The sequence below is a fragment of the Pedobacter miscanthi genome, assembly GCF_032678605.1.
GTDB classification, from domain to species: domain Bacteria; phylum Bacteroidota; class Bacteroidia; order Sphingobacteriales; family Sphingobacteriaceae; genus Pedobacter; species Pedobacter miscanthi_A.
Genome location: NZ_JAVTSU010000011.1, coordinates 1 through 57671, shown reverse-complemented (window position 1 = coordinate 57671; position 57671 = coordinate 1). Strand labels below are relative to the sequence as shown.

49 protein-coding genes and 1 riboswitch (1 of these 50 running past the window's edge) are annotated in these 57671 nt (G+C 37.9%); of the genes, 26 read left to right on the top strand and 23 right to left on the bottom strand.

Going from position 1 to position 57671, the window contains the following annotated elements; translation table 11 throughout:
* The 4 genes in view from R2R28_RS16990 to R2R28_RS16975 are tightly spaced (at most 12 nt apart) and all read left to right on the top strand, a layout consistent with a single transcriptional unit that may run on beyond the window.
* Positions 1-1542: the 3' portion of a peptidase domain-containing ABC transporter gene (locus R2R28_RS16990; RefSeq protein WP_316826879.1), read on the top strand. It extends 660 nt beyond the left edge of the window; only the last 1542 of its 2202 coding nucleotides appear in the window; its start codon lies beyond the left edge, outside the window; its stop codon occupies positions 1540-1542.
* Between the two features lie 12 nt (positions 1543-1554).
* The gene (locus R2R28_RS16985; RefSeq protein WP_316826878.1) at positions 1555-4194 is read left to right on the top strand and encodes a lantibiotic dehydratase; all 2640 of its coding nucleotides are present in this window, start codon (positions 1555-1557) and stop codon (positions 4192-4194) included.
* Positions 4195-4197: 3 nt separating this feature from the next.
* Positions 4198-5031 (top strand): thiopeptide-type bacteriocin biosynthesis protein, encoded by an 834-nt coding sequence (locus R2R28_RS16980; RefSeq protein ID WP_316826877.1) that lies wholly within the window; start codon positions 4198-4200, stop codon positions 5029-5031.
* 2 nt (positions 5032-5033) lie between these two features.
* Positions 5034-6914, top strand: a complete 1881-nt coding sequence (locus tag R2R28_RS16975; protein WP_316826876.1) for a lanthionine synthetase LanC family protein — start codon at positions 5034-5036, stop codon at positions 6912-6914.
* A 110-nt stretch (positions 6915-7024) separates the two neighbouring features.
* Here the strand turns inward: R2R28_RS16975 and R2R28_RS16970 are convergent, their stop codons facing one another.
* From R2R28_RS16970 to R2R28_RS16945, 6 genes are all read right to left on the bottom strand, one after another.
* Positions 7025-7216 (bottom strand): pinensin family lanthipeptide, encoded by a 192-nt coding sequence (locus tag R2R28_RS16970; protein WP_131031488.1) that lies wholly within the window; start codon positions 7214-7216, stop codon positions 7025-7027.
* A 258-nt stretch (positions 7217-7474) separates the two neighbouring features.
* Complete coding sequence (locus R2R28_RS16965) at positions 7475-7690, bottom strand: hypothetical protein (protein ID WP_316826875.1); 216 nt, start codon at positions 7688-7690, stop codon at positions 7475-7477.
* Positions 7691-7732: 42 nt separating this feature from the next.
* Positions 7733-8548, bottom strand: coding sequence for a hypothetical protein (locus R2R28_RS16960; RefSeq protein WP_316826874.1), 816 nt, complete (start codon positions 8546-8548; stop codon positions 7733-7735).
* A gap of 13 nt (positions 8549-8561) precedes the next feature.
* On the bottom strand, positions 8562-8942 hold the full coding sequence (locus tag R2R28_RS16955; RefSeq protein WP_316826873.1) for an SRPBCC domain-containing protein: 381 nt from the start codon (positions 8940-8942) through the stop codon (positions 8562-8564).
* On the bottom strand, positions 8929-11604 hold the full coding sequence (locus R2R28_RS16950; RefSeq protein WP_316826872.1) for a DUF3857 domain-containing protein: 2676 nt from the start codon (positions 11602-11604) through the stop codon (positions 8929-8931). Before R2R28_RS16950 ends, R2R28_RS16955 begins: the two co-directional genes overlap by 14 nt.
* Before the next feature lie 15 nt (positions 11605-11619).
* Complete coding sequence (locus R2R28_RS16945) at positions 11620-12810, bottom strand: acyl-CoA dehydrogenase family protein (RefSeq protein ID WP_029275209.1); 1191 nt, start codon at positions 12808-12810, stop codon at positions 11620-11622.
* Positions 12811-12922: 112 nt separating this feature from the next.
* On the opposite strand from R2R28_RS16945, the gene R2R28_RS16940 reads away from it, so the two are divergent.
* Positions 12923-13291, top strand: coding sequence for a dihydroneopterin aldolase (locus tag R2R28_RS16940; protein ID WP_316826871.1), 369 nt, complete (start codon positions 12923-12925; stop codon positions 13289-13291).
* Position 13292: 1 nt separating this feature from the next.
* The gene (locus R2R28_RS16935) at positions 13293-14720 is read left to right on the top strand and encodes an FAD-binding oxidoreductase (RefSeq protein WP_316826870.1); all 1428 of its coding nucleotides are present in this window, start codon (positions 13293-13295) and stop codon (positions 14718-14720) included.
* Between the two features lie 79 nt (positions 14721-14799).
* On the opposite strand, the gene R2R28_RS16930 is transcribed toward R2R28_RS16935, so the two are convergent.
* The gene (locus R2R28_RS16930) at positions 14800-15294 is read right to left on the bottom strand and encodes a thioesterase family protein (protein ID WP_316826869.1); all 495 of its coding nucleotides are present in this window, start codon (positions 15292-15294) and stop codon (positions 14800-14802) included.
* A 77-nt stretch (positions 15295-15371) separates the two neighbouring features.
* On the opposite strand from R2R28_RS16930, the gene R2R28_RS16925 reads away from it, so the two are divergent.
* Positions 15372-15806 carry an Hsp20/alpha crystallin family protein gene (locus R2R28_RS16925; protein WP_316826868.1) on the top strand — a complete coding sequence of 145 codons (435 nt, stop codon included), beginning with the start codon at positions 15372-15374 and terminating at the stop codon, positions 15804-15806.
* Between the two features lie 350 nt (positions 15807-16156).
* The gene (locus R2R28_RS16920; protein WP_316826867.1) at positions 16157-17473 is read left to right on the top strand and encodes a nicotinamide mononucleotide adenylyltransferase; all 1317 of its coding nucleotides are present in this window, start codon (positions 16157-16159) and stop codon (positions 17471-17473) included.
* Positions 17474-17725: 252 nt separating this feature from the next.
* Here the strand turns inward: R2R28_RS16920 and R2R28_RS16915 are convergent, their stop codons facing one another.
* From R2R28_RS16915 to R2R28_RS16885, 7 genes are all read right to left on the bottom strand, one after another.
* On the bottom strand, positions 17726-18424 hold the full coding sequence (locus R2R28_RS16915) for a LytTR family DNA-binding domain-containing protein (protein ID WP_316826866.1): 699 nt from the start codon (positions 18422-18424) through the stop codon (positions 17726-17728).
* On the bottom strand, positions 18421-19464 hold the full coding sequence (locus R2R28_RS16910) for a sensor histidine kinase (protein WP_316826865.1): 1044 nt from the start codon (positions 19462-19464) through the stop codon (positions 18421-18423). Before R2R28_RS16910 ends, R2R28_RS16915 begins: the two co-directional genes overlap by 4 nt.
* A 120-nt stretch (positions 19465-19584) precedes the next feature.
* Positions 19585-20808 (bottom strand): ABC transporter permease, encoded by a 1224-nt coding sequence (locus tag R2R28_RS16905; RefSeq protein WP_316826864.1) that lies wholly within the window; start codon positions 20806-20808, stop codon positions 19585-19587.
* 12 nt (positions 20809-20820) lie between these two features.
* Entirely contained in the window at positions 20821-21567 is a 747-nt protein-coding gene (locus tag R2R28_RS16900; RefSeq protein WP_316826863.1) for an ABC transporter ATP-binding protein, read from the bottom strand.
* The gene (locus tag R2R28_RS16895; protein WP_316826862.1) at positions 21567-22760 is read right to left on the bottom strand and encodes an efflux RND transporter periplasmic adaptor subunit; all 1194 of its coding nucleotides are present in this window, start codon (positions 22758-22760) and stop codon (positions 21567-21569) included. Before R2R28_RS16895 ends, R2R28_RS16900 begins: the two co-directional genes overlap by 1 nt.
* Before the next feature lie 45 nt (positions 22761-22805).
* Positions 22806-24101, bottom strand: a complete 1296-nt coding sequence (locus R2R28_RS16890; RefSeq protein WP_316826861.1) for a TolC family protein — start codon at positions 24099-24101, stop codon at positions 22806-22808.
* Between the two features lie 314 nt (positions 24102-24415).
* Positions 24416-25642 (bottom strand): multidrug effflux MFS transporter, encoded by a 1227-nt coding sequence (locus tag R2R28_RS16885; protein WP_316826860.1) that lies wholly within the window; start codon positions 25640-25642, stop codon positions 24416-24418.
* A 201-nt stretch (positions 25643-25843) separates the two neighbouring features.
* On the opposite strand from R2R28_RS16885, the gene R2R28_RS16880 reads away from it, so the two are divergent.
* The 4 genes from R2R28_RS16880 (at position 25844) to R2R28_RS16865 (ending at position 28322) form a co-directional block, all read left to right on the top strand.
* Positions 25844-26614 (top strand): queuosine precursor transporter, encoded by a 771-nt coding sequence (locus R2R28_RS16880; protein ID WP_316826859.1) that lies wholly within the window; start codon positions 25844-25846, stop codon positions 26612-26614.
* A gap of 21 nt (positions 26615-26635) precedes the next feature.
* The gene (locus tag R2R28_RS16875; protein WP_316826858.1) at positions 26636-27085 is read left to right on the top strand and encodes a hypothetical protein; all 450 of its coding nucleotides are present in this window, start codon (positions 26636-26638) and stop codon (positions 27083-27085) included.
* Between the two features lie 89 nt (positions 27086-27174).
* Positions 27175-27975 carry a type II toxin-antitoxin system antitoxin SocA domain-containing protein gene (locus tag R2R28_RS16870; protein WP_316826857.1) on the top strand — a complete coding sequence of 267 codons (801 nt, stop codon included), beginning with the start codon at positions 27175-27177 and terminating at the stop codon, positions 27973-27975.
* Between the two features lie 2 nt (positions 27976-27977).
* Positions 27978-28322 carry a hypothetical protein gene (locus R2R28_RS16865; protein WP_316826856.1) on the top strand — a complete coding sequence of 115 codons (345 nt, stop codon included), beginning with the start codon at positions 27978-27980 and terminating at the stop codon, positions 28320-28322.
* 75 nt (positions 28323-28397) lie between these two features.
* On the opposite strand, the gene R2R28_RS16860 is transcribed toward R2R28_RS16865, so the two are convergent.
* The 3 genes from R2R28_RS16860 to R2R28_RS16850 all read right to left on the bottom strand — a co-directional run bounded on the left by R2R28_RS16860 (position 28398) and on the right by R2R28_RS16850 (position 32202).
* On the bottom strand, positions 28398-29642 hold the full coding sequence (locus R2R28_RS16860; RefSeq protein ID WP_316826855.1) for a homoserine dehydrogenase: 1245 nt from the start codon (positions 29640-29642) through the stop codon (positions 28398-28400).
* Positions 29643-29779: 137 nt separating this feature from the next.
* Positions 29780-30838, bottom strand: coding sequence for an alpha/beta fold hydrolase (gene metX / locus R2R28_RS16855; protein WP_316826854.1), 1059 nt, complete (start codon positions 30836-30838; stop codon positions 29780-29782).
* A gap of 32 nt (positions 30839-30870) precedes the next feature.
* A complete protein-coding gene (locus tag R2R28_RS16850) occupies positions 30871-32202 on the bottom strand; it encodes an O-acetylhomoserine aminocarboxypropyltransferase/cysteine synthase (RefSeq protein WP_316826853.1) in 1332 nt (443 codons plus the stop codon).
* A gap of 262 nt (positions 32203-32464) precedes the next feature.
* Positions 32465-32575: riboswitch (SAM riboswitch) on the bottom strand.
* 213 nt (positions 32576-32788) lie between these two features.
* Between R2R28_RS16850 and R2R28_RS16845 the strand changes: the two genes are divergently transcribed.
* Entirely contained in the window at positions 32789-33802 is a 1014-nt protein-coding gene (locus tag R2R28_RS16845; protein ID WP_316826852.1) for a hypothetical protein, read from the top strand.
* A 123-nt stretch (positions 33803-33925) separates the two neighbouring features.
* On the opposite strand, the gene R2R28_RS16840 is transcribed toward R2R28_RS16845, so the two are convergent.
* Entirely contained in the window at positions 33926-35041 is a 1116-nt protein-coding gene (locus R2R28_RS16840) for a trans-sulfuration enzyme family protein (RefSeq protein ID WP_316826851.1), read from the bottom strand.
* Positions 35042-35163: 122 nt separating this feature from the next.
* On the opposite strand from R2R28_RS16840, the gene R2R28_RS16835 reads away from it, so the two are divergent.
* From R2R28_RS16835 to R2R28_RS16820, 4 genes are all read left to right on the top strand, one after another.
* Positions 35164-35658 carry a hypothetical protein gene (locus R2R28_RS16835; protein WP_316826850.1) on the top strand — a complete coding sequence of 165 codons (495 nt, stop codon included), beginning with the start codon at positions 35164-35166 and terminating at the stop codon, positions 35656-35658.
* Between the two features lie 270 nt (positions 35659-35928).
* Positions 35929-37122: an aminofutalosine synthase MqnE gene (mqnE, locus tag R2R28_RS16830; protein ID WP_316826849.1), complete on the top strand. Its 1194-nt coding sequence runs from the start codon at positions 35929-35931 to the stop codon at positions 37120-37122.
* A gap of 93 nt (positions 37123-37215) precedes the next feature.
* Positions 37216-37839, top strand: a complete 624-nt coding sequence (locus tag R2R28_RS16825) for a histidine phosphatase family protein (RefSeq protein WP_316826848.1) — start codon at positions 37216-37218, stop codon at positions 37837-37839.
* 124 nt (positions 37840-37963) lie between these two features.
* Positions 37964-38689, top strand: a complete 726-nt coding sequence (locus tag R2R28_RS16820; RefSeq protein ID WP_316826847.1) for a menaquinone biosynthesis protein — start codon at positions 37964-37966, stop codon at positions 38687-38689.
* Between the two features lie 106 nt (positions 38690-38795).
* On the opposite strand, the gene R2R28_RS16815 is transcribed toward R2R28_RS16820, so the two are convergent.
* Entirely contained in the window at positions 38796-39110 is a 315-nt protein-coding gene (locus R2R28_RS16815) for an HPF/RaiA family ribosome-associated protein (RefSeq protein ID WP_316826846.1), read from the bottom strand.
* Positions 39111-39525: 415 nt separating this feature from the next.
* On the opposite strand from R2R28_RS16815, the gene mutS reads away from it, so the two are divergent.
* The 5 genes from mutS (at position 39526) to R2R28_RS16790 (ending at position 46430) form a co-directional block, all read left to right on the top strand.
* Positions 39526-42138 carry a DNA mismatch repair protein MutS gene (mutS, locus tag R2R28_RS16810; protein ID WP_316826845.1) on the top strand — a complete coding sequence of 871 codons (2613 nt, stop codon included), beginning with the start codon at positions 39526-39528 and terminating at the stop codon, positions 42136-42138.
* Positions 42139-42198: 60 nt separating this feature from the next.
* A complete protein-coding gene (locus R2R28_RS16805) occupies positions 42199-42726 on the top strand; it encodes a C40 family peptidase (protein WP_316826844.1) in 528 nt (175 codons plus the stop codon).
* Between the two features lie 238 nt (positions 42727-42964).
* Positions 42965-43360 (top strand): TlpA disulfide reductase family protein, encoded by a 396-nt coding sequence (locus tag R2R28_RS16800; protein ID WP_316826843.1) that lies wholly within the window; start codon positions 42965-42967, stop codon positions 43358-43360.
* Positions 43361-43666: 306 nt separating this feature from the next.
* Positions 43667-45091 carry a glycoside hydrolase family 125 protein gene (locus R2R28_RS16795; RefSeq protein WP_316826842.1) on the top strand — a complete coding sequence of 475 codons (1425 nt, stop codon included), beginning with the start codon at positions 43667-43669 and terminating at the stop codon, positions 45089-45091.
* 151 nt (positions 45092-45242) lie between these two features.
* Positions 45243-46430, top strand: coding sequence for a GAF domain-containing sensor histidine kinase (locus tag R2R28_RS16790; RefSeq protein ID WP_316826841.1), 1188 nt, complete (start codon positions 45243-45245; stop codon positions 46428-46430).
* 323 nt (positions 46431-46753) lie between these two features.
* On the opposite strand, the gene R2R28_RS16785 is transcribed toward R2R28_RS16790, so the two are convergent.
* Together R2R28_RS16785 and R2R28_RS16780 are read right to left on the bottom strand one after the other, a co-directional pair.
* Positions 46754-47107 carry a nuclear transport factor 2 family protein gene (locus R2R28_RS16785; protein ID WP_316826840.1) on the bottom strand — a complete coding sequence of 118 codons (354 nt, stop codon included), beginning with the start codon at positions 47105-47107 and terminating at the stop codon, positions 46754-46756.
* Between the two features lie 135 nt (positions 47108-47242).
* Positions 47243-49507: a glycosyl hydrolase family 95 catalytic domain-containing protein gene (locus tag R2R28_RS16780; protein ID WP_316826839.1), complete on the bottom strand. Its 2265-nt coding sequence runs from the start codon at positions 49505-49507 to the stop codon at positions 47243-47245.
* A 269-nt stretch (positions 49508-49776) separates the two neighbouring features.
* On the opposite strand from R2R28_RS16780, the gene R2R28_RS16775 reads away from it, so the two are divergent.
* Both R2R28_RS16775 and R2R28_RS16770 read left to right on the top strand, forming a co-directional pair.
* Positions 49777-51930 (top strand): GH92 family glycosyl hydrolase, encoded by a 2154-nt coding sequence (locus R2R28_RS16775; protein WP_316826837.1) that lies wholly within the window; start codon positions 49777-49779, stop codon positions 51928-51930.
* Positions 51931-52153: 223 nt separating this feature from the next.
* Positions 52154-52774, top strand: a complete 621-nt coding sequence (locus R2R28_RS16770; RefSeq protein ID WP_316826836.1) for a class I SAM-dependent methyltransferase — start codon at positions 52154-52156, stop codon at positions 52772-52774.
* Between the two features lie 155 nt (positions 52775-52929).
* On the opposite strand, the gene R2R28_RS16765 is transcribed toward R2R28_RS16770, so the two are convergent.
* Both R2R28_RS16765 and R2R28_RS16760 read right to left on the bottom strand, forming a co-directional pair.
* Entirely contained in the window at positions 52930-53730 is an 801-nt protein-coding gene (locus tag R2R28_RS16765) for a M12 family metallopeptidase (RefSeq protein WP_316826835.1), read from the bottom strand.
* A 583-nt stretch (positions 53731-54313) separates the two neighbouring features.
* Complete coding sequence (locus R2R28_RS16760) at positions 54314-56134, bottom strand: M60 family metallopeptidase (protein ID WP_316826834.1); 1821 nt, start codon at positions 56132-56134, stop codon at positions 54314-54316.
* Between the two features lie 356 nt (positions 56135-56490).
* Here R2R28_RS16760 and R2R28_RS16755 point away from each other — a divergent pair, with 356 nt between their 5' ends.
* Entirely contained in the window at positions 56491-57120 is a 630-nt protein-coding gene (locus tag R2R28_RS16755) for a TetR/AcrR family transcriptional regulator (RefSeq protein ID WP_316826833.1), read from the top strand.
* Between the two features lie 47 nt (positions 57121-57167).
* A partial coding sequence (locus tag R2R28_RS16750) for a M24 family metallopeptidase (protein WP_316826832.1) occupies positions 57168-57671 on the top strand: 504 nt, incomplete at its 3' end.

The window sequence follows — 57671 nt, the reverse complement described above, 5'->3', positions numbered from 1 at the left end:
TTAATGCTTTTTTCAGGCCGGATGCTGATGGATTTTATGCGGGCCAGGATATTGTTCCGCATTGGTGCCAAAACGAGTATCATCATGCTCAAAGATTTTTTAGCCAAACTGATGAAATTGCCTTTTTCCTTCTTTGATAACCGCCAGGCAGGCGATAATATGCAGCGCGTAAACGATAATCAACGTATAGAAGAGTTTCTAACCAATTTTCTGATCAACTTTATCCTTTCAGCCATCACTTTACTGGTACTTGGTGGCGTATTATTTTATTACAACTGGCAAATATTCCTGCTTTTTATCATTGGCGCAGTAATCAGTGTAATTTGGTCGAATTCCTTTCAGCAAAAACGAAAAATTATAGACCAAAAGAAGTTTAAAGTACTTTCTGCAAACCAGCAATTGCTTTTGGAGATTTTTTATGCCATGCAGGAAATAAAACTCACTGGTAGCGAAGAAGATAAAAAGGAACTTTGGGAGAGCCTGCAGGATCAATCCTTTGATCTCAAACTCGAAGCACTTCAGCTCGATCAGCGGATGCAGGGCGTGGGTTCTTTTATTAACGAGGTTAAAAATGTACTCATTACCTATGCTGCGGCCATGCTGGTGATTAACGATCAGATTACTTTGGGCGGTATGTTGGCGGTTACTTATGTGTGTGGACAGCTTAATGCGCCCGTAAACCAACTGGTCGAATTTTCGAGGGTATCTCAGAATACGAAGTTCAGTTTGATGAGGATGGATGAAGTACAACAGGAAGAAGAAGAAGACCTGGAAGTAAAGGAGGAAGTCAAAAATTCAGGTCCTGTTGATATTTCATTGAACAAAGTTTCTTTTCAGTATGGTAACAGGCATTCGCCTTTTGTTTTACAGGATATTGATTTACACATTCCAGCGGGTAAAGTAACAGCAATTGTAGGGATGAGTGGAAGCGGAAAAACGACGCTCATTAAGTTATTACTTAAATTTTATGGCCTAACCGATGGTGAAATCAAACTTGGTAAGCAAAATATCACCAATGTTAATGCGAAATCGTGGCGGAAACATTGCGGTGTAGTGATGCAGGATGGTTATGTGTTTATGGATTCTATCTCTAATAACATTTTTGCGGGTGCAGTTGTAAAAGACATCGAAAGGCTTTATGAGGCTGCTAAAATGGCCAATATGCACTATTTTTTCTCATCGATGCCCTTTGGCTACGATACCGTAGTAGGCAGGGATGGTTACGGGCTTAGCGAAGGACAAAAACAACGCCTGTTAATTGCCAGGATGATTTACCGTAATCCAGATTATATTTTTCTGGATGAAGCCACCAATGCGCTTGATGCGCAGAATGAGCGGTCGATTGTAAATAACCTGAATACATTTTTTAAAGGCAAAACGGTGCTGATTGTGGCCCACAGGCTAAGTACTGTTAAACATGCCGATCAGATCGTGGTACTGCATCAGGGGCAAATCCAGGAGCAAGGCAGTCACGAAAGTTTGCTGCTCAAAAAAGGAAGCTACTACAACCTGATCAAAAATCAACTCGAACTGGGCAAATAAACATCTATTAATATGAGCTTAAAGATTTTTCCTTATTCATTGGCGCGTTATGCAGGATTGCACCATCAACATTTTGACGATTTGAAGTTAAGAGACACAGCACATTTGCTGGAATTTTTAGAGAAACTCATTAACGAAAAGGAGCGCTTAAAAAAATGCTTTTGTGATACTTTATACCCCATTATTACAGAACAAAAGGATGATAAAGTAAGACAACAGTTAATTAATATTAAAAGACAGGTATTCAATGATAAAAAGATCAATACCGAACATCTTTCTTACTTATCCGAAGCCGTAAATATTAAACTGGAAAGATACCTGGATAAAGCACAGGAGCTTGCTCTTTTTCTGGCAGAAAATACATTAAAATTTGAAGAAGAACAGGATGTGCAACGAAAATGGTTGCAGCAAATGTCGTTAAATGCAGAACTGAGGAATGGTCTGTTATTATCCAGTCCTTTACTTTACGAGCAATTAAATAATTTCATTAAAAAAGATAGCAAAAGCTTTAAACAAAAAGAGCAACGTATTGTGTTTAGCCTGTTGCGGTATCTCAGCAGGATGGCTTATAAAACCTCTCCATTTAGCAGTTTTACTTATACCGGTATAATGAAGATAACCGGTTTAGTTGAAAAATTGCAAACGAGGCATGAGGTTAAAAGCCGTTTAAAATTAAACAATACCTTATTTGAATATCTTAAAGCTATAATTAAAAAACATCCTTTATTGAATGAACATTTATTGCTTAAACTGAATATAACCACAGAAATTAGAGGGAATAAGATTTGTTTTTTAAGCAATTTCAATAACATAGAGTCTTTTCAACAGCTTAACGCCAATCGTTTACAGCTATTGGTTTATCAATATCTGAACAATAACCAGGATGCAGTTTCTCTTAAAAAACTAATTTATAATCTTACACCACATTTCGAAAACCCGGATCATGAAAGTATAAAAATATACCTCATTAAGCTGGTAGAAGCTGGAATGCTTGAAATGGGATTGGGGTTTTCAGGCATGGACGAAATTTGGGATGATAAGCTGTTACTTTTTCTTAGTTCATTAAAAAAAGCAGAACCTTCGGTTATCCCTGTTATTACCCTTTTCGAAAATTTACAGCAATATAAAAATGAATATCCATCAGCCGAACCTTTAAGCCGGTATAAGATGCTTCAGCAGGCAGAAGAACAACTGAACAGCACCTTTGCCATGCTGCAGCAAGAAGCCGGTCTTCCTTTTTATACTGGTGTTTCTGATAAAAAAATGGAACAGGAAAATCCTGAAAAAGAAATATTTTCTGCCAATAAATTTATTCCTTATTATTTTTCTGCCAGGCATATTTTTTACGAAGATTGTTTTACCCCTGAAAATTTAACACTGCCTGAGCCACGGGTTAAAAATTTTGTTGTAAAAACGGATGAATTGATCAGTCACTTGCTTCCACTTGATGTAATGCAGAAAGAACGCAATAAAATGCGTGATTTCTTTCTGCAACATTATCAAAATGATGAATCAGTGGTTTTAGCTACTTTTTATAAAGACTACTATTTTTACGTCAAAAAGCCCGAAAAAGAGTATAAATTACTGGAAGAAGTTGATTTTTTAGCCTTCAGGCATTGGAAAGAGGCTGTTTTGTCTAAATTATTAAAAATAAGTGATGCCAATGAGGATTTGATTCATTTTGACTCGAATTTTTTTACAGATTTACCAAAAAGAGAGGATTTGGCTCAAAAGTCTTCAATGGGCATGTTTGTACAATTTGCCGACAGTGAAAATGGATTTACAGGCGTCATTAATGCGCTTTTGCCCGGCATGGGTAAAGTAAGCGGTAGGTTTTTATCACTATTTGATCAGAAAATTATGGAAGGTTTTGTTCAATATAATGAAGGCCTTTATCCGCATAAAACCAAATTAGAACTGAATGATGCTTCTACATTCAACGCCAATATTCATCCGCCATTGTTGGCACATGAGCTTGATCTCCCGGGGGGAAATAACATTTATCCAGCTGGCAAACGGTTTAACATTAACGACTTGAAAGTTGGGTACGACGATCAGAAAAATGTACTTACGCTGCATGCCGGAGATATGGAATTATATAGTTATGACTTAAGTTTAGAGTCTTTCTACAACAGGTCTAACCTCTATCAGTTGCTTGCGCATTTCAACCCAGATGCCCGTGTATCATTACAGCCCTTTATTCAATTGGTTGATCAGTTTTATCAGGATAAAAACCCTGATCCGGCACCTGATTTATTGGTTTTGCCCAGAATAGTTTATGCCGAAAATGTGATCATCAGGCGTAAAACATGGCGGATAAAAACTGAAATTATCCCTGTTCAGGCAATAACTGAATCAGATTTCACTTATTTTATCAAATTAAACAACTGGCTGAAACGGAACAAAATACCTACACAGATTTTTATTTTTCTGAGAAAGCGTGCCTACCAAAATAAGGCAGAAGGAAAACGGGAAGGTTTGCACGATGATTATAAACCACAATATCTTTCTTTCGATAGTTCTTTGTTGGTAGGGATGTTTAAGAAACTACTGTTAAGGGCGGGAGATTACATCACTTTTGAGGAGGTTTTTCCAGTACCTGATCAGCATACCGTACGCGAATACCTCATCCAATGGTATAATTATGAATAGAATATGGAAAAGCAAGAAGATAAATGGCTATCGGTGTATATTTTCTACCAGGAAAATGCAAATCAACTTTTAAAACAGCTAATACATCCTTTTATCCTGCGTTGGCACGCTCCCTGGTTTTTTATCCGGTATTGGGAAGGGGGTGACCATATTCGTTTACGCTTAAAAGCCGCAAAATTGGAACACGATTCGATTATTAAAGCTTTGAATTTGGAAAATACAGCTATTAAATCTTTCCGTATTGCCCAATATGAACCAGAAACAGATCGTTATGGAAATGCTGAAAGTATTACCTGGGCAGAAAAATATTTTGAATGTTCTTCTAACTATATACTGAATTGGATCGTTAAAAAGGAGGCAAAACAATCGGTTGCTATCCAGGCAATAAAACTTCATTTGGCACTACTGCATACTTTAAAATGGGATCAGGATGAGTTGATAGCCATTTGTAATTTCTTTTTAGAAGGTTGGTTGCCAAAATTGTACAATTCAATCGATCCAAAAGAAGAACAGCGCTTATTTTGGTTAAATCAATTTGAAAAGGTTTTTGCTCCGGTGAAAAATCAAACTGTTAGGGCGGTCAGGCAGTTTTGGTACGGGCTGAACAACGGTATTGCAGAAGACAATTTCATCGATTATATATCAAAAACAACTGAAGTCGTAAAAATGTACCAAAATGCTGGTTTTGAAATAAATACCATGTTTCAGGTCATTTCCAGCTTTATGCATATGAACAATAATCGCTTGGGTATTTCGAACTACGAAGAGGCTTATATCATGTATTGTATTATGGAATGTTTGCAGTTTATCAATGAAAATTTAATCCACCAATCTTGAGTATGTTGAACACAGAAGAGATCGAAAAACTGAAAGATCAGCTTTATGAAATCCACGGGGAATTAATTTTTAACCTCAAAGAAAATGATCTTGAAATCTGGTGGCCTACACCGTTTTATATCAACCCTGATGAATATGAATTTAGGGAAAGTTATGATCTTTTTAACGGCAACTGTGGTATTATCCTGTTCTTTTTGGCATTATATCATTTCGACGGGAATATTGATCATTTAAGGATAGTAAAGAAAGGAATGTATCGTATCCTAAATGCTGATGCAGTATTGAATCCGGATTTTTTTGCGCTTTATACCGGATTGGGTGGTGTAATTTATACTTGTTTAAAGGTTTTCGAAACTACGGATGATGTTTATTACAAAGAAAAAGCACTTGAGCTTACTCTGAAGAATCAAAAGCAATTGAGCACAGGTTTATGGAAAGCAGATATTTTAAGTGGTTATACCGGTAATTTACTGATGTTGACCTTACTTTATCATCATACTCATGATCGTAAAGTTTTGGATATGGTTATTTCCTTAATTGATCGTTTAATTACGGAAGCACGGATATCGAAGCAGGGTTTAAAATGGGATTATTCGAAGTCAAAAAAGGCTTATGATAGCATGACGGGATTTTCACACGGTGCATCAGGTATTGCATGGGTATTGATGCAGCTTGGCCAATATTTTAATGCTGCGGGTTTAATCTACCTGGCAGAAGAAGCGTTAAAGTATGAAATGCAGTATTTTGATGTGCCTGCTAAAAACTGGCTTGATTTGCGTCTTGGTCCACATCGGCTAAATAAACCCGATGTACATAGATGGGAACTAAAAACCTTTTTGTCAGAAATGACCGATGTAAATGCCTGGGCACATGGTGCAGCAGGGATAGGAATTACAAGGCAAATGGCGTTACAGCTTACAAAAAAGGAGCATTATGAAGTAGAATGCCAGCATGTTTTGCAACGTTGTCGGGAAGATTTAGAAAGGTTAAATCGAACTGATTTTACATTGGTGAGTGGTTACTGTGGCATGATTCCGTTTTTATTAAAGCGTAATATGGTGGCACAAATTGTTTCTATACTGGATCAGGCACGAAAGTTTCATCAAAAAACAAATGGTTATAATGGATACGTCTCTTGCGGAAGCGATGATTATGGATTGCTTTCGGGAAAATCAGGTGTTGGTTATATTATCCTAAGTTTGTTGGGCAATAAAAATGCAGACAGTGTACTTGCACCAGAGCTTCCAAAGCGGAGTATCAATACCGGTTTTTCTAAAAAATACGGTCTGAATGAAATTAAAAAAGCGATTTTCTCGAAATATTATACCAGAACATTGGAAGAAAGGAAAGGAGTAAATAGCAATATTTTTGAAGCCGAAGACATTAAGGATTTTAAAATAAGGCTTCAATCTGAAGTGTCGAAAACCAATGGGGCAGAAATTCAAAAAATATTCGATCTGGAAAGCCGGTTAGTCGATCTATGGAAACGGCACAAAGGTTATTTCAGTTTCGAACAAAAAAACAAGTATTTGCAAAAAATGGCTAATGAAAGCCTCGCGATAACTGATGGGACTTTGATGGATAGATCCTTTGGGTTAAGTGAACATGTAGAACTTTATCGATATGATGCTATAGATGATCTGAATATCCTTTTATTGATTAGTGAAGGAACTGGAATAAAAGAATTACAGGTTGGTGTATTTGCCGCAATGATTTTAAATGCAATCGAAAAGAACAGCACGAAAGGAGTAGCGCTTATAAAATCACTTCAATCTATATTTTTTAAAGGGGAACTTAATGAAAAGCAATTAACAGCCGTGCAGGATAAAGTGGTACCACAAATGCGTTTATTAATTAAAGCGGGGTTTGTTCAGGTTGGTTAACTGGTAATTGGGTTAATTGTTTAAATTGGTTAACTGTAACTGGTCGTTCTTCTCAATTATTTTAGTCAAGGCGCCCTAAAGCGCCTTGAGATGAAAACACCAGTTATTAACTAACAAATAACCGTGGTACACTTAACGGGTGGCGTATGATGGTCATCTGTCTGTTCGGTGTGGGTAGGTTCCGATACGTTGCCTAAACCGCCAGATAAACGCATAGCTACTTCGCTATCAATACTGGTTACAAAGCTCTCTAATTGAAGATCTTCTAAACTCAATGTGATTCTTTCTGATTGATTTTTCATAAAATAATGTATTAATGTTGATGCCTACTGGTGGTTACGGGGTTTCGGCTTATCCCCGGTTGCAACAGTACTAAATTACTTAATTGCAACTATGTTGCAAAATAAAAAGAGATATTTTTGCAACATAGTTGCGAAAATATTTTAATAACGAATCAATTAATTGATTATCAATGATTTATTGTTAAAGAAAGAAAATAATATTAATGGGGGGGAAGGATTAAAAAGAAGTACTTTGACTTTGAGAACGAAAATATTAGTTTATTTTTTGTTTTTAGCTGCTATGAAAACAAATACACCCGCAATTAAAATGATGCCACCGGCATAAGGTGGCCAGTTAACCGATTTTTCTTTGTCGGCTGAGATCTGGATAGGGCCTGCATCTACAATTTTTTCTTTTTTAGTATAAGAAAAACCCGTCCAGATAAGCATGGCAATACCCACAACGATTAATATAAGTCCAATTGTCTTGTTCATGATATATTATTTATATCAGAACAGTACCGAACTCATTATGTTTTATTGAAATGAATAACCGAGGCTTATCTTTTGCGCCGAGTTGAGGTTGCTACCCACTTCGTAAGCAAGGAAAAATCTATTTACAGACAGAGAATAGTTAAATATAAAGCCAAAGGAATTTCCTTTTCGGGCATAATCATCCGCATTCAATCCGTATTTAAAACTATCTGCCAAACCAGGCGTGCCACCCAAAAACAACCTGAATCCATGCTTGATACCATGGTCATTTCTGGCTCTCCAGATCACCTCGGTTGATAATCCGGTTGTCCAAAGCACTTTTCTGTCTGTAACAGCTACATAGTTCGGGATCCTGTTATTATAAATTTCTTTCCTAAAGGCTGTGTAATCGCCACCTTCAAAGCTGATGGCATTTTCAAAATTAATAAATCTGAAATCTGTATTTCCATTAGCAGAAGTATGGTGCAAGCCTGCAGAGAATCTTAAACCAACACCAGTTATCGATTTTTTAAATGCGGGAAGATAATCACCAGAATTGTCTACAGCATTATTTTGAACATTGTTTGAAGCTTTTCCGGTATAACCGAAAATTCCAAAGGCAATGTTTCCCTTTTCGAAAGTATGTGAAAGGTTTACATTCGCCATTGCAAGTTCAAAGGAGACTTTACTATCCGGAGCACTTGCACCAGCATAACTGGCAGATACACTGGTTAAAGTTTTCAAACTATCGGCACCCATTGCCCTGGGTATGTAACCCATATTATTCCCTAATACTGCAGGTGTGAGGTATGTTCTGCAGGAGCTGAATAAAACAGCAGAAAGTAATATTAAAAAGAGAGCGTTAATTTTAGTTTTCATTTTATAGATTTGTTTACTCGTCAAAGAAATCAACCAGACCACCTAAGAAATATTCCTGGATGCCTTCTGTAAAATCTTCATAATCTTCATCAGGAATATTGGTTTGTTTAAACTCCAGTGATGTTCCTTTTTTATCTTCGTGAAGTTTGATGGTTACAATAGACGCCTCGTTTTCTTCTCCGAAGTACCATTGCTGTACAATCTGTTTCCCATAAGTAAATTCAATGTTTTTACCTGTAATGTCACCATCCCAGAAAGAAAATTCAGTTCCGGGCACTTCCTCAAACTCCACTTCGGCACCCGTCCACAGTTTTATGCTGATATCTTTGGTAAGCGCTAAATAAACTTCTTCGGGTGGGGCAGGTATATAGGCGTATTTTTTAAAGTCTTTCATTTTCTGCTATATCTATTATTTCTTGTTTTTCGCTTATAACTTCTTGTTGGTTGAGATTGTCTATTCTGAAATTTTCATTTAAATCCTGAATTACTGCACTTCTCCATGCCGAAGATGGATAAGTAAATACAAAGGTACTTTTTACACGAGTAGATCTAACAAAATAAGCTATCCAAAGGGAATAAATAATTATTTTTCTAATTAATGTTGTTACATCTGAGTCGGTAAAGAGCTGATTACCTATATGATTACCCATCGTAAAGAGAAATACAAAATCTAAAATTGCCACAATAATAGCGGCTATTTTTAATCCTATATAATATTTTGTAAATATTTTTCGGCGGTTAAAAAATAAAAATATCATCAGTATGCTAAATGCAATCATACTGATGTTCAATGCCGTTTCGATAAGCAAATAGAGTTGGTAAACGAACGTTGTAAATCGATCATAGCGATCAAGGTTATCCCAAACCCTTTGACTAAATGTTTCTGCCTTAATTATAGTAAATAGCGAGGTAAACGGTAAAACCACAATTCCAATGCCTGCAACAATGAGCCAGCCACCGATTTTTGGAGCATATTTTATTTCTTCAAGATCAAAAGGTCTTTTTCGGGTATAGATAAATGCGCACACACCCATCATTATGACGAAAACAAATACACATAAAGTTACCATCCAGTAATTTAAATCCGATTCATTTTCCGTCTCATAATCATTACCCCAATATAAACTGTAGCTCAGTTTATCCATTATATTGCTTCTATCTTTAATGTATTGTTTGGTATCGGCACCCGAAATTTCATCGGCTAAGTTTTGATAGCTATAATTTATTGTTAAAGTATCTGACTCGCTTTTCTGCGTGTAATTAAATTTATAGCTAGGTCGATCAACACTAAATTTATTGTCTTTAAGGTCCCAATCATCTGGGAAAATGATTTTTAGTTTTTGATTGATATTGCATGGGTAAACAAGGTCCATCGGTACATCACGCGATTTTTTGAGTTTTCTTAAATCATTGCTGATCAGATCGCCATAAAAATAGATGTCAAATCTATTAGAAAGTGAATCGTCTCTTACCCAAATGTTGTCAATCTCATAATTTTCAGTTAAATAAACAATGTTGTTGGTCTCATCATCTTTAACAGTTATGTTTTTTACGGTTTGTATACCAGGGTATAATTTTGCATAATAACTTAAATAATCCTTTTCTAGTTTATCTGTCCCATCACTATTTAAATCTGCCCTGATTTGATCGGCACAATTGTGTGTGTAGACCGTTTTAATTTGGAGGGTCGCTTTTTTACCCTGGATTGTATCCGGTACATTAAAAATTGAAGTGGCATCAATTTTTCCCTTGGGATTGCTTTTAACCTCTTCAAGTTTGTCGTTGCCAGGTTTTATTACCAGAACACTTGCAGAATAAGGGAAATAATTTTCTGTTATAGGTCCACGCTGATCAGACATGGTTGCATCAATCCAGATTTTTTTATTCTTGAATTCAACTAATACCACAACATGATCAAATGCACCTGTTGAGGGTAACCTTTCTTTTGTTTTATTCTTTAAATAGGTGTTTATGTACACAGGATAAGCCTGTATACCCATATTTTTTAACAGGTAAACGAGTAAAAGCGACTTGTCTTTACAGTCGCCGTAGCGCTGTCTTAAAACTTTTTCAGGAGAATTTGGGCGATGGGAATACTGCCCCATTTCTACCCCCATATACCTGATCTCATCTTGTACAAACCGGGTAGCAAGTTGTAAATATTGTTCTGGATTGTTGTTAGATTTTGCTTTTAGCTCCTTAACCTTAGCATTAAGGATGGCTGAACTTTTTAAGTCGTAAGTGTTTAAACGGACAGACCAATCTACTATGTCTTTCCAGCTGTGGTATTCACTGATTTGAACCCGTCCGTAAGGGTTGTACCAATCGGGTTCATAGTCGTAACTGGTGAAAGTTTTAGATACCTGGCTTTGCCATTGGTATATTTTTAAATTATCCGTCTCCGTAGTTTTTAGAGGAGGAACAAAGTTGAAGTTTTTGAGTTGTATATCGCGTTTCTTATTAAAAAGCAGGCTAACATAAACATTTGAGATTTGACTTCCGCCTTCAAAATAAATGATGTTGCTGTAGCGCGAATCGAAAACCGGATTTTTTCCTATAATGGTATACGAAAAGTCAATTCTATCTCCTTTCCGAACATCTTCTAAAATCAAATAAGCATTAAATGTTCCGCTATAAATAAATTTATTGAGCTCTTTCTCATTCTGGATAATTTTGAAATTACTGGCGTTAAGTTTATCAATAGGTTTGTTATCTCTCCAGATAATTATCTTATGAAAAACAAGTTTCTGGTAAGATGGATCAAAGGTAACCGATATTTCAGAGCCATTTTGTACACCTGTATCTGAAATAATCTCACGGATATCATGCTCGTATTCTTCGGACGTTTCTATATTGGTTTGTTGCTCATAAAGAAATAAATACCAGCCATCCTGAACATCCCTTGCTGCCGGCCGTTTATCAACAGTTTTTACTTTTTGTAGCCACCTTGGTTCAGTTTTGGAAATGAAAAAATTATTTTTTTGGGCAAAAGATATATTGATCCAAAAAGCAAAAAAAAGTAGAATAAGTTTTTTGAGAGCGTTTTTATTTAGCATATTTTAATTAATAGTTTATTTAAATGCGTTTAATCCGGTTACATCCATTCCGGTGATGAGTAAGTGTATGTCGTGTGTACCCTCGTAGGTAACTACCGATTCTAAGTTCATCATGTGGCGCATAATCGAGTATTCACCTGTAATACCCATTCCGCCCAGCATTTGGCGGGCATTGCGGGCAATATCTAATGCAATTTCTACACTGTTTCTTTTGGCCATCGATATCTGTTCGGCCGATGCCCTGTTTTCACTCTTCAATACGCCCAGGCGCCAAACCAATAGCTGACCTTTGGTAATTTCGGTCACCATTTCGGCCAGTTTTTTTTGCTGTAACTGGAAACCGCCAATGGGTTTTCCAAACTGTACGCGTTCTTTTGAGTAACGTAGTGCTGTATCATAACAATCCATCGCTGCTCCCAAAGCGCCCCAGGCAATACCATACCGGGCCTGGTTTAAACACCCCAAAGGACCTTTTAATCCGCTGATTTCAGGAAAAATATTTTCTTTTGGCACTTTAACATTATCAAAAACAAGTTCGCCAGTGGCAGAAGCACGTAAACTCCATTTGTTATGTGTTTCAGGGGTCGAAAACCCTTCCATTCCGCGTTCAACTACCAATCCTCTTATTTTTCCAGATTCATCTTTAGCCCAAACTACAGCAATATCCGCAAAGGGAGCATTACTGATCCACATTTTCGCGCCATTGAGAATATAATGACTTCCGGCATCTTTAATATTGGTTACCATTCCGCCGGGATTAGAGCCATGATCAGGTTCTGTTAAGCCAAAACAGCCCATCATTTCGCCGCTGGCTAATTTTGGAAGATATTTTTTACGTTGCTCTTCTGTACCATAAGCATAAATAGGGTACATCACCAAAGAACCCTGCACAGAAGCTGTAGAACGAATGCCAGAATCACCACGTTCAATTTCCTGCATCAAGATGCCATAAGCAGTATAATCTAAACCAGCACCACCATACTCAACCGGGATAGTGGGGCCGAAAGCGCCAATATCAGCCAGGCCTTTTATTAAATGTTTGGGAAACTCTGCTTTTTGTGCATAATCCTCAATGATTGGGCTCACTTCTTTTTTTACCCAATCCCTTGCTGTTGCGCGAATTAATTTATGTTCATCGGTTAACAATTCATCCAATAAATAATAGTCTGGCGCCTCGTAAAGGTCTTTTTTTGCTGATTTGCTCATGTATTTTGTGTTATCTGGTTAAGAAACCGCCTTGATTTCAAAGGTAACAATTTACGGCAAGGGGCATTATATTCGTGAATAAAAATTTAATTTTGCAGCATACAAAATATACATGAGCCATTTCAAACAAACCGTAGCCCTAAAAGATGTAAAATGTTTTGCCCTTCATGGTTATTATCCTGAAGAGCAACTGATTGGAAATCATTTTGTTGTGGATTTAGAAACAGCATTTATACCACAGGGATTTAACGATGAGCTGGCGCAAACGGTTAATTACGAGGACCTGAATAACATTATTCTCGAAGAAATGAAGCACACCCAAAAGCTTTTGGAAACGGTTTTGAATAAAATTATTTCTAAAGTAATTGAATTATATCCGTTTGTGGATACCGTTGAGGTGAGTATGAAAAAACTAAATCCGCCGATGCCCGGCCAGATCGGACATTCTTTTGTTAAACTATCCTATACTTCAGCCAAATAAAATGAATTTTACCAAGATAAATCCTGAAATTTTAGCAGAAATTAAAGCTGCAATCGGAGCGGATAACGTTTTTACTGATGCAGAAAGTTTAGACCATTACAGTCACGACGAAACAGAAGATTTACGTTACCAACCTGAAATTGTGGTAAAACCAACTTCTCCTGAAGAGATTTCTTCGTTGTTAAAAATCTGTAATATACATGGCGTTCCTGTAACGCCTCGTGGTGGTGGTACAGGCTTAAGCGGTGCCGCTTTGCCCATTTATGGCGGCGTTTCTTTATCAATGGAAAAATTTAAAGCCATTATAGCTATTGATACCGAAAACCTGCAGGCCGTTGTGGAGCCTGGCGTCATTACGGAAGAATTTATTAATGCTGTAGCTGAAAAAGGACTTCTTTATCCGGTTGATCCAAGCAGTAAAGGCTCCTGTTTTATCGGCGGTAATGTGGCGCATGGCTCTGGTGGGCCAAGAGTTGTAAAATACGGAACCATACGCGAATATATCTTAAACCTCGAAGTGGTTTTACCCAATGGCGATATCATCTGGACGGGGGCAAATACCTTGAAATATGCCTCAGGCTATAATTTAACACAACTCATGATCGGTTCGGAGGGTACATTGGGCGTGGTAACCAAAATCGTGACCAAGCTTTTGCCTAAGCCAACCCAATCTGTTTTAATGATGGGCTCATTTAGTACCAATGAGGATGCTTGTGCGGCTGTTTCGGCAATTTTTAGAGCTGGAGTAACCCCATCTGCTTTAGAATTTATGGAGCGGAAAGGAGTGGAGTGGGTAATTAAATTCGATGACATTAAATTTGATTTAAAAGATGATGTTGCTGCACTATTAATGATTGAGTTTGATGGCGATGATTTAGATGATATTTTTAAAAACTGTGAGAAAACCAATGTCGTTTTAGAGGAACACCATTGTACAGAGGTTTTATTCGCCGATACTGCCGCTCAAAAAGAGGAACTATGGCGCATGCGCAGAACGATGGCCGAATCGGTTAAATCCAACTCGGTTTATAAAGAAGAAGATACTGTTGTTCCGCGTGCAGCTTTACCAAAACTGATTAATGGTATCAAAGAAATTGGTGCTAAATATGGTTTCGAAAGTGTTTGTTACGGACATGCAGGCGACGGAAATCTCCATGTAAACATCATCAAAGCAGGAATGAGTGATGAAGACTGGAAAAACAAACTCAAATTCGGTATTGCCGAAATATTCGAATTAACCACCGCTTTAGGCGGAACCTTATCCGGTGAACATGGCATTGGCTTGGTGCAAAAAGAGTTTATGCCGATTAAATATTCTGAAATCCACCTCAATTTAATGCGTGGGATTAAAAATGTTTTCGATCCGAATGGAATACTGAACCCTGGAAAAATTATGCCCGATACCCCAACCCCTAAAGGGGAGTTATAGGCGAGGTGGAAAAGCAAAATCAATAAAAGATTAAATGGTTTTTTACAATTTGTATAGCCGTTAGAAAGTCAAAAGCCCCTTATGGGTGTGGGGCTAACTGTTCAAAATCTAGCATTTTTTGTTTTTCTTCTTCAGGTATTTGAGTTGGTTTGCCAGTGGTATAATCAACGGCTATACAAACCGTTTTTCCTTTACTGCAGATCACCTCTTCGTTACCTTTAATTTTAACAATCTGATAATCCAGGTCGAAACTGGTATTGCCAATCCTCGATGTTTTAACGTGAATGGCAATTTTATCATTCATTACAATCGGTAAAATATAATCCAGCTCTGCATGGGCAATCACAATACCGGTTTTCTTCCAATCCCATTTTATAATCTCTTCCCAATATTTGGTTCTGGCAATTTCGAGGTAGGTGAAATAAATCGAATTGTTCACATGTCCCATCATATCGAAATCGATAAAGCGCAAATGGATATTGGTTTTATAGTTGAATTTGTCGGAAAAATCTTTTATTTCTGCCAATTTGTCTTTTGATTTGGATTTATTTTGCCAAAATGTCTTAAAAATCATAAATATTTGGTTTGGTATATAAGTTGAATAGGATGAATTATCAGTTTAAAAATTAAAAAAATAAAAGAATAAGCGATATGACACTAGTAAATTTTAACAACAGAACCCGTAACACAGCTCCTTACTTTAACAATGTTTTTGATTCATTGTTTAGCGACGCGATAACTAAAAACAAATCGGTTGATAAATCGCCAAATGTGAACATTCATGAAAATGAAACTGCTTACGTAATCGAATTGGCTGCACCAGGTTTAAAAAAAGAAGATTTTCAGATCAATTTAAAAAAAGATACCCTTTCTGTTTGGGCAGAAGTTAAAAAAGATGATACCCAGGTAGCTAAAGATTTTACACGTAAAGAATTTGATTACAGCTCATTTGCAAGATCATTTAATTTACCAGATAGTGCGGATGGGGATAAGATTACTGCTGAATATAAAGATGGTATTTTATCAATCAACATTAGCAAAAAAGACGATGCTAAATTACAACACAAAGAAATTGTAGTATCGTAATAAAAATATTCTCGAAAGAGGGTTTTTCATAATAGTTTGGTTTAAGGATTATGAGGCTTGCATCAGGCTTAGAGAGAAAGATAGATGCAATTGAAAAGCCGATGCAGGTTATCATAATGATTTAGGTTTAGGTTTTATAAGGTTAATGTCGGATGGCATTAACCTTATTTTTTATATAGTTCCCGTCATTTCGACCGTAGCGCAGAAATCTGCTAATAGATTTAAAATATAGATTTCTCCATTTGGCTGCGCTTCAGTCGAAATGACAAATACCAGGCGGACAGTATTTAGATTGATTTTAAGTTACATTCTTAAAATCACCTTAATCTCATTTTTTGTACTTTTGCGGCATGGAGAGAGAAATTCTGGATACTAAGCGTAAAGCACTAAAAATAAACCTTGACCCACGAATTTACGGTACCTTCGCCGAGATCGGAGCAGGACAGGAAGTTTCACGGAACTTTTTTAATGCTGGTGCAGCATCCGGAACGGTTGCCAAAACGATGTCGGCTTACGATATGACTTTTAGTGATGCGATTTATGGAGCAGAAACAAATGGTCGCTACGTGAGCCAGAACAGGCTTTTGCAAATGCTTGATCATGAATTTGGTTTACTTAACGAACGTTTGTCTGGCGAAAAATACGAAAGCCGTACTTTTTTTGCCTTTGCTGATACGGTTACAACCTTAAATTATAAACGTACCAACGAGCCTCATGGCTGGGTTGGACTTCGTTTCCAGAATGAACCAGGGGGAGCACCGAATGAAATATTTTTCCACGTACGTTTGCTGGATACTGATGTAAATATGCAACAGCGTGTATTGGGGATTATTGGTGTTAACTTATTGTACGCTGCTTTTTATCATTATCAGGATCCAAAACTGATGGTAGAATCGTTAGCTGATAATTTAACCATTGGATCGGTAGAAATCGATTTGATTTCCGTTAAAGGACCAGCTTTTCCTCAGGTCGATAATATCTTGCTTAATCTGTATATGATTATGAAAGATTTTTCTGCAGCAGCAATTTTTGATGCAGATGCACACCCACGTCAGGCTAAAGATCTTTTATACAAGAAAGACATCATGATTTTAAGGACCAAATACGGCCAGAAATCATTGCCTAATTTCAACTTGTTTAATAAAGCTACCGATCAGTTTAAACGCACCAATAAAGTAGAAGAAGGAAATCTCGCGGTAATGATTGAGGTGTTGTTGACTAATGTTTTAACTGACGGACAAGAAACTCCTGATGATATTGATCTTGAAACGGTAGCTAAAAGAGCACAGGAAATGTGTGATACGGGTAACATCGTAATTGTATCTAATTTTACGCGACACAACCGTTTGGCGAAATATTTGGCCAGGTGTAAACCTAAAAGTGTTGGATTAGCCACAAACATTAACAACTTAAAATTTGTATTCAATTCTAAGAACTTTACCGGCGAAAATTACTCAGGTCAGTTATTGAGCTATGTAAACGATATGTTTAATACCAATGTACGCTTATTTGCCTATCCTTTCCTGGATAAAAAGACCAATCAGGTAATTACCACGGCAAATATGCCTGTTACACCAGAAGCAAAACCTTTATTCGATTTCCTTTTGATTAATGGGTATATTACTGATATTAAGGATTACAACGAAGACGAAGTGAAAACGGTTTAAAGAATTGATCTGTTTAGCATCTTCACCCCGACCGAAGTACAGCGGTATAATAGTTAATTTTTTTTACGATTAAGAAATGAAAGTTTTTACTTCTTCGGAAACTTCAGCCCTTCTTTCCGTTACAAGTCCGCACCCGATGAAGGATCGGGTTTACGGGCTTTACACTGCAATAAGGTTTATAAATAACGGTTGTTGCAACTTTAAGGTTTTTGTAATAACAGGGGGGGTATGGTAACGGTTAAAAATGCGAAATTATTTAATTAACTTTTCAATTACCTGTTTGTAACTGTCGCTTACCGGCAATTCATGATCATCAATAAATAGTGCATTTTTTCTAATAGAGGTTACTTTATTGATATTGACGATGAAGGATTTATGGATTCTTTCAAAATATACAGGCAGTTGATCTTCCATATTTTTCATACCCATGCGTACTACGGCAGCCTTAGGACTGGTAGAAGTGTGAATCTGGATATAATCTTTAAGCCCTTCTATATAAGTAACCTCATCAAAATTGATCTTCGTTAAACTGTAACCTACATTTACGAACATATAATCGTGTTTGGGCAGGTTGGAATGCTCTGCAGATTGTTTAAGTTCGTACAAGTCTTTGGCTTTATTGCAGGCTTTCATAAAACGATCCAGGGATACCGGTTTCATTAAATAATCTACCACATCGAGCGCAAAACCATCTAATGCATATTGTTTATAAGCGGTTACAATAATCACCATAGGTTTTTTAACCAAACTCTGGATAAACTGTAAACCAGTAATGCCCGGCATCTGGATATCGATAAAAATGAGGTCTATCGATTGCTCCTGCATAATTTTATTGGCAGCAAAGGCATCATCACAACTGGCTACCAGCTCTAAAAATGGGATACGGCTAATGTTATCAGCCAGCAATTGCAGGGCTAAAGGCTCATCATCAATGGCTAAACACTTTATCATATTGTTAATTTTAAAGTAAGATTTACATTAAACCAGCCGTCTTTTTTTTCTATTTGCAATTGATGTTCTTTCCCGTAAAGTAAGTTTAGGCGCCTGCTCACATTCGCAAGGCCAATGCCCGATGCGGCATCTTTTACCTCGTTTCCATCATCACTAAACTTATTTTTAACTATAAAGGTCAAAATATCATCTTCTGTTTTTAAATTAACTAATATTTGCGGCTTTTCGATCATTCCAACCCCATGTTTAAAAGCATTTTCGATAAATGGAATCAGTAACATGGGCTCTATTTCATCAAATTCACTTTCAATATCGATATGGGTTTCTATGGCTACTTTTTTGCCGAAACGCTGTTTTTGCAGATCAATATAGGCTTGTAGGTATTCTGTTTCGGTTTGGATGGATACTTTTTCTTCATCCGTTTCGTAGAGCATATATTGCATCAAACCAGATAATTTCATCACGGTAGGCTCCAGTTCGTTGCTTTTTAACCTCACCAGCGCCACAATGTTATTCAAAACATTAAAAATAAAATGCGGACTGATCTGCGAACGCAAAAATGAAAGTTCGGTTTTCATGTTTTCCCGTTCTCGTTGTAAAGATCTTTTTTCTTCCCTGATCCGGTCAGAAATCATGGTGAAAGCGGTACTAGCTGCAATGGTTAATAAAAAAGTAGGGGTGTTAAACCAAAGGGTACGGCCTAGATTGAAATCGAAATCAGGTAATAAAATTTTAAATAAGGTAGAATGAATGGAAATGGCTAAAAGTAAACAACCTAAAAGCGAGAGTCCATATCCAAAATATTTTTTCTGATAAAAGAAAAAGGGCATTAAAACCCGGTTATTCAGGTAAAATATGGCTATCCAATAAAAATAACTAATAAAATTTAACCTCAGCAACTGGTTTTCTTCGTAATTGCTGAGGTGATGAGGCGGACGGCTTCTGTTGGCATTGATAATGTAAGGCAAAGTGATCAAAACTACCCATACCAAAATATGCAGGGTAATTTTTATCCATTTTTTAGAAAAATTAATTGTCATTATTTTTTGTGTCGCGCTTTGCATCACTAAGTTATTATTAATTATGTTTTTACGCTTTGTACCGCTGAATTTATTTCAGGGATCATGTAACATGCTTTCCCAGCTATCTGGCACAATTTGCTATTCGTATCTCAGGGCATCAATCGGATCTAAATTAGACGCCTTTTTTGCCGGGTAATAACCAAAGAAAACACCTGTAATGGCACATACAACAAAGGAAATAACGATGGAAGATTCAGCTATCAGAATTGGCCAGTTTAAAAAGTACGAAATCAGATAAGCCGAACTTACACCCAATATCACCCCGATAATACCGCCTGTAATACTGATTAAAACAGCTTCGATTAAAAACTGCATCAAAACGTCTTGTCCGCGGGCTCCTATAGACATACGCAGGCCTATTTCGCGGGTACGTTCGGTAACCGAAACATACATGATATTCATGATTCCAATACCACCGATAAAGAGTGAAATACCAGCTATTGCGGTTAAAAGAACAGTAAGCATGCTACTGGTAGAACTGATGGTACTGATTAATTCTGCTTGTGTACGTACCTGAAAATCGTCGGTTTCTGCAGGAGTTAACCGGTGACTCTCTCTTATGGCATCCGAAATTTCGGTGGTTGCAGCCGCACTCGAAGCCTCGGTGGTGGCCGAGGCATAAATGCTTTGCAGGTAATTGGTTGCAGTAATCCTTTTTTGAACAGTAGTAAAAGGAGCAAGAATAATATCATCCTGATCTTGTCCGAAATTACTTTGTCCTTTAGGTACCAAAATGCCAATTACCTGGAAAGGAATGTTTTTAAACCTGATAATCTGCCCAATTGGATTGCTGCCATCAGGAAATAAGTTATCGATTACGGTTTTGCCCAAAAGGCAAACCTTGGCAAAACTCTTTACATCGTTTTCGGAGAAAAGAATCCCGTCTTGGAGTTTCAACTGGCGGATATTCAAATAATCCGGACTAACACCGGTAATGGTTGTAGGCCAGTTATAGCCACCCTTAATCGCTTGTCCGTTGGTAGAAACCACTGGTGATAAACCATTGATGTTTTTAGATTGCAGCTTTTTAATGGCGGTAACATCTTCCAGTTTTAACGTTTGTATACTACTTCCCTGCAAACGCACGCCTCCGGGCTCGTTACTTTGAGGCATAATGGTAATCATATTTGAGCCCATTCCTGATAAAGAGGAGCGGATACTTTGTTTCGAACCTTCGCCAATGGCCATCATGGCAATTACCGCTGCCACCCCGATAATGATACCGAGCATGGTTAAAAAAGCACGTAGCTTATTTCTTTTTAAGGCCCTAAAGGCAATCTTCAATAAATTTATAATGCTCATGTCCTTCTAAAATTAGTAATCATCAGATTCTGGTAAACTGGCAAGTGCCTCTTTGGCCGAGCGCTGGTTTTGATTGATGCTATCTTTTTGCACTTTTCCATCCCTAAGCATAATCGTTCTGGTACTAAAAGCAGCGATATCAGGTTCGTGCGTTACAAAAACGATGGTTTTACCTTCTGCATTAAGCTCCTGCATTAAAGCCATAATTTCATAAGAGGTACGCGTGTCCAGATTTCCGGTAGCTTCATCGGCTAAAATCATTACCGGGTGGTTAACCAAAGCCCTCGCAATGGCTACACGCTGTTGTTGTCCACCAGAAAGCTGGCTTGGGGTATGATCGAAACGCTCTGCAAGTTTTACTGACTCGAGGGATTTTATAGCCCTTTCTTTTCGTTCTTCTGCCGTGATTGTTTTGTTGTAAAATAAGGGCAATTCTACGTTTTCCAATGCCGATGTTCTTGGCAACAGGTTGTAAGCCTGAAAAACGAAGCCGATTTTTGTGTTTCTTAAACCAGCCAGTTCATCCCGGTTAAGGCTTTTTACATCAACACCATCAAGCAGGTAACTACCCTCAGTAGGTTTGTCTAAACAGCCCAGGATATTTAAAAGTGTAGTTTTACCAGAGCCACTGCTACCCATAATGGTTACAAATTCGCCGGCCTTAATATCAAAAGTAACCCCTTTTAATGCCCGAACGGTTTGATCGCCCATGACAAACTCACGTTTTAAATCGCGTATATCTAATATCTTCTGTTCCATTATTTCCTTCTGTTACCGCCCGGGCGTTTTGGCATAAAAGGACTAGATTGACCTTGGGCTGATGCCTGACTTTTACCCATGCTTTGTGAACCTGTAATGACTACGTCTGCTATTGCTAATCCTGATAATACTTCAACATGTGTATTGTCGTTTATACCAGTTTTAATTTTTTTCTGCACCAGTTCATTCGGGCTTTTTTGTACCCAAACGTAAGCTTCATCTGCTCCGGCTGGTTTCCTGTCGGGGTTAACCCAGGTCATTTGATATTTACCAGCCAAAGTTGAATCTGGTGCAAATTTTATGGCCTTTGTTGGGATGAGCAAAGCGTTATTCACTTCCTTAGTGAAAATGGTGATATTCGCCGTCATGCCTGGTTTTAGCTTGTTGGAATCGTTCGAGGTATTGATGATGGTTTTATAGGTAACTACATTTGAGGATATAGAGGGGCTCAACCTGATTTCCTGGATAATTCCTTTAAATGTATCGTTTAAAAAGGCATCAACGGTAAAAGTTGCCCTTTCGCCTTTTGAAATATCGCCTACATCGGCCTCATCTACAGATGCTTCTACCTGCATTTTGGTCAAATCTTTCGCAATACTAAAAATAGTTGGTGTACTAAAGCTTGCCGCAACTGTTGTTCCTTCACTCACGCTTCGTGACAGAACCGTTCCATCAATAGGAGAATAGATACTAGCAAGTGATAGGTTCTTTTGAGCAGAAGCAAGTTGGGCCTTAATGCTGTTAACTGATGCTTTTGAGGCATTATAGGTATACAGGGCATTGTCGTAATCAGCTTTGCTCACCGCGCCCACTTTATACAGATTACTCTGACGGCTAAAATTACCCTGTTGGTAAACCAGCGCGCTTTGAGCACTTACCAGATTGGCCTGATACTGGTTTACGGTAGCTTCGAACAAGGTTTTATCGAGTTCTGCCAATAACTGTCCTTTTTTAACTTTTGAATTAAAGTCGGCGTACAGGGTTTTAATGGTTCCTGATACCTGGGTACCTACGGCCACGGTATCAACCGGCTGAACCTTACCCGTTGCCGTCACATTTTCAGAAATGTAACCCATTTTAGGCTTTTCGGTTTCGAGAACAACCACCTGTTCTTTTTTACGCAGCGCGAAGTACCAAACCGCAAATAATGCAACTGCGATACCGATGATAATAAATATTGTTTTCTTTTTCATGATTCAAATATTAAATAGACTAGGCGTTAACCATCATCATGTATTTTAGTTGGTAATAGGGATTCCGGTGTAAAAATTATAGATTTTGGTATATAAGCTTGCTGTATATTTTGCCTGAACAAAGGCCTGTAAAGCCTGTACGTATAAATTTTTCTGTTGCAGGTTTTCTACTATGTTATTGGTACCTTCTTTAAGGGCTGCGTTCGAAATTCTTAAGGCTTCGCCGGTATAATTAAATTGTTCTTGTGCAGCAGCATATTGGCTGTTTGCATTTTGTACATTGATATAGGCACGTTCTACATTTTGTGTTAATGTTGTTTTAGCATCTAATAGCGATAAACGGGCTTGCTCGATCTCGATATTTGCTTTTGCCACATTGGTTTTGGTTACTTTTCTATCAAAAATCGGGATTGAAAGTGTTAGGCCTAAATTTTGGTAAAAGCTGTTGTTTAACTGATAACCATAACCGCCAATATTATTGTTGTTATAACCTGTATTAAGCGATCCACCTAAGCTTAAAGTAGGGCGTAAGGTTGATTTCGCTTTGGCCAGTTCGGTGCTTTGAAGCTGTATATTTAATTCTCCGCTTTTAATTTCCGGACGGGTGCGCAGGGCTTTATCCTGTGCTGAAGCTAAATTATCCAATGCTGGCGAAACGGCCACGGTATCTGTTGCGCTTACTTCGAAAGGAGTGCTTGTTGGGAGCTGCAGCAATTGTTTTAATGTTAAAATGTTTTGTTGTAAGGTGTTTTGCGCGGTAACCAATGTGTATTTATCGTTAGCATAGGTTGCTTGTAATTGCAAAAGGTCTTTTTTTGCTATGGTTCCGAATTTATATTGTTGTTCTGATTGTTTAACCTGGGCTTCGCTGGTGATTAATAAATCTTTTAAATAGGTGATGTTTTCCCTTGCCAGTAAAATATTGAGATAAGCCTGTGTGATGGAAATGGTAATGTCGTTTTTGGCTGCTTCTACCGATAGGTTTGCGGTTTGCAAGCTCAACTCTTTAGCCTTGATATCATTTTTTAAAAGATTCCCGTTGTACAAGGTAAGATCAGAACTTAAGCCAAAACCACTGGTGTTTTGCAAACCAGATTTATAATTGGTGATGGCCTGTGATACATTTCCGGTTAAATTTGGAAGTACCGCTGCTTTTGAAGCAATTAAATTCTGCTCTGCCGTTTGAGAACTCAGCTTTAAGGTATTAATGCTGATATTTTTCTCTTTCGCATACTCGATAGCCGTTTTTAAATCCCAAACCTGGGGCACGTTCTGCGCTTTGGTTACATGGGCTGCAACAAGCAAAATGAGTACTACAATATATTTGATGTATCTGCTCATGGCGAATAAATTTTGTTTCTATAAAACTATTGAACACAAAAATATATCCGATTAAGGGCGCATTTTAACAATTGAGACCAATGGAGAAGATACTGAGACGAAAGGCTAAAACTTTGAGATAAGTTGAAAACAGGGTTTTACAAGAAGGTATAAAGTTGTCTGCCTTTTGAACAAAAATCAGTACACTATGCCTTAAATGTTCTCAGGTGACTTAGGTGGCAAAAAAAAAAATAATTGAACCACCTGAGTCACCCCAGTTCAACTGAGAAAATAATTAAAAATTATAATGTTTAAGGAAAATAGGGTGGTAAATATTAGTGTGCTGCAACAGCCGAATCAGCTGATGCTTCTACTTCAGTGGTGATGAATCTTCTGCCCATTAGCAAACAAAATAATGCGATAAATGCAGCAGCTGTCATTACTAACGGCATTGGTACCACTGAATGTTCGCTAAACAAACTTACCATTACCGAAGCCAATGCACCTAAGCCCATTTGCAAGGCACCCATCAATGCAGAAGCACTACCTGCATTTTTGGTAAATGGTGCAAGTGATAAAGCAGCGGCATTTGGGTTGATCAGTCCTAAACAGGCCAGAAACAGGGCGATAAAACCAATAGTAGAATAAAGATTCAACCAATTATTTAATGCGAAAATCAAAAAAATCAAACTGAAAACACATTGTGCAACCAGGGCCCAGGTTACAATTTTTTTACTGGTAAACCACTTTAAGATTAGGCTGTTTACCTGGCTGGAACCGATAAAAGCAACTGATAACAGTGCGAAAATCCACCCATAGCCTGTTTTACTCACCTCATAAATCTTCATAAATACCTGAGGAGAAGAAGATACATATGCAAATAAACCTGAGAAGGTAATGGAGCTGATTAATGCATAGGTGTAAAATTGTGGTTCTTTTAAAACCGTATAAAAGTTGGTTAAAATAGGCTTTGGCTTTAATGAGTAATTAGGATCTGGTTTATAACTCTCCGGTAATTTAAAAATAGAAGCCAGCAGCATTAAAACAGCCATTAAACCTAAAAATACAAATACATATTTCCAGCCAAGTGCTGCAATCAGGTATCCACCGGCAGTTGGGGCAAGCATAGGTGACACGGCAATAACCAGCATTAGGGAAGCAAATACTTTCGGACTTTCCTCCACAGAGAATAAATCCCTAACCATTGCCACAGAAGCTACTGCTGTAGCACAACTTCCGATTGCTTGCACAAAACGCAACACGATTAGCTGGTTTACATCGGTTACTGCCAAACATAAAAAAGAGGCAAAAATATAAAGCGCTAAACCAAAGTACAAAGGTTTTTTTCTTCCAAATTTATCTAAAAGTGGCCCGTACAGTAACTGACCGGCAGAAATTCCGATAAAAAAGCTTGATAAAGAAAGTGCAACGGTAGATTCGGTGCTTTTTAGATCTTTTGCAATATCCACAAAACCAGGTAGGTACATGTCGATAGAAAAGGGGCCAAGTGCAGCCAGTGAACCTAAAATAAGTATTAAGAAAAAGTGTTGTTTTTTAGCCATGAAATTACCAGAATTTGATGGCGCAAAGATTGGGAGATTTAATTTGTTAACCTATTTTTACCGTCGAACGATTGTAAAAATCATCATTTTATGTTCAACTAATTTTACAGTAGGGCAGATGCGTAATCTTTGTGTTATCTCTGCTAAAAATAGAACCCTCTTTATGCTAAAATCTGTGATTTATTTCTAGATTTATACTCTATGACTTTTAAGACGAAAGAAAGCCGTTTACTACTCATTCTGGGTAGCTTTTTTGTGGCCAATGCCATACTATCAGAATTTATCGGAGTGAAGTTATTTAGTGTTGAAGAAACGCTGGGGATCAAAAAGTTTGATATCAATTTACTTGGTGTGCCTAATTTGTCCTTTGTAATGTCTGCAGGAGTATTAACCTGGCCGATTATTTTCATTATGACGGATATTATAAATGAATATTTCGGTGTAAAACAGGTTCGTTTCTTATCCATTCTTACTTCCATACTCATTGCTTTTGCTTTTATGGTGGTATGGGGATCGATGCATTTAAGTGCTGCCGATTTTTGGGTACATCAAAATATTAATGGGGAAGACCTGAATATGAACAATGCTTTCGCCGGGATTTTTGGTCAGGGGATGTGGATTATTGTAGGTTCAATCACAGCCTTTATCATCGGGCAGCTTGCTGATGTTTTAATTTTCCACCGGATTAAAAAGATTACCGGAGAACGGGCATTATGGCTGCGTGCAACGGGTTCAACATTGGTTTCACAGCTGATTGATAGTTTTGTGGTAATTTTTATTGCCTTTTATTTAAACCCTCAATACCATTACAGCTGGAAAATGGTTGCAGCAATAGGCTTGGTTAATTATACTTATAAATTTATCGTGGCCATTTTAATGACGCCTATTTTATATGTAGTACATGCCATTATAGACGGTTATTTAGGAAAAGACCTGGCGCACAAACTGATTAAAATGGCAGGTAGGGGATAATTTAACCAAATAATATAAAATATGAGATTAAACATTTTAATGCTCTTTGCTGTGCTTTCGTTATTGGCTTGTGCCAATAAAAACGAAAATAAAAAAGACCTTGATATTCAGGGTACCTGGCAATTGATTTCGGCTACCACCATTGATAAAGGAAAAAGTGAAACCACTGATTATTCAGGAAAACTGAAGATGATCAAGCTATTTAATAACAGCCATTTTGCATTTCTGAAACATAGTCTTGATGCAAAAGATACGACCAGTTTTGATGCAGGCGGTGGAACATTCATACTAAAAGGAGAGGATTACACCGAACACCTGGAATATTATAAAAACAAAAATTGGGAAGGCAAATCCTTTAATTTTAAACTGGCCATCCATCAGGATACCTTGATTCAAAAGGGGATTGAAAAGGTTGAAGCAGCAGGGGTAGACCGTGTAATTATAGAGAAATATATCAGGTTAAAACCTTAACACGACAAATTAAACTCATTTTTAATCCACATTGTTTCTGAACAGAACACTTTATTGTTCTAATATAAAACATTTCTTATATTTGAGGTATGGGAAATGAGCTTTCGAAAAAAGAAATAGGTGAACGTATTATAAATCTGCGTTTAAAAAAAGGATTTTCTCAGGATGATCTTGCAAAAAGTATTGGCATTTCGCGTCCATCATTAACACAAATAGAGTTGGGCAATAGAGGAATCAGTTTCAGTGAAATGCAAAAATTATCGGTTGTTTTGAGCTTTTCTCTGGATGACTTTGTATCTAAAAAATTTTACAACAAACAGTATTTAGAACTTCCGGATGAAGCAGAGGAACATATTTCTGAAGAGCGTATTTCTGTACCTACATTAAATATAAATAAGTTTAAAAATATTTTGCTTTACATATTGGAGCGTTGTGCTGGCAAACCCAATGTAGGCGAAACAGTACTGTACAAATTGCTTTATTTCTCTGATTTCAATTATTACGAATTATACGAGGAACATTTAACTGGTGCCAATTATAAAAAACTTCCTTACGGTCCCGTTCCTCAAAAACTGGATGTAATTATCGATCAGATGATTGAGTTAAAACAGCTTGAAAAAATCAAAACAGATTATAAAGGCTTTCCTCAAAAGCGATTTATACCACTAGAAAAAGCAGACTTAACAAGGCTCAAAGCCAGCGAAAAGGATGTAATTGATAAAGTAATCGATCAGATGAGCGATTGGTCTGCCAATGCTATAAGCAATTATTCACATAAAGATTTGCCTTGGGAAGTAACCGAAATTGGCAACGATATCAGTTATAATTTAGCTTTTTATCGCGAATTGCCTTATTCAGTAAGGGTTTATAATGAGGAAGAGAACGATTGATTATGCACTTTGAATCCATAATAGAATTTGACAAAGACCTTAAAAAACTTTTAAAGCGATACCGTAGCCTGAATTCAGATTTAGAAGATGTTAAAATTATTTTAAGGGTAAAACCGGATGAACGTAATCCTTTTAGTTTTCGGATAGATAATTTAGGTATTAACACCTGTGTAATTAAGATTAAGAAAATAACCTGCGATAGTTTAAAAGGGAAAGGAGTAAATACAGGCCTGAGATTAATTTATGCCTATTTTGAAGAAGCAAAGAAAATCATATTTATTGAACTTTACCATAAAAACGATAAGGCCAACGAAGATAAAGACAGGATTTTAGCATATTTTAAATAACGGCAAAAGGTCGGAATCGCTCCGACCTTTGTACTTAACAACAAAACAAATAAAAAATTTAACCTTAAAAATAAGTTACAGGCTTGCCAGTTCTTCGGCAAAAACATTTTCACTTAATTGCTCTTGTTTGTAAATCTGTCTGCCGGTATAGGCAACAAAAACAGATTCATCCAAAAGCAAATCGCGGTTTTTAATCAAACTTTCCAGTTTAACTGTTCCAACTACATATTTATAACTGCTGGCCGCATATCGTTCGCTAATGTTATCAAAATCCAGCAACGTAATCAAATCTTCATCTGCATAGCGCAAATAAACTTCTAAAAGAATTTCATCTGTATGTTTTACGCCGTTTTCTGAATGGTATTTTTTATACTCATAACGGTAATCGTAGCGCAATGCTGCAATGTCAGAGAGTACAGCAGCACCAGTAGGATGGCCGCCAGCACCTTTTCCATAGAAAAATTGTTTATCTGCAAAGGCCGCCTGAACGGCAACTGCATTATACTCATTCTCTACGTTGTAAAGAAAATCATCTTTAGCAACCAGTTTTGGCAATACATAAGTTACAATATCTTTAGTATTTACCTTACGTGCCGTAGGAACCAGTTTAATTTTAAAATTTTTCTCGCGGGCATATTTAATGTCGTGCTGAGAAAGGTTCTGAATACCAATATTCAATATCGCATCTGGATTTACAAATAAACCATAAGCGTGTGCCGTAGCAATGGCCAGTTTGTATTTAGGATCGTATCCTCCCACGTCCAAAATTGGGTCGGTTTCCGCAAAACCTAAATCCTGTGCTTCTTTTAATGCCGAATCGTAACTTTGGTTTTCATTAAATATTTTCGAAAGAATGTAGTTTGATGATCCGTTAAAAATACCACTCAATGCATGGAATAATTCATTGTCGTAATACTCTTCCAGGTTACGGATAATCGGGATACTGCCACAAACCGCACCTTCATATAATAAAGAAGTGCCATGTTCCTGTTGTAAATCAACCAGTTCTTTTAGGTGCGTGGCAATCATTTTTTTATTCGCTGAAACTACATTTTTGCCATTTTTTAAGGCTGTAGTTACAATTTCGTAGGCGGCATCAGCGTCATTGATCAATTCTACAATCGTATTGATCTCCGTATTATTTAGTATTTCATTACGATCAGTAGTAAACAGATCTTTATTTAAAGTACGTTTCTTTCTTGGGTCTTTTATTGCAATTTTAATGATTTCCAGGTTCAGGTTCTGGCTTTGGATAATATCCAATAAACCTTGTCCCACAACGCCGAAACCAAATAAACCGATTTTTAAATTCTTACTCATTTCTTAAAGTGATTACACAGATAATTGGATTACACCGATATACCTGTTTTTGTTGTTATTACCACAGATTCTGATATGCTCATCTATGGTTCATTTTTTATATTGATTCTTTAGTCTTTTAGCTTTGGTGTTTCACCTTAAGCAGTGTGCTGTAATTTGATGATTTTTTTATCCCGGCTTTCTTTGATGAAATTTCCGATAACGTTGGTTAAAGCATCTGTTTCAATTAAAAACCCGTCATGACCATAATCTGAGTGTAAGGCACTAAATTCTGCTCCAGGAATATGATCGGCCAGGTATTTTTGTTCCGATAAGGGAAACAATACATCGTTTTCAATTCCAATTACTAAAGTATTTGCCGTAATCAATTTTAAAGCTTCGGCAATGCTTTTACGGCTACGACCAACATTGTGGCTGTCCATTGCTTTAGTTAAATAATAATAACTGTAAGCATTAAAACGATTAATCAGCTTTTCTCCCTGGTAATTCTGATACGAAGACGACCTGAAATTGTCGGTTTTATCGTTTACACTTTCTACCTGTGTGCTGCCGTAAGCACTGTAGGTTCTATAACTTAAAAGCGCAATGCTCCGTGCTGTTTTTAAACCCTTGCTGCCACCATTTTGCTGGTTGGCATAAAAAGTTCTGTCGGTAGTAATGGCCAAACGCTGACTTTCGTTAAAAGCAATTCCCCAGGGCGAATGCGCTGCATTGGTTGCTATTAAAATCAGGTTTTCTATCTTATTAGGTTCAGAAATGCTCCACTCAACAGCTTGTTGTCCGCCTAATGAACCACCGATTAACAGCTTAATATAGTCGATGCCCAGGTGTGTGGCCAATAACTGGTGCGCCGAAACCAAATCGCGTATGGTAAACTGAGGAAAAGAAAGGTAATAAGGCAAACCGTTTACAGGATTGGTGCTCAATGGGTTGGTGCTGCCGTAATGCGAGCCTAACACGTTGGCGCAAACGATATAATGATCTTCTGGATTAAATAAAGCATTTTGCCCAAATAAACCTTCCCACCATTCAAAAACATCGGCATTCGCCGTTAAAGCGTGGCAAACCCAGATTACGTTATCCTTATTCGCATTTAATTTGCCATAAGTTTGATAAGCAATCTGCAGGTTGCGGATCTTTTTTCCACTTTCTAATTTAAACTGTTTATTATAGTTATAAGTTGATGCTGTACTCATTGTTTTGTTGTATTCGGAAAAAATTAAAGGGCTTAGGCTTGTAAATGCGCTGCAGGAACCGGAACATTAATGGCTGCAAAAGCCTGTTCAAAATCGGCTTTAATATCGTCGATATGCTCAATGCCGACCGATACCCTTAACGCATTTGGTTTCACTCCTGCTGCTAACTGCTCTTTTTCACTTAACTGCTGGTGTGTAGTGGCCGAAGGCTGGATAATCAATGTTTTGGCATCACCCACGTTTGCCAGGTGCGAAACCAGTTTTAAGCTATCAATCACTTGCGAGGCGTTTTCTTTACTTCCTTCTAATTCGAAAGATAAAACAGCTCCAAAACCATTACTTAAATATTTTTTTGCCAGGTTGTTGTATTTGCTGCTCGCTAAACCTGGATATTGTACTTCTTTAACCAGAGGATGATTTTCTAACCAGGTGGCCAGCTCCAAAGCATTATCTACATGGCGTTGCACGCGAAGTGATAAAGTTTCTAACCCCTGCAGTAAAAGGAAAGAGTTGAAAGGAGATAGGGCAGGCCCCAGGTCTCTTAAGCCTTCTACACGTGCACGGATAATAAACTGAATGTTACCAAACGGTCCGCCGATGCCAAAAACATCACTAAAAACCAAACCATGATAACCCTCTGACGGTTCAGAAAACTGAGGAAACTTTCCGTTGCCCCAGTTGTAATTTCCACCGTCAACAATTACACCGCCAATACTTGTTCCATGTCCTCCAATCCATTTTGTTGCCGATTCTACCACGATGTTTGCACCATGCTCTAATGGCTTAAATAAATAACCACCTGCACCAAAAGTATTATCAACCACTAAAGGAAGATCGTATTTCTTTGCAATAGCTGCTATTTTTTCAAAATCGGGAATACTAAAGGCAGGGTTGCCAATGGTTTCAAGGTAAATGGCTTTAGTTTTATCGGTAATTTTACTTTCAAATTCCTCTGGTACATCCGGGTTTGCAAAATCAACATGGATACCTAAACGTTTAAAAGCGACTTTAAACTGGTTATAAGTTCCACCGTAAATGTGTGAGGAAGAAACGATGCTGTCGCCAGCTTCTAATATGTTGTTTAAGGCAATAAACTGGGCCGCCTGTCCTGATGCTACCGCTAAAGCAGCTACACCACCTTCTAAAGCAGCAATACGTTTTTCGAAAACGTCATTGGTGGGATTCATAATCCTGGTGTAGATATTTCCAAACTCTTTTAAGGCAAATAAATTGGCACCATGTTCGGCGTTATTAAACCCGTAAGAAGTAGTTTGGTAAATAGGCACTGCTCTTGAACCTGTTGTTGGGTCTATTTGCTGACCTGCGTGTAATTGTAATGTTTCAAATTTATATGATGCTGACATGTTTTCTAATTTATATGTTGAACTTTGATATGGAGTGGTTCAGGCTGATCCTAAAACCTAGCAGGGCGTATCCCGGTTCCCCGAGACCTTCCAGTTTGAAAGAAACAAAAAAGGAAGATTTTTAAATTACCGTATGCAACAGCACATACAGGTAATCGCACGCATATCGCAACAAATAAAAGAAATAGAAGATTGTTCTACTGTTTTAAGGTTTACGCAGGGCTCGCTTAGCGATTGAAGATTTAATGTTTTCATCAGTTCTAATTTATATCTCCAAATAACACCTTGTTATCCGGTCAGGAATTGGCACCTTCTCTTTCTGAGGGTTGCCAGTGGGTCATCGAGCCAGTCTCTCGCCACTTCTTTATAAATCAACCCGTGAAGATTGACTTTTATTTAGCTTTCCGCCAAATAATATTCCAAATGTCTGAATTTAATTTTAATTCACAAAATAAAATTTTGATTTTGCATTAACTTATTGAAAATGAATATAGTATTTTTATAGAACATTGACAATGTAAAACTTTTAATATAAAATTAACGCTCAAAATGATAAGTTTGTGCATCCTATCTAAATTACAACATCATGAAAAACACGAAATCCCTATGTTTAGGGTTACTATTTGTAGTAGCAGGCTTAAACAGTGTAAACGCTCAATTCGGCGGCTTAAAAGATAAATTATTAAAAGTTGGAACCGCACAGGGAGCTAAAGCTTTAGGTGTAGATAAGTTTTTGAAACAGCCTTCGGCCATTACCACCAGCTTTGAAGATGTAAACAGAGAAGGCGAAAAAATGCCCGATTTTATTGCCTCACTAAAATTAAAAGCTCAGCCTTTATATCTCTTGCCTAAAAATCCTGCAGGCGGTTTTATACTCTGCGAAGGTTTCTACGAAATGACCAATAAAAGTTATTGTTTAAAAGCCGGAACATTTGCCCCATCAAAGGGAGATGGCTATATGTACGCTCCCGTTTTAGGTTCGAAGGAAGAAATTGTGGTTGCCATTTTAAAAAGTGCAGAAAAACACCCTGAAGTAGAACAGCACGATATACAGGCCTTACTTTGGACTATTATTGCCAGAACAAAATTTGCCGATTATAACGGACAAGTTAAAGTAACCGCCATTAAGCTATTAACAACCAAACAACTTACCCAATTAGAAGGAGGGGCTTTGGGTGTTTTACCTTTCGATGTGATGGAAAAAGCCAAAGATCAATTGCCTTCAGGCTTGAGGGCCGTTTTTGAGGCTGAGAACAATATCCGTCAATTGGTAGCCTCAGGTAATTATACCTACGCTGATATGGAGAGATATGCGATTGTAGCAGGAATGGCGCCACCACGAAGCGACGTACCAAGCGGCATCTGGACCAAACACCCGGACGGTTATTATGTACGTTATTTCCCTTCAGGATATGCTATAACCAAAGTGCAGGTATATGTACCAAAAGAATTATTGGCCAATGGAAATAAGTTTATTTATGATGCAGCCGGTGATATTGCCTGTCCGGCCAATACCGGTTCGCAACGTTTGGCGCAGACTAACGAGCCATTGGAGGCAAATTATTCGTTAAAATTGACTACAATCTGTAATCCGAAATAGCTTCAAATAAATCGTCATTGCGAGGAGGAACGACGAAGCAATCTTACAACGATCGCTAGTAGCGTGCGCATTAAGATTGCTTCGTCGGCTGAAAAAGCCTTCTCGCAATGACGACAACTTTCATTACCCCAGTGCCTGTTCTAAATCAGCAATAATATCATCTACGTGCTCCAATCCTACTGAAATACGGAGTAAATTTTTTGGGGTTTTGCTATCAGGACCTTCAACCGAATAACGGTGTTCTATTAAACTCTCTACGCCGCCTAAACTGGTGGCCTGTGCAAACAATTGAACTTTATTTACCACACGATGGGCATCCTCAACACCACCTTTAACCAAAAACGACATCATGCCGGCAAAATCCTTCATTTGTTTTTTAGCGATTTCGTGTTGCGGGTGACTTTCTAATCCAGGGTAAAAAACAGCTTCCACATTGGGGTGTTGGTTTAAATAGTCGGCTACCTTTTTTCCGTTTTCGCAATGGCCCTTCATGCGGTAAGCCAATGTTTTAATACTCCTCGTTAACAGAAAACAGTCAAAAGGTGAGGGTACCGCACCGCCAGTTTGTTGAATGTTTTTAATTTTCTCCCACAACTCATCTGTTTTAGCCGTTACTAAAATCCCTCCAAGCACATCACTGTGCCCGCCTAAATATTTGGTACTGCTGTGCATCACAATATCGGCGCCTAACAAAATCGGATTTTGCAAAACAGGAGAGGCAAAGGTACTGTCGCAGGCCAGGGTGATATTTTTAGCTTTAGCTATTTTAGCAATTTCTTCAATATCTGTAACCTTTAACAATGGATTTGATGGCGTTTCAATCCAAATCAGCCTGGTATTAGGCTTAATGCTGGCTTCTATCAGTTTCAAATCCGTTTGGTCAACAAAATCGAATTCAAGGCTCTCGTTAAATATAGTAAGTAACTGCTTTTTTATCCCCCAGTACATATCATCCGGCGCAATAATATGGCTACCTGGTTTTAAAGCCTGAAACATCGCCAGTCCGCAGGTATTACCAGATGAAAAGGCAGCAGCATCTTCACCGTATTCTAATTTAGCTACAGTGTTTTCTAAAGCAGACCGGTTTGGATTGCTTACCCTGCTATACATATGTCCTCCGGGATAACCTCCATCTTCGCCACGAAAAAAAGTAGTGGTGAGGTTAATGGGTGGAGTAACATCGCCTGTGGCACTTTTTACAAGATTAGAAGCGTGAATAGCAAGGGTTTCGGGTTTCATAATTATTGGTGTTAATGGAAATAATATCGGGATACGATTTAATAATTTGGCGCTAATTTAAGGTTCGTAATGGTTTTGGCAAGATTTATGTAACAAGTTTGACGAAATTAAATTAAACAAAAATGAAAAGATTATTTATAGCTATCGCAATAGCATGTTCTACTTTAGTAATGTTACAAAGTTGTAATACCGCAAAAAGGGTAACTGCTGGTGTTACGGGTAGCAGAGGTACAGTTGTTCGCGACTGGGTAGTAAGTAATGTAGCCTTAGAAGGTTTGCCTGATGGCGCCGTACAAGGTTTATTTGGAGAAAAATCATACAAATGTTTTCAGGGCAGTACCTGGCATTTAACCAACAGTGGTAACGGTTCATATACTTTACCTGCATCGAGCGCATGTGGTTCGGTAATGCAAACCATTTTCTGGTCGGCTGCTCCTAAAGACCAGACTTTCCAATTCAAAAAGATATTTGAAGGTGATAAAGCTAAAAATGTATCAGAAGGTTACCGCTTAGTATTAACTGACCTTTCGAGCACACAAATGATCTTAAAATCACCTATTGAATTTGGTGGCAGAACTGCAAATATTATTTTAACCTTTGTGCCTGCAGCAAGATAATTTAATTTACCTACGAAAAACAGTGAGAGCACTTCTGAAAAGAGGTGCTTTTTTGTTTTATCACTACGCCGGTCTATTTAAAAGTTATCTTACAAAGCGTCGTCATTTCGAGCGGAGTGCAATGGAGCCGAGAAATCTATCTCGAGCTAGATTTCTCCGTTTCGCTATGCTTCAGTCGAAATGACGATTATCATGAAAATCGCGGTTTGTTACAAGAAAATGATTTTCAAATCGCGTCATTATTGTATTTTTGTTCAAAATAAATCAGGAATGAATACAACTGAGCAAGTTGAAAAAATATTAGCTGATACCAATTTATCAACTGAATTACAAAACATAGCACACAAAGTTCTTCACGGAGAGCGGATTACCTTTGACGAAGGTGTTTACCTTTATGAACATGCCGAATTAGGTTATGTTGGTGTACTCGCGAATTTTATTCGGGAGAAAAAACATGGCGATACAACTTATTTCAATCGCAATTTCCACTTAGAACCTACCAATCTTTGCGTTTACGATTGCAAATTCTGTTCTTATTCGCGTTTGATTAAACAAAAAGAAGAAGGTTGGGCCTTAACGATGGAGCAAATGCTGGATATCGTTAAAAAATACGATGGCGAACCGGTAACAGAAGTACACATTGTTGGGGGCGTACTTCCGCAATATGATGTAGCCTTTTATTCGGCTTTGTTCACCGCTATTAAAAAACATCGCCCTGATTTGCATGTAAAAGCATTAACACCTGTAGAATATCATTACATTTTTAAGAAAGCTAAAATTGATTACGCAACAGGTATGCGTTTGATGAAAGAAGCCGGATTAGAATCGATACCAGGTGGTGGCGCAGAAATTTTTCATCCGGAAATCAGGGAACAAATTGCGAAAGATAAATGTACCGGTCAGCAATGGCTGGATATACACGAAGAATGGCATAAACTTGGGATGCGCAGTAATGCCACGATGCTTTACGGGCACATCGAAAAATATTGGCACCGTGTAGATCACATGGAGAAATTACGTGAGTTGCAGGATCGCACAGGTGGTTTCCAGACTTTTATTCCGCTAAAATTTAGAAATCAGCATAACCAGATGAGTAATGTGCCTGAAACTTCAGTAATTGAAGATCTAAGAAATTATGCCATTGCGCGGATCTATATGGATAACTTTGATCACATTAAAGCCTATTGGGCAATGATCAGTCGCGAAACGGCACAGTTATCCTTAAACTACGGCGTTGACGATATTGATGGTACTTTGGATGATACCACCAAAATATACTCGATGGCCGGTGCCGAAGAGCAAACTCCTGCAATGAGTACCAAAGAGCTGGTCAATTTAATTAAACAGGTGGGCAGAAAAGCAATAGAACGCGATACTTTATATAATGTGGTTACCGATTTCGAAAACGTAGTTTTTGAAGAGGAAAAGAAACCGCAATATTATAAATTACCGGTAGTAAATTAAGGATTGAGTGTGATAAGCAATTCCCTATTTTATCATTCAAAATAGCTCATTCAATAATTAAACAATCAATCATTCAAAATTCAATCATTATTGATGAAGGAAATATACATCATCCGCCACGGCGAAACGGAACTTAACAGACAAGGCATAGTACAGGGCAGGGGTATAAATTCTGACTTAAATGATTTAGGCAGGGCACAGGCTGAGGCTTTTTATCAGATTTATAAAGATATTCGGTTTGATAAGATTTATACTTCAGATCTAAAACGCACCTGGCAAACTGTTCAAAAGTTTATTGATTCGAAATTACCCTGGGAAAAACTTTCGGGATTAGACGAGTTGGCCTGGGGCATTTGGGAAGGAAAACCGAATACAGAAGATGCGCGTGATGCTTTCCGGGAGATGTTACAAAGCTGGGAGAATGGCGATTATACAGCTCATTTCGAGGGTGGCGAAAGTGTTCAGGATGTATACGACCGCTTGAAACAACCTATGGAAGTTTTAATGACAAGGCCCGAAGAAAAAACAGTTTTACTTTGTATGCACGGCAGGGCGATGCGTGTTTTCTTATGTTTGTTATTAGGTAAACCATTAAGCGAAATGACAGCATTCCCTCATCAAAATACAGTGCTCTATAAAATGGGTTTCGAGCATGGAAAATTTACCGTTCTTGAATTTAATAGTGCCGTTCATTTAGACGGTTTAGTAATTGGATAACTTCCACAATTTGTCATCCTGAACTTGTTTCAGGATCTGATGGCAGCATAATAGAGGATTTCATATAATGGTTCGTGAGGACACAAACCATGGCGAGTGATAATAAAAATTTTAGCATAACACCTTGAATAAGATTAAAATATCGGCTGTTGCTTATACCAACACCAAAGCTTTTATATACGGATTAGAACATTCGGACATTATAAATAAGATTGACTTAAGTTTAGATATCCCTTCAGATTGCGCCGCCAAAGTAATTAATGGTCAGGTTGATATTGGTTTAATGCCTGTAGCAGCGATTCCGCTGGTTCCAAATGCCAATATTGTAGCCGATTATTGTATTGGCAGTGATGGTGGCGTAAATTCGGTATTCATTTTTAGTGAAGTTCCTGCTGCAGAAATTAAAACGGTAAGACTAGATACCCATTCGCGGACATCGAACAATTTAGCTAAAGTATTGCTTAAGTTCCATTGGAAAAAAGAAGTGGAATTTACGACTGATCCGAATGCGAAAACAGATGCTTTTGTTTTAATCGGTGATAGAACTTTTGGTAAAAAAGACAATTTTGCCTACGCTTATGATATGGGTGAGGAGTGGAAAAATTTTACTGGTTTACCTTTTATGTATGCTGCATGGGTGGCCAATAAAGAAATTTCTCAGGAATTTAAGGCTGAATTTAATGCCGCATTAAAGTTTGGTCTTGATCATAGAAAAGAAGTTTTACAGGAATTACCAGCATCATCAAATTTTGATCTGGAAGATTACCTGTACCACAAACTTCAATTTGATGTAACAGATGATAGAAAGAAAGCTTTAAAGCTATTTTTGGGATATATAGAGCAATTGTAAAATAAAATATTTCTTAGGTTCGTCATTCCCAACTTGACTGGGAATCTTAATGCATTTGTATGCGCTTTAAGATTCCCGCCTTCGCGGGAATGACGATTATCTATATCTAATGTGTTTTCATTTTCCCCGCCACTTTTTCGAGTGTATTTTTAAGCTTTGTTAAAGCACCTGCAATTGCTAAATCGTAAGTATTGCCTAAATTCGAAACGGCAACAGGATCTTTTCCTGTAATTCTGGCTTCTAATAAACATCTTTTGTCATCTAAACCTTCTTTACTTCCATTTTCATCAGATAAATGAACTTCTAAGCGTGTAATTAAATCACTGTACCTGCTCAAACCTTCATTTAACTGCGTTTGAATTTTTTCGTCGTATTCCTGGTGTATGGTTAAATTCTTGTCGGTATTCAGTTGGATCGTCATTATTATAATATTAGGTTAAATTAATATAAATATAACACATAACCGGGAGAAACGTTTTAGGAATATAGGTTAATTATTGAAATTATGGTTAATTGTTTAAACAGTAGAAATCGGTTAACTGTGGAGAAATCAAACTATCACGCATTTGGTTAAAACAAACTTTGTTTATAAACCCGATTAAAATGAAAAGCCCGTGACTTGTAATGAGCAGGACTGTACCACCCGAAATGCACAGAACCCTTCATTTCCAAAATGATGGTTAACTGAAGAGAAATGGTTAAGTGGGTGCCTCGTAAATAACAGATTTAAACATTTAAGCGGTTAAACAAACTAACAATCTTTTAACTTTTCAACAAAACAGCCGTAGAATGCTTATTCGTGTTATCTTTATGGCTTTTGTAAATTAATTTCAGTTTTGGCTAAAGACACGAATAAAGAAACCCCGTTAATGCAGCAGTACAACGCCATTAAAGCGAAGTATCCGGGCGCACTTTTACTATTTAGGGTTGGCGATTTTTATGAAACCTTTGGCGAAGATGCCATTAAAACGGCACAGATTTTAGGCATCGTATTAACCAGAAGAGGTACTGGTCCGAATGGTGGAGCATTGGAACTTGCAGGATTTCCGCACCACTCCTTAGATAATTATTTATCCAAATTGGTGAGGGCAGGGCAGCGGGTTGCCATTTGCGATCAGCTCGAAGATCCTAAAACGACAAAAACTATTGTTAAACGTGGTGTAACAGAGTTGGTTACGCCAGGGGTAGCTTATGGCGACAATATTGTAAACCAAAAATCGAACAATTTTCTCGCCTGTGTTTTCTTTGATAAAACACAATTGGGCATTTCATTTTTAGATATTTCAACAGGCGAATTTTTAATCGCCCAGGGTAATAGCGATTATATTGATAAACTTCTGCAGGGTTTTAAACCGACAGAAGTAATTTTTCAAAAATCGAAACGTCAGGCTTTTACCGAAAACTTTGGTGACCGTTTTTACACCTTTGGTTTAGATGAATGGCCTTTTACCTCTGATTATGGTAATGAAACCCTGATGAAACATTTTGACGTTTCATCTTTAAAAGGTTTTGGCGTTGAGCGCCTGCAAAGCGGAATAGTAGCTGCAGGTGTTATTTTGCATTATCTTGGTGAAACAGAACATCGTAACCTGCAGCATATCAGCTCGATAGGCCGCATTGAAGAAGACCGTTACATGTGGTTAGACCGTTTTACCATCCGTAACCTGGAACTGGTGAATTCGCCGAATGATAACGCGGTAACTTTGTTTGATATCCTCGATCATACCTGTACCCCAATGGGTGCACGTTTGTTGCAAAAGTGGATCATTATGCCTTTAAAGGAGCTTAAGCCTATCCAGGAACGCCTGGGCATGGTAGAGTATTTTGTAAAGCATGAAGAACTGCAGGGTGAGTTTTTAAATAACATTAAACAGATTGGCGATTTAGAACGCTTGATTTCCAAAGTAGGCCTGCAACGTGTAGGCCCGAGAGAATTGGTTGCTTTAAAACGCGCATTATATCATATTGAAGCCGTTAAAAAACTAGCTGCTGATTCTAAAAATCCTTTCCTGATCAAAATAGCGGATCAATTGAACCCTTGTTTGGCCATTAGGGAAAGGATTGAAAGGGAATTACAACCTGAGCCACCAGCATTATTGATTAAAGGAAATGTAATTGCGGATGGAATTGATGAAGATTTAGACCGCTTGCGCAAAATTGCTTTCGGTGGTAAGGATTACCTGGTGCAGATCCAGAAACGCGAGGCAGAAGCAACAGGCATACCATCCTTAAAAATCGCTTTTAACAACGTTTTTGGTTATTATTTAGAAGTTACCCATACCCATAAAGATAAAGTGCCAGAAGGCTGGATCCGTAAACAAACCCTGGTAAATGCCGAACGTTATATTACACCAGAACTTAAGGAATACGAAGACCAGATTTTAGGTGCGGAAGAGAAAATACAAGCCATTGAAATCCGTTTGTATAACGAACTGATGTACGAAACAGCGAGTTATATCAAACCGATCCAGCTCGATTCGTTTTTAATTGCACAGTTGGATTGTTTGTTGTGTTTTGCACAGTTGGCTGCTAAAAACCATTACAATAAACCGAAAGTTACCGAAAATAAGGTACTCGACATAAAAGGTGGCCGTCACCCGGTAATTGAAAAGCAGTTACCCGTTGGCCAGGAATACATCACTAACGATGTGTATCTGGATACCGACAGTCAGCAGATTATTATGATTACCGGCCCCAACATGGCGGGTAAATCAGCTATTTTAAGGCAAACTGCTTTAATTGTACTAATGGCACAAATGGGCTCCTTTGTACCGGCGAAAGATGCAGAAGTAGGCTTGGTAGACAAGATTTTTACCCGTGTTGGTGCCTCAGATAATATTTCATCAGGGGAAAGTACATTCATGGTGGAGATGAACGAAACAGCCAGTATCCTGAATAACATTTCTGACAACAGTTTAATTTTATTAGATGAGATTGGTCGCGGAACAAGCACTTATGATGGTATTTCGATTGCCTGGGCCATTGCAGAGTTTTTACATCAGCACCCAACATCAAGACCAAAAACACTTTTTGCCACACACTATCACGAACTAAACGAGTTGGCGAATACCATGCCGCGGATTAAAAACTTTAATGTTGCGGTAAAGGAAATGACCAATAAAGTAATCTTTTTACGTAAACTGGTCCCGGGCGGAAGCGAACATAGTTTTGGTATCCATGTGGCTAAAATGGCCGGTATGCCACCAAAACTCATAGGGCGTGCGAACGAAATACTTAAAAAATTAGAAATAGACCGTACAGAGGGGCAAAGTATTAAAGACAGCATTAAAAAAGTGCAGAATCAGGCTTACCAATTGCAGATGTTTGCCATTGATGATCCTGTTTTAGTGAAAATCCGCGATACACTGAATAATTTGGATGTTAATGCGTTAACACCAGTTGAGGCTTTGCTAAAGTTGGATGAAATTCAAAGATTGATTAAGAATTAGGAAGGGTTAGCGGTTTAAGGACAAAACATCTTTAATTTCTAATACATTAATATCATATTTATGCAGATTACCTTAAACTTTAGGCCTTACACCTTACACTTCAAAAGGAATATTTTTTACTTAATAGCCCTCACGCTTTTCCTTTCGTCGTGCGGTACACGAAAATACACGGTTAAAAGTGATACCAAAGCATCGAAAGCGGCTGATGCCATGGCCAATTTAAAAAGTAAGCAACTTTATCGCTTCATTACCGATTGGACAGGGGTAAGGTATCGGTTTGGTGGGTTGGATAAAAGCGGGATCGATTGCTCTGGCTTTGCATTTTTATTAGAAAAAGAAATTTACGGCATCACACTTCCACGCATTTCCCGCGACCAGGCCAATGCAGTAAGAAGAAAGGATATCGACAATTTAAAAGAAGGCGATCTTGTGTTTTTCTCTTTTGGCGGAAATGATGTAGATCATGTTGGAGTTTACCTCAATAATGGTTTTTTTGTACATGCAAGTACTACCCGTGGTGTAATTGTGGACGATTTAACACTACCGGCATATCAAAAGGTTTTGGTAAAATCGGGATCGGTTAATTAATCCATTTTCGTCATTTCGACTGGAGTGCAACGAAATGGAGAAACTTAAGTTATAGATTTCTCCATTTCGCTCCCGATGAAAAATCGGTGAGCTTCAGTCGAAATGACGATCGCTTTTCTAGGCTCCAATCAATAAAACAAACTTTATTATTTTTCGTTATTCTTTTATGCGTATATTCTTCATAATCTGCTTATCCTTAATTACTTATTCTGTTAATGCGCAGGTAAAACTACTCAAATTGAATGATTTAGATAAACGTTTGGCCAATGGAAAAGATACTACATATGTAATCAACTTTTGGGCCACCTGGTGTTCGCCATGTGTTGCTGAATTGCCTAATTTCGAGAAACTTCGTGTAGCGAACTTAAAAAAGCCGGTTAAAGTGATTTTGGTAAGTCTGGATTTTAAATCAAAGCTGCAAAAGGAAGTGATCCCATTTGTAGAAAAGAATAAAATTAATGCCGAAGTATTTCTTTTAAACGAACCCGATCAGCAGCAATATATAGAAAGAATTGATAAAAAATGGTCAGGCGCTATTCCTGCTACGCTTTTTGTGAATAAGAAAACCAGGCGGTTTTACGAGAAAGAATTTACAGAAGCAGAACTTAAAAATACCTTGTTAAACTTAAAATAAACCAATAGTATCTGCGCTAATCTTATTCGATCTGTGGGATACCTGGAACGTATTTTTCCCGCTGAGGTAGCAGATTTTCGCAGAAGCATAATGGTATATAATAGATGATCTCAAAGAAATAATTTACTACACAAAAATCGATTTAGGAAGCTCTATTTGCATATTTCTATTTTGATGTTCCAAAAATTATAATAATATTTGTTAAGCGCTAACCGAATAAAATCTCATACTTAAATTGATTATATATCAATATCAGACAGATTTCGGTTAACATAAAACTGAATCAAATTATTATAACACATCATAATGAAAAGAAGAACATTTATACAAAACACAGGTTTACTGGCTGGAGGAGTAGTTGCATCGAAATTTTCTTTAGCTGCTAACCTGGCACCAGAATTTCCTGTGGTACGTGTAGCTGCTGCTAAAAGACATTTTCAGAGCAAAGCAGTAGATGCTGCCATTAAAACTTTCCAGGCAAACGTAAAGAACCCGGAACTGGCCTGGTTATTCGAAAACTGTTTCCCCAATACACTGGATACTACTGTTTACCATGCTGAGAAAAATGGAAGACCAGATACTTATGTCATTACGGGTGATATTGATGCGATGTGGTTACGCGACAGTTCGGCACAGGTTTGGCCATACCTTCAGTTTGTAAATGAAGATGAACCGCTTAAAAAATTAATTGCCGGCGTAATTATCCACCAAACGCAATGTGTATTAAAAGACCCTTATGCAAACGCTTTTTATGGTGATGCCACCAAAGTAGGTGAGTGGAAAACGGATAAAACAGCTATGCAACCAGGGGTACACGAACGTAAATGGGAAATTGATTCGTTATGTTATCCCATCCGTTTAGCTTACCATTACTGGAAAAAAACTGGCGATAAAACGCCTTTCGATGCCGACTGGAAAAAAGGAATTGAAGCAACCTTAAAAACTTTTAAAGAGCAACAGCGCAAGTCCGATAAAGGTCCTTACCATTTTCAAAGGGAAACTACCCAACCTACCGATTCTTTACCAATGGCAGGTTATGGTTTTCCTGTTAATCCGGTTGGATTGATCTGTTCAGCTTTCCGTCCGAGTGATGATGCCACCATTTTTCCTTTCCTGGTTCCATCCAACTTCTTCGCAGTTTCGAGTTTAAAACAAGCTGCTGAAATGATCAAAGCTTTGCAAAGCGATAAAACTTTAGAGAGTAATTTATTAAACCTTGCTGATGAAGTAAATGCAGCTTTGCAAAAACACGCCATCGTAAACCATCCAAAATATGGCAAAATTTATGCTTTTGAGGTTGATGGTTTTGGTAGTTCGTATTTAATGGATGATTCTAACGTACCGAGCTTATTGGGATTACCTTATTTAGGTGCCATGAAGGCGGAAGATCCTATTTATCAGAATACCAGAAAATTTGCCCTTTCTAAAGACAATCCTTATTTCTTTAAAGGTACGGCAGCAGAAGGAATCGGTGGTCCGCATGCTGGTCAGGATATGATCTGGCCAATGAGTATTACGATGCGTGCGTTGACTTCTAAAGATGATGCGGAGATTAAATACTGTATTGATACTTTGCGTAAAACACATGCGGGCAAAGGTTTCATGCACGAATCCTTTAATAAAGACAATCCTGCAAACTTTACAAGGGCCTGGTTCGCCTGGTCGAATACTTTGTTTGGCGAACTGCTTTGGCGTACCTATCATGAAAAACCTGCTTTGTTAAAAGCGTAGATTGCAGATATATTAAAATTATTGATATGGGATAAATGCGTTTAATTAATGCATTTATCCCATTTTTTGTAAAACATGCGTTAGAATATGTAATCAATAGTTTTTAAAAGCAGAAATATTTGTAAATTGCAGGAAGATTATTCATTCCGCTTTGCAAGATCCCAATAGAACCATCCTTTCTGATATAGAAAGTATCAACAAAATACCTGCTGTTGCACATATTTTAGAAATTGTGTGCCGGACAACCGGAATGGGTTTTTCTGCTGTAGCCAGGGTAACCTCCAATAAATGGACTGTTTGCGCAGTTCTCGATGAAATTAATTTTGGTTTACCGGTTGGTGGAGAACTCAAGTTAGAAACAACCATCTGTAACGAAATCAGGCAGCACCAACAAGCCGTTGTGATTGATCATGTTGATGAGGATGAGAATTTCAGAGGACATCACACCCCAACGATGTATGGCTTTCAAAGTTATATTTCCGTTCCGATTATTTTAAAAAACGGTGACTTTTTTGGTACACTGTGCGCCATTGATCCTAAACCAGCCAAGCTTAAAAACCCAACCATAACGGGGATGTTTACCATGTTTGCCGATTTAATTGCGTTCCATTTAGATGCACTCGATCAATTAGCCATTACCGAAAAAGAACTTAAAAAGGAGCAGGAAATAGCTGTTTTGAGGGATCAGTTTATCGCCATTTTAGGGCACGACCTACGGAATCCTTTAAATGCTATATCCAGTAGTGCGCAATTATTGTCGCGTTTAAATTTAGACGAGCGAGGCATCCGGATTACTAAGATTGTTAAAGATTCATCTTTCAGGATGAACGGACTGATTGAAAATATGCTGGATTTTGCCAGTGGGCGTTTAGGAGAAGGTATTACCATTAGCAGAACGCCAGATGAGGATTTGGAGAAATTGCTGATTCAGGTAGTGGATGAATTACAAACCATTTGGCCGGGCAGAAATATTGAGGTAAATTTTAATTTTCATTACCCCGTAAATGCAGATGGCAAACGGTTGGCGCAACTTTTCTCTAACCTTTTAGCCAATGCCCTAAATTATTCTCCGGCAGATTCTACTGTCGAAATTACAGCCTTCAGCACAGCAGAAGAGTTTAACCTTTGTGTAGCCAATAAAGGGAAACAGATTCCGGCTGCAGCGATGGAGCGTTTGTTCCAGCCTTTTTCACGGGGGGAAGTGGAACCAAATCAAAAAGGATTAGGATTGGGTTTATATATAGCCTCTGAAATTGCAAATGCCCACGAAGGAACCCTGGATGTATCTTCTACACCAGAACAAACTTGTTTTACTTTACGCTTACCTTATAGAAAATGATATCGGTAAATGATCGGTTGCCAACATCAACACTGCTGGAATTGAAAGTGGGAGATGAGATTACTGACGAAAATAATCTATCTGGTAAAATTCTAAATATAGAAATTAGTGAAACTGATGAATTCTTAATGTTTTTATTCCAACTGGAAAGCAAACACATCATTATTAAAAAACTTAAGCAGGTCTGTTAGTTATTTTACAGTTAAACCCTAAAGATCCTTAGACTCGGGTGTTATCATAGATCTCTCTAGTTAGATTTCTCGACTGCGTTGCACTGCGCTCGAAATGACGGTAACTAGGGGGGATGCATAGATTAATTGGTTTTATAATATAGGTCTCGGATCGAATATCACTTGGAACGACTGGATTTTTTCTTCCGATAATTTATACCAGCCACAAGAAAAAATTGTTTTTCCACCCATATTAATATCATACCAAAGGCAAACCTCTTCCTGCTCTACAAATACTTTTTTAACGTCGTATTTGAATTTCATTTTTTTCATGTCATCGACATATACATCGGCACCACTTCTTTCGCCCATTACACCTTTAAAAGTCATATCATCATGCAATTGTCGCCTGGCCAGTTCAAAATCTTCTGCGTTTAAAGCGTTAATAAAATCAAGCACAACAACTTTTGCATTGTGTTCTGTTAGTATTTTATTTGAGGTACTCATGGCTTTTTCTTTTAAGATAAAACGAAAATTTGAAAGAAAATGTTTGAAGAATTAATGAGTGACTGAGTTTTGAATGAGAGAATGTTTTATAGCGTTATTATTACATTCACTCATCCTATCATTCATTAATTTATCTTATCCTTCAAAATTATAAACTTTTCCTACCTGCGTTTTAAAACTGTATTTAAAATCATTCCCCGATTTTTCTACCGTAATTCCTTTTGCATTTTTTAATGCATTCGGGCTTCTCACTATGCAATTTTCACCAGATAGGGATTTGATGGTGAGTTTGGTGACCTTACCGTTTTTCCATTGTAAATCGATAATTTCAAAATTACCTCTGGCTTTTAAACCCTGGATACTTCCGGTTGACCATTGATCGGGTAGGGCTGGTAAAAACTGAAGCTCACCCGCCTGACTCTGCAATAACATTTCAGAAATACCTGCAGTGTAACCAAAATTTCCGTCAATCTGAAAGGGTGGATGTGCACAAAAAAGATTCGAATAAATACCACCTCCTTTATTGTAATCGGTACCTGAACCGCCAACTGGAGTAATAAAATTCTGTAATATTTTATAAGCATGATTGCCATCCTGTAACCTTGCCCAGAAATTCATCTTCCAGGCCATAGACCAGCCCGTTGATTCATCACCACGTGCTGTTAAAGTAACTCTTGCTGCTTTGGCAAGCTCTGGTGTTTTAATGGTACTGATTTCTCTTCCCGGATGTAAACCAAAAAGATGTGAAATATGCCTGTGCTGATCTTTAGGGTCATCGCGGTCGGTTTCCCACTCCTGTAACTGTCCCCATTTACCAATTTTTGGTTTTAAAAGATGTGCTTTCAGATCGGCAATGTGTTTTTTGTAGTCGCTGTCGATATTTAAAATTTCAGCAGCTTCAATGTAATTGGTAAAAAGATCGTACACAATCTGCTGATCGTGTGTTACGCCATCCTCCGTTGGGCCATGTTCCGGCGACCAGCCCAGCGGCGATACCAAAGTGCCATCGGGCCTTCTTTTTAAATGGTCATCCCAAAATTCGGAGATTTCTTTAATGATCGGATAAGCGAAATTCTTTAAGTAATCTTTATCTTTTGTGAAGGCATAATGCTCCCAGAGGGCCTGTGCGTACCATGCACTGCCCGGCGTGTTCCATAAGAAACTCATTCCGCCAAAAATATTATTTTCTGTTTTTACCGTCCAGCCACGTGTATTGGGGTATTGTTTGCGTGTGGCAATGGCACTCACTTTGCGCATGCTGTTAATATAATCCAAATATGGAATCTGACATTCAGAAAGATTGGTTGGTTCGGCAAGCCAGTAGTTCATCTGGATATTGATGTTCGAGTGATAGTCACTTCCCCAGGGTGGGGTATTGCTTTCGTTCCAAAGACCTTGTAAGTTGGCAGGCAAACCACCTTTTCTGGAAGAACTGATCAGCAAATATCTTCCGTATTGAAAAATTAAGGCTTCAAGGTTGTGGTCAGGGGTTTTCTTATAGTCAATTAATCTTTGGTAAGTGGGTAAATTGTTGTTGTTGGCATCACTTTCTCCCAAATTAAGGCTTAACCGGCTAAATAGTTTCTGGTAATCCTGAATATGGCTTTTTAATAAGTTGGAGTAGCTTTTTGAGGAAACTTCTTTTAGTATACGATCAATTTTAGGTGCCGGTTCTTCACCTTTCCATTGTTGTTCGCGTTTATTGCTGTAATGGGTTGCGGCTGTAAAAATGATGGTGATGGCATCAGCTTTATCTATTATTAATTTTTCGCCGTTCTCATCCTTTGCTGAAGAACTTTTGCCGTTTTCAATTTTAACGAGCGCAGTAGCCTGATAAGGCATGCCATTTGATAATTTGCCACTAAACTCAATGGTATTCCCATTAACAGTAATTTTGCCCTGGTGTGCATCTTTTAATCGGATGGCTGCAGAATAAGCACTCTTTTGATCAGAACTAAGCCTTAACACCATTACTTTATCCGGAAAACTGCAAAAATATTCACGTTTATAATGTACGCCGTTTTGGGTATAATTAATGGAGTTTACCGCGTTGGCCAGGTTTAATTCCCTCTTATAATCGGTAAAATCGGGAATCTTTTGTTCAATATCAATCAATAAATCCCCTAATGCCTGATAGGTACCCCTGTCGTTTTCATCACCTGTCCAAAGCGTATTATCGTTAAGCTGGATATGTTCCTGGTTTACACCACCGAAAATCATTCCGCCAATACGGCCATTGCCAATCGGGTAGGCTTCCGTCATCCAGTCTTTAGCTGGTTTATCGTCCCATAGTAATAATGGAGTGGTCTGTTTCTGTTGCGCCAGTAGAATGTTCGAAAAGCTAAATGCCAAAAATGCAACCAGCATCAGGCTTCTCAGTTGCTTAGGTTTAGAAAGCATACTCATATTTGATTAGTGTGTTTTCAAAGATATATATTATCGGATAATAGTTTTTGTTGGCTATGAGCGAATGCATCTCGATTATTGGCATATTATTCAATTATTTAAGCATTGCATTTTAAGGGTGATAACTACAACACAAATGAGAAGCTATTTCTCAATAAAGATGGAAGGTACAAATCTTTCTCAGGTAACTATTATGATATTTAATTGATGAATTTGATAGAATTTCTATATTTGATACTACACACTAAATCGTTTTATGTAAAATGAAATCACTAACCAAATTTTTATTCTTTATTCTGTTATTAAATGTGCCTGGGAGTTATCAGGCTTATAGTCAGAGCAAAACATCACTTACCAAGTACGTAAATACCTTTATCGGTACCGCACCATTAACCGATCCTAAAATATTAGGGTATGAGTTACCCCAGGGCTGGCGTTCGTGGGCAGGTTTAACTTTTCCGGGCAGTTCATTGCCGAATGCGATGGTACAATTGAGTCCAATTACCGAATTTGGCTCTGGAGCCGGCTACGAGTATGAAGACGATACCATTTATGGTTTCGCACACACCAATAAAGGACACTGGAACCTTTGCAATATTCCGGTTTTACCACTTTCAAATCCCGGCGGGAAGTTCGGATCAAAATTTTCGCATAAAAATGAAAGTTCAGCACCCGGTTATTATCAGGTATATCTTGATGATTATAAGGTAAATGTAAAACTCACCTCAACGTTAAGGGCTGGTTTTCACCAATATGAGTATAAAAACAACCAAAACCGACAAATACTTTTTTTGATTGGAAAAGCCAATAGTGGTGTTAATACCTGGAATATAGAACAGGTAGGAACTTCGGCTATACAGGGTTTTCAGGGTGGAGAAAATGTTTACTTTTATGCTACAGTAAATGGCAAAATAGATAAACTTGATCAAACTGATATCGGCAAACGCTCCGGTTATGCCATTGTTCATTTGGCTGATGGAGGCACAGGACCGGTAGAATTAAAAATCGGACTCTCTTTTGTAAGCACAGCCAATGCCAAAGAAAATTTAGATAAAGAAATCGGCAATAAAACTTTTACGCAGATCCGTAATGAAGCCACGGTGAAGTGGGAATCACTTTTGGCTAACATCCAGGTAAAAGGCGGCACCGATAAACAAAAACAAATGCTGTATTCGTGTTTATACCGCTCATTTTTATGGCCGGCTTTACGCAGTGATGTTAACGGTGAATTTAAAGATGCGAAACGCAATATCATTAAAGGTGATTTCAATTATTACACCGAGCCTTCTCTTTGGGATACCTACCGGAATAAAGACGTGCTTTTAGGACTGATTACGCCAAAGGTTACGCTGGATGTAATCAAATCAATGAAAGATGTAGGTGATAAAACCGGCTTCATTCCGACATTTTTCCATGGCGATCATGGCGCATCATCTATTGCAGGCGCTTATTTACGGGGAATTAACGATTTCGACATTAAAGGCACTTATCAGATTTTATTGCGTAACGCCAATGTTGATGGTGGCGCCCGTCCATTTGTAAAAGAATATATCGAAAAAGGTTATATTTCAGATCCTGATGTTAAAAATCCACATGTAGAAACGAAGGCAAAAGCGGGTGTTTCTAAAACCCTCGAATATTCGTACGATGATTATTCATTGGCACAGATTGCCAAAAAACTGGGTGACAGTACCAATTACCGGATCCTGATGGCCAGATCGAAGAATTACAAAAACATGTTCGATCCGGGTACCCGTTTTATGAGGGGAAGGCTGGATAACGGCGATTGGATTACACCTTTTAACCCACAATACCCTTATTACGAATATATGTACCGGGAAGCCAATGCCTGGCAGGTTTCGTTTTACGCACCACATGATATGAAAGGGCTGATAGAGCTTTACGGTGGTGCTAAGGGATTTGAATCGAAATTGGATTCGTTGTTTACCTTACCATGGAACCCAAAATACATAGCGAGGAATGTAGAAACCATGATTGGCCAATACTGCCAGGGCAATCAGCCTGATCACGAAGCACCTTTTGCCTATACTTTTATTGGTAAACCGGAGAAATCGCAAAAAATTATCGATAAAATCCTGAATGAATTATACGGGATAGGCAGCGATGGTTTGGCACTTTCAGGCATGGATGATGCAGGTGAAATGTCGGCCTGGTATGTATTCAGTGCCTTAGGTTTGTATCCTTTCTCGGCAACCGATCCGAATTATATTGTAACGGCTCCTCTTTTTGATGAAGTAAAATGGAAAACGAGTACGGGTAAGTTATTAACCATTAGCAAACCGGGCAAGGGCAGGGGGATTTCTGGTATCAAAGTAAATGGAAAAAATAATGATGGTTATTTTATTTCTCATGATTTGTTTACAAATGGCGGCAGGGTGGAGATTAACACGAAGTAATGGCTTCGTGTTATAAACTTTTGCAGGGTTTATAGTGAAATATCCATCAGAGATTTTTTAATTGCCCTAGTAATTTATTTTGCCCACCTAAGAAATCCAAGTTGGGCACTAGCTTAACATTCAGACCTCGCAGGTTTTAAAAAACTGCGAGGTCTTTTAAAACTTGACCTATTGATGTTCGTCATGCACGGTCTTCGTTGTAATTTTAATCATCAAATAAACCATGGCAAATAATAACGAAAACCCAGAATTCTGGGAAAGAGCATTTAGCGAAAAACAGGAAATGTGGGGTTTAGAACCAGCCCTTTCGGCCGTATTAAGCAGAGATTTTTTTGTTAAAAATTCGGTAAAAAATATCTTGATACCTGGAATTGGTTATGGACGTAATGCACAAATTTTCAGGGAAAACAGAATTGAGGTAGCCGGTATCGAGATTTCGAAATCAGCCATTGAGATGGCCAAAAAACATAACGGAGGAAATATGGTGATTCACCATGGCTCTGTAACTGATATGCCTTTCGATCAGCAACAATACGATGGGATATTCTGTTATGCTTTAATTCATTTGTTAAGCGGTGATGAAAGGAAAAAACTAATCAGTGATTGTTACAACCAACTTTCGAAGGGTGGTTACCTCATTTTTGCGGTTATTTCTAAAAAAGCCGGTAGTTATGGGAAAGGTAAACTGATCAGTGATGATCGTTATGAAATGTTTGAAGGCGCGCAGGTCTATTTTTATGATGAAGAATCAATAAAAGCTGAATTTAGCGAGTATGGATTGTTTGAAATTACTGAAGTAGAAGAAAATCAATCTTTTTATTTGATTAAATGTTCTAAAAATTAGCTTGGATTCTAAGATTGGTGGTTTAATCATCATCAAACAAACTGTATCAGATTTTTTCTGTTCTATTCTTTAGCAAATTAATAGATAAAGAGATGTTAAAATTTGTTTAACACCTCTTTATTAAATGATCTGTATTTGTTAAAAGTTAAACTGGTTTAGTTCCTTCCAGGATAATACATTTTCACGTAGTTGATATCTCCCTGCGAAAGGGTCGTATTGTTTGGTGCAATGGCTTTATTATTGGTTGTAAAGCGTGCCTCAACAGGATAATGCATAATTGATTTCGTATCATAAGCAGTATAGCTTAAACCACTTCTGGAATTAACAGAAAGTACATTAAAATCCACATCTTCTTTACTCCAATAATTTGGGGCACCCATATAATAATCATAAACGGCTTGTGTATTCCATGGAATATTGGCATCAGGATGCGACTGTTCGTGATCTAATCCCAATGCATGACCGAATTCATGAACAGTAGTTCTTCTAAATTCGGTATCGGCGGTATTATTATCAAACCACCCAAAATTCATTGATGTTGAATAACTTCTTGCATCTGTACCAAGCGCAGACCAGGAACCTTCATCATCAAAAGCAATCTTAATGTCTGCTGATGCATTATCAGCAACGAATGAAAATGTAATGTTGGCATAAGTTTCCCAGCTTTTAGCATATTGTTTTACTTTATTGCGAACATAGGCAGATCCTCCGGTAAAACGTACTTTAACGGTACTCCCGTTAGCCCATCTTTTGCTTGCAGCGCCATTGCCTTCAGTTACCGGGCCGCCATTCTTAGCAATCTTCATCTGACAGGTGAAATTGTCATTCAGCTCTGTCTTTTTAGCATTCACATTGATGTTCTCAAGTGGTGTTTCTGCTGCATTTTTCTTACAGCTTACAGTCATAGTAGTAATCAGCGCAAGTAACAAGCCTGACTTTAAAAAATGGTTTTTCATAGATTTTAGGTTTTAAAAGTTAATTATTGATTATGTTTTTTATAGATTAAGCAGAATAAAACAAAAGCGAAAATTTTTGACAAGAAATCCCAGCGAAAAGTTTAGCTATAAAGCGCTTAAAAACAAACTTATCTCGTATTTCGGAATACGAACTAGCAGCTGTAATTGTTTACCTGAAGTGGTAGATTTTGAGGCTTTCGCCTGGTTGGAAATGAAAATGCCCTTCATAATACTGTTTTTCTTTTTTAACTGTAAATATTGTTCGGGACGTGATTTCAAATATAGAGGAGTATAATGTTGAATTATAAATCAAATTCACTTTTTTACACGAAATTCAACTAATGGTTCTTTTATAGACTACTAAGACGTTATTTTGTGATAAATTTTACACAAGAACAGAATTAAACATACATATATAATCTGTTTATTAAAACTGATTATGGAGTTTTATAATTCATTTATTAAAATTTTCAACCAATAAAGCCCTGGGGTTACCCAAGGCTTTATTGGTTTGCAGGTTATTGAAATATGTAGAAATCTCAATTCTGCTTAATATAAAATATATTTTTTTACGTATAAATCATCAATTATATAAGCCCAGTTCTGCCAAAGATGCAAACTGCAAAGCATCCTGTGCAGAATTGGCAATCACCTTTAAGTATCTTAGTGTTTTGGTGCTGCCAAAGGCAAAATACTGTACACCAGCAGCATTTTGTGCTACAAAATTATTCACAGCAGTAAAATTAATATTATCGGTGCTGGTTAAAACCTGAAAATTTTTAACCGCCCTGCTTAATCCACTTCTTTGTACCAAACTTAAACCTTTAGCAGATTTATTAGCGCCTAAATCAATTACAATCTGATGCGGATAACTGGTTGCGGTGCTTGTCCACCTGGAATGCCAGAAGGTACTTTGACTGCCATCAATTAAAGTCGCCGCCCTGCCGTTTACAGCACCTTCTCCGCTGGTTTCTTCAGAACTGAAAGAATTGATGCTCCAGCCACTCTTACTCAATTCTGTTAAAGGCGCCACATTATCTTGTAAAGTAGATGGATCGGTAGTTGGTGCAGGTAGCCCCAAAGCAGCCATGTCGCTATAAATTTGAGTGGTGGCCGCCGTGGTTGATAGGTTTAATCCCCATTTCTGAAAGAAATTACTGAGGTTTTTTCCTGATATATTACAGGCCTTTAGCATGAAATAACGTAACCTATCATCATCATTGGCTAATGTTGGATTTTCGACGCGCATATTTTTAGCCAGTGTTCTGTAAAAATTATCGCCGTAGGCTAAAGTTAACTGCTGGAACATGCATAACCTGATAAAGAGATCGGTTAAAGGATTGGCATAACTTGTTGATCCGTTATAATCTTTTGTTCCGGCTGGTTTATCTAAATAGGTAAATGCTTTAGGCCATACACCATCATTTACCAGCCTGTTTACAGCAGGAGTAAGGGTTCGTTGAACATACAAACTGTAAAGGTTAACTGAAACCTCCCCTAAAGCACCCCAGCGCCACATCATTTGATGCTGATGACCTAGCTCATGCCACATACCCCAGCCATTAGTACCCACTGCATCAAGTGTTAAAATGGCATTTACATCAGAAGTGATATAAGCCGTGCGATAATCGTAAGCGAAAAAGTAATAACTGGGATCTTCATGTTGCGTTAGCAGATAGGTGTGTGCATTTTTAGTATGTGCTGGCAATGAATTATCCAGACCGTTCAAATCATCTTCGAGCGCAATCACTTGCGTAATTTTATTCAAAACAGCAGCCTGATCTTCATTCTGATACTGTATAGCTTTGGTACGTGATACCACAATTAGGCAATTGGTACCTTCGAGTACTACATCCGGAGTGGTATAAGTTTGCAGCTGACTTATCCAATCCGCATTTGTGGTAACACCCAGTTTAAAATACGGTGCATATTGAAAACCACTGTTAAAGGTCACTTTTGCGGTTGATCCTGTAGTAGCACTTGTGTACCTTAGCCATAATAAACCGCCAGCAGCATTGGTGATGGTATTGGTACCTGCAGTTAACTGTACCACTGTGGGTTGTGCATTCCAGGTGCCATACCTAGAATAAGTGCCAATCAGCAGTTTAGGTAAACGTGTTCCTGCGGTTTGTTCTACCGTAATATCTAAAGTGCCATTCGGCGCCATGTACAAGCCGGTTGCGGTAAAATCGGTTAAATTATACCCGTTCTTTAAACGGTCTCTTTCAATAGAAGCATTAATTTTTTCGGTAACATTAAAAATATTTGTCTGACTGGCGGATAAAAGCGCGGCTCGGTTTATTGTTTTGCTGTTATCACTTGGTTCTGGTAATACGACTGCTTTTTTACAGGCAAAAAGGCAGGCTATTGCCATCGCGGTAAAGAGTAGGGATGTTTTTTTCATTGTTTTTAGGTTTAGTAAATATTTGGTGGTGATGATGTTTCGTTACAATCTCTGATACTGATCCAACTACCCTGCCTTCCTCTTTTAATCAGCTACACAAAGACGTGAGTCTATTTACACTGTCAATCGAATATATTTATAATTACATGCAGTTGAAAGAGAAAACACTGCGCAAACGTTTGATTAACAAGTTTTTATTGGTTTTGCATTTTTCCCTATCATCGGGTTAGCGCTCTTTTTCGTATGCACTATAAAAAAGGACCTGACTTATGTTTATAAAGAAAAGTTTTAGGATAGCACAATAATCATTTGAAATATCTCATGGAAAATTGCAAATTGCAGGTAAAAAGCACTCAATGGGCAGAAAAATTACCGACGGACCGCTAAGAAACAAAGAAAGAACAAAACAAAAGCTTATCGATTCGTTGGGTACCATCCTTATCAAAAATGGTTTTACGGGTTTAAATGTGATGCAGGTTGCTGCTAAGGCCAATGTAGACAGGAAATTAGTATACAAATATTTTGGCGGACTTGACGGGTTGGTAAAAGAGTATCTTTTTACTAAAGATTACTGGAGGTTTAGTGAGGAACAAACCGCCTTGGTTATTGAACAAAGTAAAGCAGATTTTGGAAAAAAAATGGCCTATCAGTTACTCGAAGACCAGCTAAATGCTTTAATGGCAAGTGAGGAGATGCGCAAAATTGTAACCTGGGGTCTTTCAGAAGATTACGAACCTTTAAAAGAACTCAATCGCGAACGTGAGGAGGTGGGCGAAAAACTGTTTAAGAGTGTGTACGACGATCATTTTAAAGATAAAGATAAAAATATCAGGGCCATTGAGGCTATTTTGGTGAGTGGGGTATATTACCTCTCTTTATACGCCCAAAGCAATGGAACTTTTTGTGGTATTGATGTTAAGGACGAAAAAGGGCAGGAGGAGATAAAAAAATCACTCAAACAAATTATCGACTGGGCTTATTCTTAACCGGATGCTGAGAAATGCAATAACAGATTAACTTTTACAAGTAAAACATGTCTATAACTACCGAAAGCGAAAGAAATGGAATGCAGCAGGCAAGTGATGCTGTAGCGATTACCCTTAAAATGATGCGTGAATTTGCCAAACCTGGCATTTCAACAAAAGAACTGGATGAATATGGAGGCAAGTTGCTCAAACAAATGGGCGCACGTTCTGCACCTTTTTTAACCTACGGTTTTCCGGGATATACTTGCATCAGTGTTAATGAAGAAGCTGCCCACGGACTGCCATCTGCAAATAAGATTCTTAAAGACGGCGATTTGATCAACATTGATGTTTCAGCAGAATTAAATGGTTTTTGGGCCGATAATGGTGGTTCTTTTGTGCTGGGTGAAGATATTAACGGACATGGCAGACTGGTACAAACCTCGAAGGAAATTTTAAAAAAAGCAATCAGCAACATTAAAGGTGGGGTTAAAATATCGGAAATCGGGAAGCTGATTGAAATGGAAGCAAAAAAGGCAGGATATACGGTAATTAAAAACCTGACCGGACAT

What these genes read in the sequence shown, in the direction of transcription:
- R2R28_RS16985 (WP_316826878.1), top strand. Translation starts at nt 1,555, where the DNA reads ATGAGCTTAAAGATTTTTCCTTATTCATTGGCGCGTTATGCAGGATTG.
- R2R28_RS16980 (WP_316826877.1), top strand. Translation starts at nt 4,198, where the DNA reads ATGGAAAAGCAAGAAGATAAATGGCTATCGGTGTATATTTTCTACCAG.
- R2R28_RS16975 (WP_316826876.1), top strand. Translation starts at nt 5,034, where the DNA reads ATGTTGAACACAGAAGAGATCGAAAAACTGAAAGATCAGCTTTATGAA.
- R2R28_RS16970 (WP_131031488.1), bottom strand. Translation starts at nt 7,216, where the DNA reads ATGAAAAATCAATCAGAAAGAATCACATTGAGTTTAGAAGATCTTCAA.
- R2R28_RS16965 (WP_316826875.1), bottom strand. Translation starts at nt 7,690, where the DNA reads ATGAACAAGACAATTGGACTTATATTAATCGTTGTGGGTATTGCCATG.
- R2R28_RS16960 (WP_316826874.1), bottom strand. Translation starts at nt 8,548, where the DNA reads ATGAAAACTAAAATTAACGCTCTCTTTTTAATATTACTTTCTGCTGTT.
- R2R28_RS16955 (WP_316826873.1), bottom strand. Translation starts at nt 8,942, where the DNA reads ATGAAAGACTTTAAAAAATACGCCTATATACCTGCCCCACCCGAAGAA.
- R2R28_RS16950 (WP_316826872.1), bottom strand. Translation starts at nt 11,604, where the DNA reads ATGCTAAATAAAAACGCTCTCAAAAAACTTATTCTACTTTTTTTTGCT.
- R2R28_RS16945 (WP_029275209.1), bottom strand. Translation starts at nt 12,810, where the DNA reads ATGAGCAAATCAGCAAAAAAAGACCTTTACGAGGCGCCAGACTATTAT.
- R2R28_RS16940 (WP_316826871.1), top strand. Translation starts at nt 12,923, where the DNA reads ATGAGCCATTTCAAACAAACCGTAGCCCTAAAAGATGTAAAATGTTTT.
- R2R28_RS16935 (WP_316826870.1), top strand. Translation starts at nt 13,293, where the DNA reads ATGAATTTTACCAAGATAAATCCTGAAATTTTAGCAGAAATTAAAGCT.
- R2R28_RS16930 (WP_316826869.1), bottom strand. Translation starts at nt 15,294, where the DNA reads ATGATTTTTAAGACATTTTGGCAAAATAAATCCAAATCAAAAGACAAA.
- R2R28_RS16925 (WP_316826868.1), top strand. Translation starts at nt 15,372, where the DNA reads ATGACACTAGTAAATTTTAACAACAGAACCCGTAACACAGCTCCTTAC.
- R2R28_RS16920 (WP_316826867.1), top strand. Translation starts at nt 16,157, where the DNA reads ATGGAGAGAGAAATTCTGGATACTAAGCGTAAAGCACTAAAAATAAAC.
- R2R28_RS16915 (WP_316826866.1), bottom strand. Translation starts at nt 18,424, where the DNA reads ATGATAAAGTGTTTAGCCATTGATGATGAGCCTTTAGCCCTGCAATTG.
- R2R28_RS16910 (WP_316826865.1), bottom strand. Translation starts at nt 19,464, where the DNA reads ATGACAATTAATTTTTCTAAAAAATGGATAAAAATTACCCTGCATATT.
- R2R28_RS16905 (WP_316826864.1), bottom strand. Translation starts at nt 20,808, where the DNA reads ATGAGCATTATAAATTTATTGAAGATTGCCTTTAGGGCCTTAAAAAGA.
- R2R28_RS16900 (WP_316826863.1), bottom strand. Translation starts at nt 21,567, where the DNA reads ATGGAACAGAAGATATTAGATATACGCGATTTAAAACGTGAGTTTGTC.
- R2R28_RS16895 (WP_316826862.1), bottom strand. Translation starts at nt 22,760, where the DNA reads ATGAAAAAGAAAACAATATTTATTATCATCGGTATCGCAGTTGCATTA.
- R2R28_RS16890 (WP_316826861.1), bottom strand. Translation starts at nt 24,101, where the DNA reads ATGAGCAGATACATCAAATATATTGTAGTACTCATTTTGCTTGTTGCA.
- R2R28_RS16885 (WP_316826860.1), bottom strand. Translation starts at nt 25,642, where the DNA reads ATGGCTAAAAAACAACACTTTTTCTTAATACTTATTTTAGGTTCACTG.
- R2R28_RS16880 (WP_316826859.1), top strand. Translation starts at nt 25,844, where the DNA reads ATGACTTTTAAGACGAAAGAAAGCCGTTTACTACTCATTCTGGGTAGC.
- R2R28_RS16875 (WP_316826858.1), top strand. Translation starts at nt 26,636, where the DNA reads ATGAGATTAAACATTTTAATGCTCTTTGCTGTGCTTTCGTTATTGGCT.
- R2R28_RS16870 (WP_316826857.1), top strand. Translation starts at nt 27,175, where the DNA reads ATGGGAAATGAGCTTTCGAAAAAAGAAATAGGTGAACGTATTATAAAT.
- R2R28_RS16865 (WP_316826856.1), top strand. Translation starts at nt 27,978, where the DNA reads ATGCACTTTGAATCCATAATAGAATTTGACAAAGACCTTAAAAAACTT.
- R2R28_RS16860 (WP_316826855.1), bottom strand. Translation starts at nt 29,642, where the DNA reads ATGAGTAAGAATTTAAAAATCGGTTTATTTGGTTTCGGCGTTGTGGGA.
- metX (WP_316826854.1), bottom strand. Translation starts at nt 30,838, where the DNA reads ATGAGTACAGCATCAACTTATAACTATAATAAACAGTTTAAATTAGAA.
- R2R28_RS16850 (WP_316826853.1), bottom strand. Translation starts at nt 32,202, where the DNA reads ATGTCAGCATCATATAAATTTGAAACATTACAATTACACGCAGGTCAG.
- R2R28_RS16845 (WP_316826852.1), top strand. Translation starts at nt 32,789, where the DNA reads ATGAAAAACACGAAATCCCTATGTTTAGGGTTACTATTTGTAGTAGCA.
- R2R28_RS16840 (WP_316826851.1), bottom strand. Translation starts at nt 35,041, where the DNA reads ATGAAACCCGAAACCCTTGCTATTCACGCTTCTAATCTTGTAAAAAGT.
- R2R28_RS16835 (WP_316826850.1), top strand. Translation starts at nt 35,164, where the DNA reads ATGAAAAGATTATTTATAGCTATCGCAATAGCATGTTCTACTTTAGTA.
- mqnE (WP_316826849.1), top strand. Translation starts at nt 35,929, where the DNA reads ATGAATACAACTGAGCAAGTTGAAAAAATATTAGCTGATACCAATTTA.
- R2R28_RS16825 (WP_316826848.1), top strand. Translation starts at nt 37,216, where the DNA reads ATGAAGGAAATATACATCATCCGCCACGGCGAAACGGAACTTAACAGA.
- R2R28_RS16815 (WP_316826846.1), bottom strand. Translation starts at nt 39,110, where the DNA reads ATGACGATCCAACTGAATACCGACAAGAATTTAACCATACACCAGGAA.
- R2R28_RS16805 (WP_316826844.1), top strand. Translation starts at nt 42,199, where the DNA reads ATGCAGATTACCTTAAACTTTAGGCCTTACACCTTACACTTCAAAAGG.
- R2R28_RS16795 (WP_316826842.1), top strand. Translation starts at nt 43,667, where the DNA reads ATGAAAAGAAGAACATTTATACAAAACACAGGTTTACTGGCTGGAGGA.
- R2R28_RS16785 (WP_316826840.1), bottom strand. Translation starts at nt 47,107, where the DNA reads ATGAGTACCTCAAATAAAATACTAACAGAACACAATGCAAAAGTTGTT.
- R2R28_RS16780 (WP_316826839.1), bottom strand. Translation starts at nt 49,507, where the DNA reads ATGCTTTCTAAACCTAAGCAACTGAGAAGCCTGATGCTGGTTGCATTT.
- R2R28_RS16775 (WP_316826837.1), top strand. Translation starts at nt 49,777, where the DNA reads ATGAAATCACTAACCAAATTTTTATTCTTTATTCTGTTATTAAATGTG.
- R2R28_RS16770 (WP_316826836.1), top strand. Translation starts at nt 52,154, where the DNA reads ATGGCAAATAATAACGAAAACCCAGAATTCTGGGAAAGAGCATTTAGC.
- R2R28_RS16765 (WP_316826835.1), bottom strand. Translation starts at nt 53,730, where the DNA reads ATGAAAAACCATTTTTTAAAGTCAGGCTTGTTACTTGCGCTGATTACT.
- R2R28_RS16760 (WP_316826834.1), bottom strand. Translation starts at nt 56,134, where the DNA reads ATGAAAAAAACATCCCTACTCTTTACCGCGATGGCAATAGCCTGCCTT.
- R2R28_RS16755 (WP_316826833.1), top strand. Translation starts at nt 56,491, where the DNA reads ATGGGCAGAAAAATTACCGACGGACCGCTAAGAAACAAAGAAAGAACA.